The following is a 57671-nucleotide window of genomic DNA, read 5'->3' as shown; positions in this document are numbered from 1 at the left end:
GCGCGGAGCCACCTGCTGGGCCCTGGGGCCGTGTCCGGCGCCAACCCGCCCTATCCTGACGCCCCGTTCCTTCGCCGGGCGGATCCCGGAACGGCTGAGGTTGCCGGGACCGGCCAAGATGAGCATGCCTCCGGCCGCCAACGCCGCGCAGAGACCGGCCAGCCCTGCAGGGGGCAGCCAGTTTCCGGCAACTGCGGTCCCCCAGACAAGGAGCGCCGGGAGTACCAGACGAAGGTCCGTACGCCGTGTCCGTTCGATCGGGCGCTGACGCGCGGGGGTGGCGCGCGCGGGTTTGGCGGATCCGCGGATCCTGCCCGGGGCCACCGGATCCTCATGCTCCGCACGCACCGGGGAATGGACGGCCGCGTCGACGTAGCGCTGCCAGCGGCTCGGCGGGACCGCCACAGAATCCAGCGGGCCGGTCCGGTCAACGCCGGTCCGTGCAGTGTCAGGCTGTGCAGCGTCAGGCTGTGCAGTGCCAAGCTTTTCCATCTCAGGATTTGCCACGTCAGATACCCACCAAGGGGAGCAGTGCCTCGAGCAACTTCGGGCCGATCCCGTCGACGGCGTCGAGCTCCTGCACGGTCTTGAACCGCCCGTGCTGCTGGCGCCAATCCACGATCCGCTGCGCCAGCACCGGCCCGACGCGCGGGAGGGTCCCGAGCTCCTCGAGGCCGGCGGTGTTGAGGTTGACCTTCCCGCCACCGCTGACTGCCCCTGTGCCGCCCGTACCGGCCGTACCGGAACCGGGCGCAGGTGAGCCGTCCGTGGGTGCATCGGCCTGACCGGGTTCGCCGCGGATGGGCACCAGGACCTTCTGCCCATCCTCCAGCACGGCGGCCAGGTTGAGCCGGTCCGGATCCCCGAGAACCGTGGGTCCGCCCGCAGCTGCAATTGCCTCGTGCAACCGGCTTCCCGCCGGCAGTTGAACCACCCCCGGGCTGGCCACGGCACCGGCAACATGGACCTCGATGCTTTCCGGCTCCGCGGTGGCAGCCTCCCCCGGCGGCGCGGTTGACCCGCCAGCTGCCGGATCGGGTGCTTCCTCGGCGGCGGGAGCGGAGTCGCTAAGAGCCACCACCTGCGCGCCGCCGGTTCCGGCCTGCCACCAGAAGCAGCCGCCCAGCACCACGGCGAGGACGCCCAGCAGGGCAGCGGCCCTAACCCCTGTCCTGGCCCGAAATCGCAAAACCAGCGTCGGCCTTCCTGTCCGGCGGTACCCACGGGTTTCATCCGCATGGTGCAAAGGCCCGCCCCTTTCGCGCTGTCCAGCAGCGAGGACGGCATCAGCTTCCCGGCCCGGGCCGGGGCTGCCTGGCGCCGGAACCTGGAACTCCAGCAGCCCCTTGGAGCTGCCTGGCTCCTGGCCGGGAGCAGGCGATTTACCCGGATCCGAAGCATCTCCCGCTTCCCGGGCAGCCCAGTGCGTCGCGGCCAGGCGTTCACGGACAACCCTGACGCCTGTGGCGGATTCACTTCCCGGATTGCGGCGTGACATGGAAACGACACTAGGCAGCCCGCACCCCCGCTGATACTCGGAACCGGGCGTATGTGGAAATACCTGCGTAATACGCGTAGATCCGTGGCAACAGGCAAGTATTCCCTACGCTGGTGCCCACCCGGGGCCGGTGGTAACGTCTGCATCCAATCGAGAAGACTTGCCGGCTGGGGGCACCCCTGATCGCCTGGATGTAAACATCAGGCGGCGAAAGCTGGTGTGCAATGAAGTGGTTGTTTGGGCCCGCGGCGGTGCTGGCGCTTGGCGGCACCATGCTGCCAGCCCCGCCGGTCGTGGCAGACACAACGCAAGCCACCTCAACCCAGGTGGTCAAGTTTTCTCTGGATAGCAGCTTCTGCCCCCAGTACGGCCTTTACGGCATAGCTCATGTTTCGGTCGACGGCACGGCCGGAATGACTGCCGACCAGAATTTCATCTGGACCACGCAAACAGCCGCCACCTCCATCCATGCGGTTCCGCCGCAGGGCGCCGTCGCCAATGTCACGGTTGTCTACCACTGCAACGTGCAGGTCCTCTGGTGGCTGGAGCCCGGCAGTGCCCGCAGGGTGCAGGCCGCCCTATGGGTCAACGGCTCAGGCCAGCAGCCCAGCTACACCATCGGGCCAAATCAGCCTGGCCCCGGGCCAACGCCGCCGCCAACGACTCCGCCTCCAACGGCCCCGCCGGTCTCCATAACGCCAACCGCTCCACCAGCGTCAGCGTCGATACCCGCACCCACGGCGCCAGCCGACATTCCGACGACAGTGCCCACGTCTGAGCCAGTCACCGAGCCGGCCACCGTGCCGACGACTCCGGCAACGCCCGCGGCGCCGGCGTCCGAGCGGGCCGCCCCAGCGACGGTCCCGGCAACGCCCGCTCCGCCAGCGTCTGAGCCGGCCGCCCCACCGACGACCCCGGCACCAACCAGCCCGCCAACGTCTGAGCCGGCCGCCCCACCGACGGCCCCGGCAACGCCCGCCACGCCAACGTCCGAGCCGGCCGCCCCGCCACCGACCAGCCCACCAAGTACCGCCCCACCAACCACCGTGCCAGCGACAACGCCAGAGACACCGCCAACGGAACCAGCCACGTCGGCCCCTCCGGCATCGCCAACGCCCGGACGGACAACGCCGGTGCCTACCCCCTGAAACGCAGCTACAGCCGGGGGTTCACTTCTGGTAGGTGATGTACGCCTCGTACTGCACCCGCCATTTGTCCGCGGCCTTGGGATCCGGGACCGTGGTGGTGAGGAACTGAACGCTGGTCACTTGGCCCTTGAGGTATTTCAGCCATTTGGTCACCTCTTCGGCAACGTCGCGGTCGAATTGGGCTACGTGGTGCACCTGCATTGCCATTGCGGCCTCCGGATTCGCTGGTTCGCTGGGTTCGGTGGAGTGACTTTACCGCCGCCGCCCGTTCACGGCCAGAGTCCAGCGTCCGCGCCGATGGAACGGATGGACCCGTCGCGCTAGTCGCCGGCTTCCGTCGCTTCGGCCGCCGCCCCGCCACGGCGCGTTTCCACGTCGTCCGGGCCAGAGACGTCCCCGGCGAAGGCATCGGGTTTCGCTGCAGCAGGGGTGCTGCCCTCCCCCACGATCACCGCGAGCACACCGAGCCCGGCGTGGGCCGCCAGGACGGCCGGGAGTGCGCTGATCTGGGCCGGCGGACATGCCGGCAGTGCCACGGCCAGGCGCCGGGCAAGGTCTTGAGCCTCGGCCTGGTTGCCAAAGTGGTGCACAGCCAGCCGCGCCTGCCCGGCAGGGCGGCCGGAGGCGTCCGCGGCCACGATTTCTTCCAGGCGTGCGATGGCCTTCGCCGCTGACCGGACTTTTTCCAGCGGGATGATCCGGCCGTCTTCCACCGCCAGGATGGGCTTGATGGAGAACATGGTCCCCCAGAGCGAGGCCGCCGCCCCGATCCGGCCGCCCCGGCGCAACTGCTCCAGGCTCGGGACATAGAAGTACACTTTGGTGCGGTCCAGCCGGTCCTGCGCGAAGGCCAAGACGTCGGCCGCGCTCATGCCGTCGGCGGCCGCGACCACCGCGCCCTGCACCCCCATCCCCTGCGCCATTCCGACCGTCCGGGAGTCGAGAACCTCTACGGGTATGCCGACCCGTTGCGCTGCCAGGCGCGCGGCGTCAACTGTCCCGGACAGCCCCGCGGAGATGTGAATGGAGACCACGGACTGGAAGCCACGCTCGCTGGCCTCCCGGTAGGCGTGCTCAAACTGCCCCGGTGACGGACGCGAGGTCTTGACGGGCTTGCCGCTGGCCAGGGCAACGGCAATGGTCTCCGCAATGTCGTCCTCACCCTCGCCATAGATTTCGGTGCCGACCATGACGGGCATCGGGACCACGGTGAGCCGGCCGTCAGCAGCGAAAGCCCGGACCCAGTCCGCGGGCAGCGCGGCGGCAGAGTCCGTGACCACCGCAACCTGCACGACGGCGGCGGGAGCCGCTTCGGGGATGCTGTCCCGGGAACCCTGCCGCAGGCGAACAAGCCGCTCGCGCAGCCATGGCCAGCCTGACGGCTCGCGGTGTGGCACGAAGGACCTCCTGCTGTGGGGACGCGTGGACTTACTTCACCTACGGGGGCACTTGCGCCCGTCCCATTCTCTGCACTGGTTGTCCGCACTGGCCACCGGGATCAGCCGGCGGCCAGTGTCAGACTGGTACGTCCGGCTAGGCCGGGACGATGTTGACCAATTTAGGCGCCCGCACGATCACCGTGCGGAGGGCGCGGCCGTCGAGGGCGCGCTGGACATTTTCCGAGGCCAGCGCCAGTTCGCGCAGGTCCTCCTCGGAGATGTCCGGGGAAACCTCCAGCCGGTCCCGCACCTTGCCCTGCACCTGGACGACGGCAGTGACCGTGTCCTCCACGAGCAGTGCGTCGTCGTGCGTGGGCCAGCCGGCGTTGGCGACCGATGCCGGGTGCCCCAGGACGTTCCACAGATCCTCGGCGGTATACGGCGCAAACAGGCTCAGGATGACGGCCACGGCTTCAACGGCCTCGCGGACTGCCGGATCCGCACCGCCGGCACCGCTGTCAATAGTCTTGCGGGTGGCGTTGACCAGTTCCATCAGCTTTGCCACAACCACGTTGAACTTGTTGTGGTCCAGCAGGGCCTGCGCATCAGCGATGGTGCGGTGGGTGACGGTGCGCAGGGCGCGGTCACCGGTGGCGGCATCGACGCCAGGTGCGCTCGTGACGTCCTGGCCCAGGCGCCAGGCCCGGGCCAGGAACTTCGCGGAGCCCGACGGCGATACGTCCGCCCAGTCGACGTCGTCCTCCGGCGGGGAGGCGAAGATCATGGTCAGGCGGACAGCGTCCACGCCGAACTTGTCCAACTGCTCGCCGAGGTCGACGCCGTTGCCCAGGGACTTGCTCATGGCCTTGCCGCCGTTGAGCACCTGCCCCTGGTTCAGCAGCGCGCTGAACGGCTCGTCCGCCTCGATCATGCCGAGGTCGTGGATGACCTTGGTGAAGAACCGCGCATAGAGCAGGTGCAGGATGGCGTGCTCCACGCCGCCCACGTACTGGCCAACCGGCATCCAGTCGTTGATCTTCTCCGGATCGAACGGACCGCCGGTGTACTGCGGCGAGACGAAGCGCAGGAAGTACCAGGAGGAATCCACGAAGGTGTCCATCGTGTCCGTGTCCCGTTTGGCCGGGCCGTGGCAGTTGGGGCACTCGACATTGACCCAGCTTTCCACCGCGGCGAGCGGTGAGGTGCCCTTCGGGGACAGGTCTTCGCCGCGCAGGTCCGCCGGCAGGGTCACGGGCAGCTGATCGTCCGGGACCGGGACCTCCCCGCAGGCCGGGCAGTGGATGATGGGGATCGGCGTGCCCCAGAACCGCTGCCGGCTGAGCAGCCAGTCACGCAGCCGGAAGTTCACGAACTTCTCGCCGGTGCCCAGCTCGCGCAGGATTTCGATGGCCGCCGGGATGGCCTCGGCCTTCGGCAGCCCGTCGAGGCCGCCGGAGTTGATCAGGGTCCCCTCGCCGGTGGTGGCGATGCCCGTGGCAGCGGGGTCTTCCTCGCCCGTGTCCAGGACTGCCCGGACGGGCAGGTCAAAGGTCTTGGCGAAGTCGAGGTCGCGCTGGTCATGGGCCGGGACGGCCATGATGGCGCCCGTGCCATAGTCGGCCAGGACATAGTCGGCGGCCCAGACGGGCAGCTTTTCGCCGTTGAGCGGGTTGGTCGCGTAGCGTCCGGTGAAGACGCCCGTCTTTTCACGCTCGGTGGACTGGCGCTCGATTTCGGAGAGCGCCTTGACCTGTTCCCGGTATGCGTCCAGGGCGGCGGCGTGCTCGTCGGTGACCAGTTCGACGGCGAGCGGCGCGTCGGCGGCGACGACGAAGAACGTGGCGCCGTAGAGGGTGTCCGGGCGCGTCGTGAAGACGGTGACGTCCTTGGCGGCTTTGCCGCCGTCGGCCTCGATCACGAAGTTGACGTGGGCGCCTTCGGAACGGCCGATCCAGTTTTTCTGCATCGCGAGGACGCGTTCGGGCCAGTGCCCGCGCAGTTCGTCCATGTCATCGAGCAGGCGGTCGGCGTAGTCGGTGATCTTGAAGTACCACTGATTCAGGGACTTCTTGGTCACGGGAGTGCCACACCGCTCGCAGGCGCCGTTGACCACCTGTTCGTTGGCCAGCACGGTCTGGTCCTTGGGGCACCAGTTGACCGGCGAATTCTTGCGGTAGGCCAGTCCACGCTCGTAGAACCGCGTGAACAGCCACTGGGTCCAGCGGTAGTACTCCGGGTCCGAGGTGTGCAGCCGGCGGGACCAGTCCGCGGAGATTGCGTAGCGCTTGAACGACGCCGCCTGGGTGTCGATGTTGGCGTACGTCCACTCACTGGGGTGCGCGTTGCGTTTGATCGCCGCGTTTTCCGCGGGCAGGCCGAAGGAGTCCCAGCCGATCGGATGCAGTACGTCGTAGCCCTGCTGGCGCAGGTAGCGCGCCACAACGTCGCCCATCGCGAACGCCTCGGCGTGGCCCATGTGAAGGTCACCGGACGGATAAGGGAACATGTCCAGCACGTAGCGGCGTTCCTTTGAGCCGTCGTCGAGCGGTGTGAAGACCTTCAGGTCTTCCCAGACCTGCGGCCATTTGGCTTCCATTGCCGCAAAGCTGTAGGCACCTTCCTCGGGCCCCTCCGCCGCGGCTGCTGGCGATCCGGTCTGTGTTTCCGGCTGAACGCTCACTGCTGGCCTCTTCTGTTCTGTGCGGCCTGTTACCCAGGCCTGTCTACGGTCAGGCCTGCCTGCCGCCAGGCCTGTTCACCATCAAGTCTGCACTGTCACGGCCGGCTGCCCGGTCCTGACGCCATACTGTCCGTACGCGGCACTCCTGCTGTTACTTCGTGCGGTGCGGACCGGAATGTACCCCGGACACACAAAAGCCCCTCGACATGGAGGGGCCGCCGCTCGGCAATCCGGGGACTCTTCGGAATCGAGGTCTCGCCGGGATGCCGGGCGGCTAGCTAAGCAGGAGCACGGCGCGCATAGGACCACTTTAGCCCCTCGGGCTGGTTCGCGCTGAACCGACGGGCCGGTTGCGGCCCGGTAGTCGCAGTCGACTCGCGCTCCGGCGTCCTGCGGGGCCTGTCATGTCCCCAATTGTTACAAACGACATACCTATGGAATAGCGGTACTTACTGCCAATTGCCGGACATATCGGGCAAGTAGTTACGACAGAAAATCGGGTAGCTCGACGCGGAAAAATAGGTAGAAATACAACGAACACCCGGGTGGCTCGCCGAGGGCATCCGGGACCTTCCACGAAGTTTCTTCGCAGAGCGCATTGTCAGCCTCCAGGCTGGGAGAAACCCGTGAAAATCCGGGAAGCAGGCCCAAAATTTTGATCTTGCCAAACGATTCAAATGGGAACACTATTCGATAAAGATCAGCAAGAAATGGGATCTCTTGGGGGGATTCGCAAATGGTCTCGGGTTGAGGAGCCTGTCATGTATCACTTGCGCAATTCTTCCGTGCATTTGCCGAAATCCCCCGCCGGCCGCACCCGCGGCGCCGGCTCCCTGGAACAGGGCTAGCCATGTTCGGCTGGATCACCCGTTTCAGTATGCAGTTCCGCATCCTGGTTCTCGCCATGGCGGCCGGGCTCATTGCCTTCGGGGTAGTGAACGTCCCCCACGTCGCCATCGACAGCATGCCCGAGTTCGCCCCGGCCCACGTCGAGATCCAGACCGAGGCCCTCGGCCTCTCAGCTGCCGAAGTTGAACAGCTCATCACTGCTCCGATGGAAGCCGACCTCCTAAACGGGGTGGCGTGGCTCGATGAAATCCGGTCCAAATCAGTTCCCGGCCTGTCCTCGATCGAGCTCGTGTTCGAGCCGGGCACAGACCTTTTGCGCGCGCGCCAGCTCGTGGCCGAACGCATGACCCAGGCCCACGCGCTGCCGAACGTCTCGGCGCCGCCACTGATTATGCAGCCGTTGTCATCAACCAGCCGCGTCCTTATGGTCCGGATGAGCTCCAAGGAGCTATCCGGGATCGAAATGTCGGTCCTGGCCCGGTGGAAGATCAAGCCACGGCTCATCGGCATTCCCGGTGTCGCCAACGTTTCCATTTGGGGACAGCGCGAGCAGCAGCTCCAGGTAGAGGTGACCCCCACGCAGCTGCGTGACAAGGGCATCACGCTCGAACAGGTCATCAAGACCACCGGCAACGCTGTCTGGGTGTCGCCGCTGAGCTTCCTTGAGGCGTCCACGCCCGGCACGGGCGGGTTCGTCGAGTCGCCGAGCCAGCGCCTGGGCATCCAGCACGTGCTGCCCATTCGAACACCGGAGGACCTGGCCAAGGTCAGTGTCGAAGACGCCGGATCTCCCATGCTCCTGGGTGACATTGCCCAGGTGAAGGAGGATCACCAGCCGCTGATCGGCGACGCCGTCGTCGGCCAGGATGCGGGCCTCCTGCTGGTCGTGGAGAAGTTCCCCGGAGCCAGCACGCTGCAGGTCACCAAGGACCTCGAAGCCGCGCTGAATGACATGCAGCCCGGGCTTTCCGGAATCCAGATGGATACGTCTGTTTTCCGGCCCGCCTCGTTCCTGCAGGATGCCGTGGACGGACTCGGCCTGGCGCTGCTCGTGAGCCTCCTGATCGCTGTCTTGCTCTTCTGGGCCCTGTTCCGTTCCTGGCGGGTGGCCGTGATCGCCCTCCTGGCGATCAGCACCACCGTCATGGCGGCGGGAGTGGTGCTCTACTTGCTCGACTCCACACTGAATATCTCGATCCTCGCCGGCATCTTGCTGGGCGTGTCTGTGATTGTCGGAGACGTCGTGGAGGATGTGCAGGCGCAGCGGCGCCGGCCGTTGCGGGCCACGGAGACCGAGACAGATGCCACCATCAGGTTCCGCATGGTCCAGCTTGTCCGCAGCGTCCGCACACCGCTGTTCCACCGGTCCCTCATCATGGCCCTCGCGCTCGTACCGACGCTGTTCGTCGCGGGAGTCGGCGGTGCCTTCTTCCAGCCCCTCTTCTGGTCCCTGGCGTTGGCGCTTGCCGTGTCAATGCTGGTGGGTTTGTCCGTGACACCGGTCCTCGCGTACCTACTGCTTCCCGGTGAGAAAGCCCGGCGGGCGGACTCGCCCGGTGTTGTCCGGGCCAGGGCCACCTACGACCGGGCACTCGAGGGGGCACGGTCCCGCCGCACCCTCGGCATTGTCGCTGTCGCCGTCGTCGGACTGCTGGGACTCGCCGCGGCATCGCAGCTGGTCGGGAACCGGGCGGTCGTGCCGACGATTCCGGACCGGACACTCCTGGTGCAGTGGGACTCGATGGCAGGCACGTCCAACGACGAGGTGCGTCGGGTGGCGTCCAAGGCGTCCGACGAACTGCGGACCCTGCCGGGTGTCTCGGGAGTTGGCGGCCACATCGGCCGCGCCATTTCCTCCGACCAGGTCGTCGGGAACAGCTCCGCGGAACTCTGGGTGTCCATCACACCGGATGCCGACTTCAGCGAAACGGAGCAGGCGGTCCGTGACGTCGTCCAGGGCTACCCCGGCATCGCCCACAACGTGGTGAACTACTCCCAACAGCAGATCGGCCAAGAGCGCAGCAGCATGGATCCCGGATTCGCCGTCCGCGTCTACGGAACAGACTTGCCCGTCCTGCGCGAGAAGGCTGAAGAGGTCCGCAAGGCCATCGAAAAGGTCGACGGCGTCAAGAACCCGACGATCAACGCCAGCGCCATGACGCCCATCGTCGAAGTCGAGGTCAACCTCGAGGCGGCGCAGAAGGTCGGCATCAAACCCGGCGACGCACGCCGCGCCGCTGCCGCCCTGATGCAAGGCATCGTCGTCGGCAACCTCTTCGAACAGCAGAAGGTCTTTGAAGTGGTGGTGCGCGGCGCGGTGGACGTCCGGGATGACCTGACCAGCATCCGTGAGCTCCTGCTGGACACGCCAAGCGGCGGCCAGGTCCAGCTGGGCCAAATCGCCGACATCCGGCTCGTTCCCAATGAAGTCGTGATCTTGCACGATGACACCTCACGCCGGATCGATGTGGTGGCCGAGGTCAGCGGACGTCCGCTCGCGGATATCCAGGGCGACATCAACGCGGCCATCGAGCAGATCCAGTTCCCGCTGGAATACCACGCCGAAATCCCCACGAAGTACAGTGAACAGCTCGCCGGGGACGCGATGGTTCTGTGGATCGGCGCGGCTGCCCTCCTGGGAATCCTGCTCCTTCTCCAGACAGCGGTGCGGAGCTGGAAGTTGGCGCTTGCCGTCTTCCTGTCCCTGCCGGCCGCGCTGGCCGGGGCCGCCGTGGCAGCGTGGATCGCAGGAGGCGCCATCACTGTGCTGGCGCTCACGGCCTTTGCCGCGGTGCTGGCCGTTGCCGCCCGCAACGCGGCGCTGCTCTCCGCCCGGACGGATGAGCTGTGGCGGGCCGCCCCGCACGAATCCCCTGACAAGGTCATCATGATGGCGGCCCGGGACCGGGTCTCGCCCATTCTGAAGGCAGCCCTGATCACGGTGGCGATCCTGATCCCGCCGGGACTCTTCGGCGGCGCCGTCGGCGGGTCCTTCCTGGGCCCGATGGCCCTGATCATCATCGGCGGACTCATCACCACAACTCTCATCGGGATCTTCGTACTCCCCCTGCTCGCACTCTGGTTCGGGCCCAGGTCCGCCCCGGAAGAGTGGGCCGAAGTGTACGAGGCCGAAGTTCCCGTCCAGCCCGTTACGCAGGAAAAGGTGGAAGCAAAATGACCAGCCAACAGCCCTCGCGGCGCCTGCCCCTGGCGGCCGCTGTATGCGCAGCACTTCTGTTCGCGTTGCCCGCATGTGCCCAGACGACGGCGGCGGCACCCGCCGCCGTGTCGGCCAACGAACCCGCCAAGGTGGAGAAGAATGCCGCAACGGGCATCGCGAAACTGACGTTGACGGAGAAGGGAATCGAACGCCTCGACCTGAAGACCGACACCGTCAAGGCCGGAAAGGGTAAGGACGTCGTCGTGCCCTACTCAGCCCTGCTCTACGACGCCAGCGGAAAAACCTGGGTGTATACCAACCCGGCCCCGCGGGTCTACCAGCGGCAGCCGGTCACGGTAGCCAAGGTGGAGGACGGAGTGGTCACGGCCTCGGCCGGGCCCGCGGTCGGCACCGCAATCGTGACCGTCGGCGCGGCTGAACTCTTCGGCGCTGAATTCGATACGGCGCACTGACATGCGCCGGATTGTCGCTGCAAGCCTGAGGTTCCGGTCGATCATCATTGCGATGGCGGCCGCCCTCATGATCGTGGGCGGCGCGCAACTCAGCAGCGCTTCGGTGGATGTGTTCCCGGAGTTCGCACCGCCCCGTGTCGAGGTCCAGACGGCATGTCTGGGCCTCACTGCCTCCGAAGTCGAGGAACTCGTAACGGTTCCGATGGAGCAGGCCTTCAACGGCATAGACGGTCTGGACCAGATGCGGTCGAAGTCTGTGTCGCAGCTGTCCGCCATCGTGATGGAGTTCAAGCCCGGGACCGATCTGCTCACCGCCCGGCAGTTGGTGTCGGAGCGGATGGCAACGGTCATACCGACCCTGCCGACCTGGGCCGCGCCGCCGGTGATGCTCCAGCCGCTGTCCTCCACCAGCCGTGTCATGAAGATCGGACTCTCCTCCGAGACCCGCTCCCTGATCGAAATGTCCATGGTTTCCTACTGGAACATCCGGGCACACCTGCTGCGGGTGCCGGGCGTGGCGAACGTGGCGATCTGGGGCGAACGCCTTCAGATGCTCCAGGTCCAGGTTGATCCGAACAAGCTGGCAGCCAACAACGTGACGCTGGAAAACGTCATGAACTCCACGTCCGACGCCCTGGACGCCGGCCTGCTCAAGTACTCCCCCGGTGCCTTGATCGGCACCGGAGGGGCGCTGGAAACACCGAGCCAGAGCCTGACCATCAGGCACGTGCAACCCATCACCTCTCCGGCGGACCTTGCCCAGGTGCCACTGGAGGAACGTGAGGGACTGCCTCCCCTGAAGCTCGCCGACGTGGCAACCGTCGTGGAAGACCACCAGCAACTGATCGGTGACGCGGTCATCAATGGCGGCCCCGGACTGATGCTGATCGTCGAAAAGCTGCCGTGGGGCAACACCCTCGAAGTCACCCGCGGCGTCGAGGAAGCGCTCAAGGAACTGCAGCCCGGCCTGACGGGAATCGCAGTCGACACCACCCTGTTCCGGCCCGCCTCGTTCATCGAGGAGTCGCTCGGCAACCTGAGCCTCGCGCTGCTGCTGGGCTGTTTCCTGGTGGTCCTGGTGCTGAGCGTCTTCCTGTTCCAATGGCGGACCGCACTGGTGAGCGTGACGGCGATCCCGTTGTCGCTGATGGCGGCGGCCCTGGTGCTGTATTGGACCGGAGGCACGATTAATACGATGGTGCTTGCGGGGCTGGTGATTGCCGTCGGGGTCGTGGTGGACGATGCCATCATCGACGTCGAGAACATCGTCAGACGGCTCCGGCACCACCGCGCCAGCGGCGGGACCGAAAGCACCGCCCGGGTGGTCGTCAATGCCTCCCTGGAAGTCCGCGGCCCCATCGTCTACGCCACCCTGATTATCGTTGCCGCCACGGTGCCGATCTTCTTCCTGGACGGCCTGACGGGCGCCTTCTTCCGCCCCCTGGCCACCGCCTACACCCTGGCGGTGATGGCGTCCATGCTGGTGGCCCTCACGGTCACGCCGGCCATGGCGTACATCTTCCTGCGCAATGCCAAGCTGGAGGACCGGGATCCGCCGGTGGTCCGGGTTCTCAAGCGCTGGTACGGCGCCGCCCTGCGTCCCATTGTGAAACGCCCGCTCCCGGGCTACCTCGCGGTGGCGGCGCTCGGCGTCGTCGGAATCATAGCGGCCCCGCTCCTGGGCCAGTCACTGCTGCCCTCGTTCAAGGAACGTGACTTCCTCATGCACTGGGTCACGCAACCCGGCACCTCCAACGCCGAGGAAGTGCGCGTCAGCCAGCTGGCCTGCCAGGAGCTGATGACCATTCCCGGCGTCAACAACTGCGGGTCCCACATCGGTCAGGCCTTCGCCGCCGATGAGGTGGTGGGAGTCAACTTTGGCGAGAACTGGATCAGCGTTGACCCCTCGGTCGACTACGACAAGACCCTGGCCTCCATCCAGCAGGTCGTGGACGGGTATCCCGGCATCCACCGGGACGTCCAGACCTACCTTAAGGAACGTGTCCGCGAGGTGCTCACCGGTACGGGCTACTCGATCGTCGTCCGCGTGTATGGCGATGACCTGGACACGCTGAAGAAGCAGGCGGACAAGGTCAAGACTGCCCTGGCCGGCATCGAGGGGGCCATCGGAGCCAAAGTCGCACTCCAGGTCAACGTTCCGCAGGTGGACGTCGAGGTGAACCTGGACGCCGCCAACCGCTATGGCCTCAAGCCCGGTGACGTCCGCCGTGCCGCAGCCACCTTGGTATCCGGTGAAGAGGTCGGCGACGTCTACCGGGACGGCAAGGCCTATGACGTCCAGGTCTGGAGTCCTCCGGAGATCCGGACCAGCGTCACAAGCATCGAGAACCTCCCGCTGGACACTCCCAGCGGGCAGAAGATCCGGGTGGCCGATGTCGCCAAGATCACGGTGAAGCCGACTCCCAACGTCATTGAGCGTTCGGAAGGGTCCCGCCGCCTCGATGTCAGCGCCAACGTCAAGGAAGGCGATCTGGCCAAAGTCGTCGAGAAGCTCGAATCCGATCTCAAGTCCGTGGAGTTCCCGACCGGGTACAGCGCCGAGATCCTCGGCGAATACGCGGAGCGGCAGGCCGCCTCGCAACGGCTTCTCCTCTTCGCGATGGGCGCCGTGGTTGTGGTGTTCCTCCTGCTCCAGGCGGCATTCCGGAGCTGGCGGCTTGCCGTTCTGGGGATCCTGACGCTGCCGGTGGCACTGGTGGGCGGGGTGATCGCCGCGCACATGAGCGGCGGAATCCTCTCCCTCGGGTCGCTGGTCGGGTTCCTGACAGTGATGGGCATCGCCGCCCGCAACGGCATCCTGCTCATCAACCACTGCCAACACCTGGAGCAGTTCGAAGGCGTGCCATTCGGCCGGGATCTGGTCCTCCGGGGCGCAGCCGAACGCCTGTCACCAATCCTGATGACCACGCTCGCCACCGCACTTGCCCTGGTTCCGCTGGTGGTGATGGGCAACCGGCCAGGCCATGAGATCGAGCATCCCATGGCTGTGGTGATCCTGGGCGGGCTGGTGACATCGACACTGGTCAACCTGTTCATCGTTCCATCGCTCTACCTGCGGTTCGCCAAGAAGGGTCCGGGGCGCCGTGACCCTCAGCCCCGCGAGCCGGAACCCATATCAGCCGTATAGCAACAACTACCAACAATGAGAGGCCAGTCAGATGACTCCACTATCTAAGAGATTTACCGCTTACGGCTCCGCGGTCTTGCTGGTGGTGGCGTCGCTGACGGCGGCGACAGCGGCCGCGGCGACGGCAGCCACCGCGCCGGCGGCCGCCCGTTCCCAGGAACTGTGCGGCCCCGGCTCGGCGATCAAATTCAACCGCAGCGCCTTCCCGTCCAAGCCGGAGATTGAGAACAAGTGGTTCCCCCTCGAACCCGGCATGCAGTACACCACCACTGGCAAAGTAGTCTCCCCGGACGGGACAAGCACCCGCAAAGTTGTCAGCACGGTCACGGGGCTGACCAAGGTGATCGACGGGGTCAAGACCATCGTGATTTGGGACCGGGACTACTCCGACGGTGAGCTCGTCGAATCGGAACTCGCCTTCTTCGCCGAGACGCGGAAGGGCGACGTGTGGCTCTTCGGCGAATATCCGGAGGAGTACGAGAACGGGCAGCTTGCAGGCGCGCCAAGTACGTTCATCAGCGGCATCGACAAGGCCCAGGCGGGCATCGCCATGCAGAGCCACCCGCGCCTGAAGACCCCCGCCTACCCCCAGGCTTACGCACCCAGTGTGGACTTCCTGGACTGCGGGGATGTGTTCGCGAAGGACCAGCGCGTCTGCGTCGCCACTGGTTGCTACAGCGATGTGCTGGTCATCGATGAGTTCAACCCGCTGGACCCGCCAAGCGCCGGCCACCAGCGAAAGTTCTATTCCAAGCACACGGGTCTGATCAAGGTCACGGCCGTGGGCGGCGAGGACCAGGAGTTCCTGGATCTCGTCAAGATCAAGAAGCTCAGCCGCGCCGAGCTGAAGAGCGTCAACGAGCAGGCACTGCAGCAGGACCGTCGGGGCTACACGGTCAGCAAGGACGTCTACGCGAAGACGCCGCGCGCTGAGGTGGCACGTGCCTACGATGGCCACCGCTACCACTAAGGGCCCTGCCGCTCCCGGGCAATAGAGAAAGGAGCCCCGGCCGGGAAAATCCCGGCCGGGGCTCCTTGTGCGCGCCTACTTCACGTCGTCGTCAACCCAGTCCATGGACTTGGTGACGGCCTTCTTCCACAGACGCATCTGGCGTTCCCGCTCGGCCTGGTCCATTTGCGGCTCCCACCGCTTGTCCTCGGCCCAGTTGGCCGAGCACTCGCCCAGATCCTTCCAGAACCCGACCGCAAGGCCGGCCGCGTAGGCTGCGCCCAGCGCGGTGGTCTCGACCACCTTCGGACGGATGACCGGCACGCCGAGGATGTCCGCCTGGAACTGCATCAGGGCGTCGTTGGCGACCATGCCGCCGTCGACCTTCAGCTCCGTCAGCGGCACGCCGGAGTCGGCGTTGACGGCGTCCAGCACCTCACGGGTCTGGAAGGCGGTGGCCTCCAGTGCCGCGCGGGCGATGTGGTTCTTGTTCACATAGCGGGTCAGGCCGACAATCGCGCCGCGGGCATCGGAACGCCAATACGGGGCGAAGAGGCCGGAGAACGCCGGCACAATGTACACGCCGCCGTTGTCCTCCACCGAGGCCGCGAGGGTCTCGACCTCCGGAGCGCTGCTGATCAGGCCGAGGTTGTCCCGCAGCCACTGAATCAACGAACCGGTGACGGCGATGGAGCCCTCCAGCGCGTAATGCGGCGCTGCGTCGCCGAGCTTGTAACCAACCGTGGTCAGCAGCCCGTTCTTTGAGTGGATAATTTCCTCGGCCGTGTTGAAGATCAGGAAGCAGCCCGTGCCGTAGGTGTTCTTGGCTTCCCCGGCATCGAACGCCGCCTGGCCGAACGTGGCCGCCTGCTGGTCGCCGAGGATGCCGGCCACAGGGACCTCGCGCAGCAGCTGGGAGGTGTGCACTTTGCCGTAGACCTCGGAGGAGGACTTGATGGTCGGCATCATGGAGGCCGGGACACCGAACGCGTCCAGAATCTCCTGGTCCCAGGACAGCGTCTCAAGATCCATGAACATGGTCCGCGAGGCATTGGTCACGTCGGTGACGTGCACTCCGCCGTCGGTCCCGCCGGTCAGGTTCCAGAGCACCCAGCAGTCGGTGTTGCCGAAGACCAGGTCACCGGCCTCCGCCTTGGCCCGTGCGCCCTCGACGTTGTCCAGGATCCACTTGATCTTGGTGCCCGAGAAGTAGGTCGCCAGCGGCAGGCCGACCTTCTGCTTGAAGCGCTCCGGTCCCCCGTCCTTGGCCAGCTCGTCCACGATCGGCTGGGTGCGGGTGTCCTGCCACACGATGGCGTTGTAGATCGCCTCGCCCGTGGTCTTGTCCCACACGACCGCCGTTTCGCGCTGGTTGGTGATGCCGACGGCGGCGATGTCGTGCCGGGTCAGGTTCGCCTTGGACAGGGCCGAGCCGATCACTTCGCGGGTGTTGTTCCAGATTTCAGCAGGGTTGTGCTCCACCCAGCCGGCCTGGGGGAAGATCTGCTCGTGCTCCATCTGGCCGGAGGAGACGATGCTGCCGCTGTGGTCGAACACGATGGCGCGGGTGCTCGTGGTGCCCTGGTCGATGGCAACTACGTACTGGTTCATATTGACGTCCTTGTCTGTTTAGCGTGGCAGTTGAACTGGCAATCAGAGGGGTAGTACAGGAGGGATGATCGGCACAACCGCGGCCACGAGGCCGCCGAGGCCGCCACCGATCAGGGGTCCGACGACAGGGATCCAGGAGTAGCTCCAGTCGGAGGACCCCTTGCCCTTGATGGGGAGGAGGGCGTGCGCGATGCGCGGGCCAAGGTCACGGGCAGGGTTGATGGCGTAGCCGGTGGGACCGCCGAGGGAAACACCGATGCCGACAACCAGCAGGGCGACCGCCAGCGGGCCGAGTCCGGAAGGTGTCCCGCCGAAGGTCAGGATGACGAAGACGAGGACAAAGGTGCCGATGATCTCGGTGATCAGGTTCCACGGGTTCGAGCGGATCGCCGGGCCGGTGGAGAAGACGGCCAGCTGGCTGGCGGGCTCGGTTTCGGCATCAAAGTGCTGCCGGTACGCCAGCCACATGATGACCGCGCCCAGGAAGGCGCCGGTCAGTTCCCCGCCGAAGTAGGTCAGGGTTGAGGCGATGTCGACCGGAACGCCGGGAGCGTACAGCTTCTTGCCGTTGACCAAGAGGCCAAAAGTCACGGCCGGGTTCAGGTGTGCACCCGAGATGGCGGCAACATAGACACCGGAGAAGACGGCAATGCCCCATCCCCAGGTCACCATCAGGAACCCGCCGTTGTTGCCCTTCGTGCCTTTGAGCGCAACGTTGGCCACCACGCCGCAACCCAGCAGGGTCAGCATGGCGGTACCGAATAATTCGGATAGGAAAACTATTCCAAGAGACATCTTTGACTCCTCTATTTTCTGTTGTCGGCGTCCGCGAGTTTGGAAGCCGTGGGGCCGGCAGCATGTTCGTGCTGCCGGCCAGCCACTGCGCCGGCCGCCGGGGCGGACCGCGCAGTGCTTGCACCCGGGCTTCCCTGCCCGGGCACGCAAGCCATATCAGGCGACCAGGCTGTGGACCCGGACACCGTGGAACCGCTGTAGCACCTCCTGTGCGTGGCTGATCTCTGTGGCCCGGCGTGCCGCGTCCCAGCCGAGCGGTCCGGAAAGAATGTCCGCGACTTCATTGAGCAGTTCCCCGGTCACCAGGCCGCGAAAGGCCAGGGACGTACGGCGGATGAGGACGTCCACCAGGTGCCCGATCTGCTCATGGGCGGCCATGAACTCCAGTTCCCGGGTGCTCAGCTCTCGGGTGGAACGCAGCAGCCTGTCCGGCTCGCCGGCCGCGGGCCCGTCCAGGAAGCGGATGACTTCTTCGGCGCGGGTCCCGTAGCGGGTCAGCAGCCCGGTGACGCGGTCTGCGTCGCGGCCGGCCGACATGTGGGCCTTGATCCAGCGCTGGACGCCGTCCTCGCTGTCCGGGAAACCGGCGCCGCCACCGATGGCGAGCTTCGCCGTCGAAACCCTCCGTTCCCTACCGAGTTCGGCCAGGACGTCGTTGCTCAGGTGCTCGGCGAGGGCCCGGAACGTGGTCCACTTGCCGCCGACGAGGCTGAGGACGGCGCCGCCCGCCGCCGCACGGCGTTCGATCCGGTAGTCCCTGCTGACGAAGCCCGGCTGGGTCGCGTCATGCTTCGGAAGCGGGCGCACACCGGCGAACGAGTAGACAATCTGGTCCCGGCCCACCGGGATGTCCGGGAACACGTGGCCGATCAGGTCAAAGAAGTAGTCGATTTCCGCCTCGGTGCACACGGCGTCCAGGGCCATGTCGGCGTCGACGTCGGTGGTGCCGACCAGGACGCGGTCCCCCATCGGGTAGATCAGCACGATCCGGCCGTCGGTGTGCTCGAAGAAGATTTCGCGGCCGTTGCACGCCGCGAGCAGCTCCGGATGGTCCAGCACGATGTGCGAACCCTTGGTTCCGCCCATGAACGACGACGCCGCCCCCATGGCCTCGTTGGTCAGGTCGACCCAGGCGCCGGTGGTGTTCACGACGACGTCGGCAGTGAAGTCGAACACCTCACCGGTCAGTTCATCGCGCAGCTGGACAGTGGTTCCGGTGGTGCCGGTGGTGCCGGTGGTTCCGGAGCCGCCCAGCGAGACCAGTGAGACGTAGTTGCTGGCGCGGGCGTGGCTGTCCGCGCCGCCGGCCTTCTCGCCGTCCTGGAGCACGTCAAGGGTGAGGCGCTCGGGGTTGTGAACGGAGGCGTCGAAGTAGGTGGCCGCGTATTTGATCCCGGGGTGCAGGCGGGGCAGCTCGGCCAGCGCGCGCTTGCGTCCGCGGAACTGGTGGCGCGGAACCGTACCGCCGTCGCGGGAGAAGAAGTCGTACATGCTCAGGCCGAGCTTGATCAGGAACGCCCCGCGTTCGGTGTGCTTGCCCTGCTTGTGGGTCAGGAAGCGCATGGGGGCGGCCAGGACCCCGGAGAAGGTGCTGAAGATCGGGATCGTGGTCTGCAGCGGCTTGACGTAGTGCGGCGCGATCCGCAGAAGCCTGTTGCGTTCGGTCACCGATTCCTGGACGAGGCGGAACTCGCCGTTTTCGAGGTACCGGATGCCGCCGTGGATCATGTGGGAAGAGGCGCCGCTGGCACCCTGGCAGTAATCACCGCGCTCAACGAGCGCCACGTCCACCCCCTGCAGCGCCAGGTCACGGAACGTTCCGACCCCGTTGATCCCGCCTCCGATGATCAGAACCTGCGCGTGCCGCCGCGTCCGCAGCTTCTGCACCGAGGCGCGATCGGTCGCCGGTGTGCCGACTGAGTCCTTCTGTCCCAAAATTGCTCCCTTGGGTTTGATTCTGTGCGGCACGCCCGTGGCGCGGCGCCGTTCAACACTATTCTTTGGACTAATGGAAAATGGAGTCAAGCACTATGCACAAACGTGCAGATGGGAAATGTCATGATGCATTCACGCCAGTCCGACGCCCTCCGCGCGGCCCAGCTTTATTACCTGCAGGACCTGACCATGGACGCCATCGCCCGCGAGCTCCGGACGTCCCGGTCCACGGTTTCCCGGCTGTTGTCCGCGGCGCGCGATTCGGGTCTGGTGCAGATCCAGATCCGCAGCCCGTTGGACACCGGGCCCGAACTCGAGGGCATGATCCGCGCCGAATACAAAGTGGATGTCCATGTCGTTCCGGTGGTGGACACCCTCAATGAGGCGGAAACACTGGACCGTGTGGCCATGCAGGCCGCCCGGACGATCGGACCGCTGGTAGACTCCAACGCCATCATCGGCGTCGCATGGGGCTCCACCCTGAGCGCGGTGAGCCGGCACCTGACCCGCAAGATCACTCACGACAGCGTGATCGTCCAGCTCAACGGCGCCGGGAATATGCAGACCACCGGCATCACCTATGCCTCGGACATCATGCGGCGGTTCGGCAGCGCCTACGGAGCACGGGTGGAGCAGTTTCCCGTGCCGGCCTTCTTCGACCACGCCGCGACCAAAAGGGCCATGTGGAATGAGCGGAGTGTTCAGCGGATCCTGGAGCTGCAGGCCCGGATGAGCATCGCGATCTTTGGTGTCGGATCGGTCGACGCCGACTACCCCAGCCACGTCTACGCCGGGGGCTACCTCGATGAAGACGACTTGAACATCCTGGCGAACTCCGATGTGGTGGGCGATGTTGCCACAGTGTTCTTCCGCGCCGACGGGTCCTCGGACGGCATCACGCTCAACGCACGTTCCACCGGCCCGGACCTGGCCCAGCTCCGCCAGGTCCGGCGCCGCATCTGCGTGGTGTCCGGTGCTTCCAAAATCAACGGGCTCAGGGGCGCACTGGCGGCAGGACTGGCCACCGACCTGATCCTGGACGAGGCCAGCGCCCGCCGGCTCGTCCGGTTCGACGGACTGGGCTGAGCGGCTGCTGGGCAGCGTGACCGGTGCGTCCGGCGGCAATGGCAGTCCGGCACTCGCCAGCACCAGTGGGTAAAGTCTTTGTCATGAGACTCTCCCCCCGGCTGACCCTGAACAACGGCGTATTGATCGACCGGCTGGGGTTCGGGCTGTACAAGGTCCCCCCGGCCGACGCCGCCAGCCTGGTGACCATGGCGGTCGAGACCGGCTACCGGCACTTCGACACCGCCGCCATGTACGGCAACGAGACCGGCGTCGGCAAGGGAATCGGTGCCCTGTCCGGGTTTGAGGGCACCGGCGGCGGCCCCGGAGAAACCGCACCCTACGTTTCCCGCGAGGACCTCTTCATCACCACCAAGGTCTGGAATGACGACCACGGCTACGACGCCACCATGCGTGCGTTCGACACCTCGATGTCCAACCTCGGCCTGGAATACATCGACCTCTACCTGATCCATTGGCCGTGCGCGCGCCGTGGCCTGTTCCCGGAAACGTACCGGGCCCTGGAGACGCTGTACCGCGAGGGCAAGGTCCGCGCAATCGGCGTCTCCAACTTCCAGCCACAGCACCTGGACCGGCTCCTGGAAACGGCGGAGGTCGTGCCCGCCGTGAACCAGATCGAACTTCATCCCTGGCTGCAGCAGGATGAACTGCGGGAAAAGCACGAGCTTTTGGGTATCCGCACCGAGGCGTGGAGTCCTTTGGGCCGCGGCCAGGTCCTGAAGGACCCGGTGATCCTGGCCCTGGCGGCCGAACACGACCGCACGCCGGCGCAGATCATCCTGCGCTGGCACCTGCAGCTGGGCAATATCGTGATCCCCAAGGCCAGCTCGTCCGGGCGGATCCGTGAAAACTTCGAGGTCTTCGACTTTGAGCTCTCTCCGCTGGACATGACGGAGGTCAGCGGCCTCGAACGCGGCTTCCGGACCGGCTCCCACCCCGACAACGTCGCATAGGATTCGAACCAATGGAACAAGTGGATACCGGGTCCTCACGCACGCCCCTCTTCAGCGGCGGACTCGACGCCCGCACCCGCGCCGCATCCGTTGAGGTTGACGGCGCCCGGATCGCGTACTGGGTCTATGAACCCGCCGAGGTCACCGCCGAAACGCGCACCATCCTGGTGGTGCACGGATTCCGCGGCGACCACCACGGCCTGCTCCGGGTCGCCGACCAGCTGACTGACATGCGCCTGATTATGCCGGACCTGCCGGGCTTCGGCAGCTCGGCCGCCTTCGCAGGAGGCGGGCACAGCGTTGCCGGCTACAGCCAGTTCCTTGGCGGCTTCCTTGCCGCGCTGGCACTGGGCGCGGACACGGTCCTGCTGGGGCATTCGTTCGGTTCGATCATCGCCAGCCATTTCGTCGCGGCCAACCCCGGTGCCGTGGCCGAACTGATCCTGGTCAATCCCATCGCGGCACCCGCCCTCGAAGGGCCCAAGGGCCTGATGACGAAACTTGCGGTGCTCTACTACGAGGCCGCCGCGCGCCTTCCCCAGCGGCTCGGCCTGGCCCTGCTGCGCAGCCAGGCGATCGTGCGGGTGATGAGCGTGACCATGGCCAAGACCGGGGACAAGGACATCCGCCGGTTCGTGCACGCCCAGCACAGCGCCTACTTTTCCTCCTTCGCGGACCGGGACAGCCTGCTTCAGGCGTTCAAAGCCTCGGTGGGCAGCAACGTCACCGAGGTGGCCGGCGACCTGACGCTGCCGGTGCTGCTGATTGCGGGAGAGAAGGACGAGATCGCCATGCTGGCGGACCAGTACAAACTCGCGGCGCGGCTCCCGGACGGGAGGCTGGAGGTCATTCCCGGCGTCGGGCACCTGATTCACTACGAAACCCCCGAGCCCGCTGCCCGCTACATCCGACGCTTCCTAAAGGACCACGCCGCGTGAAAATTCTCATTGATGCCCGCTTCACCCGGCTGGACCACCACGACGGCATCAGCCGCTACGGCGCCAGCCTGATCGCGGCGGCCGCCAGGATCGCCGACGTCTCGATGCTGATCAGCGACACCCGCCAGCTCGCCCTCCTGCCCGACGTTCCGTACACCCTGATCAACAGCCCGCTCTCCCCTGCCGAACTCTTCGTGGCGGCCAAGGTCAATAAGCTGGGCGCCGACGTGGTGGTATGCCCCATGCAGACCATGGGCAGCTGGGGCCGGAAGTACGCCCTGGTGTTGACCCTGCACGACCTCATCTACTACGAGCACCCCACCCCTCCCGGATTCCTGCCGGCCCCCGTCAGGGTCCTGTGGCGGCTGTACCACAAGGCGTTTTGGCCCCAGCGGCTCCTGCTGAACCGGGCGGACATCGTGGCGACGATCAGCGCCACGACGGCGGCCCTGATGGCGAAGTACCGCCTCACCCGGCGTCCGGTCAGGATTGTCGGCAACGCCCCCCAGCACGGCCACACCCCGCGCGATCCCGGGGCTGGGGCCGACAAGACGCTGCTCTACATGGGTTCTTTCATGCCCTACAAGAACGTGGAGACCATGGTCCGCGGCATGGCGGAGCTGCCGGACATGACCCTGCATCTGCTCAGCCGCATCACCCCGGACCGGCGGGACGAGCTCGAGGCCCTGGCTCCGGAGGGCGCAAACATCGTCTTCCATAACGGGGTGACCGACGCCGAGTATGAGGCCCTCCTGGCACGCACCACGGCCCTGGTCAGCCTGTCCCGGGCCGAGGGCTACGGACTGCCGCTCGTCGAGGCCATGTCCCACGGCACGCCGGTGATTGCCAGCGACATCCCGATCTTCCGGGAGGTCGGTGACGACGCCGTCAGCTACGTGCATCCGGACTCCCCGGCGGAGTTTGCCGAGGCAGTGCGCACGCTCGAGGATCCCGCCCTGTGGAAGGCCCGGTCCCGCCGTTCAGTGGAGCGGGCCGCAGACTTCAGCTGGGACGAGTCGGCGCGGCGGCTCGTGGCCGTCGCCGAAGAGGCCGTCGCGCTCCGGAACCAGCCCCGCGACCGGAATTAGCCGTAAATAGCCGGAACGGCCAGCTGGCCGGCGCAGGGATCCGCTCCGCGCCGCACCCGCTGGGAGGCCGGATGACGCCGGCGCCTCGGGCCTCCGACCACATCTGCCGCAGACGGCCGCAAGAGGAGCCTCTTTCCGGCCATCTGTGGCGAATGGCCGCCGGCATGCGGGCCCGTTGCACGGAGGGACCGCCGTGCAGGGAGGGACCGCCGTGCCGGTGGGGCCCTGTGAACCGCGGTGGCGCAAGGGCATGCCCTACAGGATGTCGACGCCGTCCAGGCGCAGTTGCACCGGGTCGTCGCTGCGCTTGGCTGCGGCCGCCGCCTTGACTGCCCGCATGACGGCCGTGGCGGCCGCGGCCTGCGCGTAGGGGATGAACAGCAGGGTCCGGACCTCCTGGCCGGAGTCGCGGGGCACAGCATTTCGCGGCGCAGAATCCCGCGGCACTCCATCCCGCGGCGGTGTGCGGCCTGCCCCCGCGGCCGCCGGCAGAATGACCGGCGCGGGGCCGGCCGTCCGCAGGACAGTTCCCTGCGCCGCCAGCCGCTGGGCAATGGCATCCGTGAAATGGCCGACGGCGGTCCTGCCGCCGGTGACGGAGGCGACCCGCACGGCGGGCGGCAGCTGCAGCTCCTGCCGCAGCGCCAGTTCCCGGCTGGCGTACCCGGCGGGATCCCAGCGCAGCAGGGCGCCAACCCCGGCGGCGTCGTCGGCCGTGATGACCACCAGGCCGCCTTCGGAAGCGGGCCGCACCAGGGCTGCGGCGTTGAACCAGCGGCGGACTGCGTCCTCCCCCGCCCTCAGGTTTTCCCGGCGCAGCAGCGAGTCGCCGTCGAGCAGCAGGGCTGCGGCGTACCCGCCTGCGGCCACCGGTTCGGCACCGACGGTGGCCACCACGAGGGCCGCGGTCTCCGCAACGGTGGCCTTGATCTGGTCCCCGGAGGAGGTGATGACCGGTTTTCCCGGAAACGCCCGGCCCAGCTCCTCCGCGGTGCGGAGGGCTCCCGTGGCGCCGCGCCTTAGCCTGGCGCCGTTGCACGTGCCGCAGCGCCAGGCCGGGTCCGGGGCCGAGCACCAGCGGCATTGCGGTACGGCGCTGCTCCCGGCCGGACCGGCGATTGCCAGGGGCCCGCTGCAGGCGGTGCAGCGCGCCGGTTCCCGGCAGGTGTCGCACACCAGCGAGGGGGCGTAGCCTGCACGGGCCACCTGGACCAGGACCGGACCCCGTTCCAGGCCCTCCTTGGCGGCCCGCCAGGCCGCGCCGGGCAGCCGGGCGATCCGGGCGAGCGGGTCATGCTCGAGTTCGTAGCTGTCGGCCGTGTTCAGGACCCGTGGGACCGTCCGCCGCACGACGGCCCGGTCCGCTTCCACCGCCTGGGCCCAGCCGGAGGCGACCAGCCGTTCCGTTTCGGTGCTGCGTGAATGGGCCGCGAGCAGGCACGCGGCCCCTTCCTGGCCCGCCCGGAGCAGGAGGACTTCGCGGGTGTGCGCGTACGGGGAGCGTTGCTCGATGTGGAGGTCGTCGCCGTCGTCCCAGCAGATGACGAGCCCGAGGTTCGGCACCGGCGCGTAGGCCGCGGACCGGGTGCCCACCGCGACTCCTGCGGCGCCGCTGAGCACGCGCAGGAAGCTGCGGTAGCGCGGCGTCTGGCCGTCGTCCGCGGTGAGCCGCGCGACGTCACCGGCGGGAAGCAGTTCCAGCAGGGCAGATTCCACGCGGTCAAGGTCACGGTAGTCGGGCACCACCACGACGGCGCCGCGGCCGGAGATCCGTACAGCGGCCACGGCTTCGGCGATCATCCGCGGCCAGCTGGCGGGCCCGTACCCCTGCAGGGCGGTCAGCACGGCCCGGGGCGACTCCCCCGCGGCAAGGTGGGCGAGGAACGCCGCACCGTTGCGGTACCTGGTCCAGACGCTGCCCGCGGCCGGCGACGGAAGCGACACGTCGGTCGCCACACCGGAAATCTCAGTGCCGAACAGCCCGGGATCAAGCCGGCCGTCCGGGGCAAATTCCTTTTCGAGCTTGGCCATGCGCGGCGGCACGGCAACGCGCAGGACATCGCTGACCGTTCCGGCGTAGCGCGAGGCGATCCGGCCGGCGAGCTCGGCCACTGCGGGGGTCAGGACCGGGACGGTGGAGAGCACTTTGTGCAGGGGCACCAGGGGGTGGCCGGCGTCGGATCCGGCGGTGCGCTCCAGCAGGTATCCGGCCAGTTCCTGTCCGTTGAATTTGACCTTGACCCGGACTCCGGGGATGGCGTCGGCGTCGAGGGAGGCCGGGACGCTGTAGTCGAAAGGCCTGTCCAGGTGGGGCAGCGAGGACTCGATCAGCACCCGCGCCACCGGCAGGTGGGCTGCAAGGGCGGGACCGGACGCTTCCGCGGTGGAGGCGGGAAAACCCTGGAGCAGGGACAGCTGCTGGGGTTCACCGGGCGCGCCGGCGGCAGGATTGGGACTCACGGCTCACACCTCCCCTCGGGCTGAATGGCGATATCTCAAATGCACAGTGATCCTGGAACAGCGTGATCCTGGATAACCGTGATCCGCAAAAGACTGTGATCCTAAAGACTGTGATCCTAAAGACTGTAGCCAGGCCACCGGAGGGCGGCCTGGCTACAGCACATCACACAGGACTGACAAACTCACCATCAATACAAACCGCCTGGGCGGCTTTGGACGGTGGGCCGGCCTTAGGCGTTGAAGAACGCCTTCAGCTCGTCCACCCGGTCCAGGCGTTCCCACGTGAAGTCCGGGTCTTCGCGGCCGAAGTGACCGTGGGCGGCGGTCTTGGCGTAGATCGGGCGCTTGAGGTCGAGGGCGTCGATGATGGCCCGCGGGCGCAGGTCGAAGATCTCGGCGATCGCGGCGCTGATGCGGGCCGGGTCCACGGTTTCGGTTCCGAATGTCTCAACGTAGGTTCCCACCGGGCGGGCCTGGCCGATCGCGTAGGCGATCTGGATTTCGGCGCGCTTGGCGAGGCCGGCGGCCACCACGTTCTTGGCGACCCAGCGCATGGCGTAGGCGGCCGAGCGGTCCACCTTGGACGGGTCCTTGCCGGAGAACGCGCCGCCGCCGTGACGGGCCATGCCGCCGTAGGTGTCGACGATGATCTTGCGGCCGGTGAGGCCGGCGTCGCCCACCGGGCCGCCAATCACAAAGGCGCCTGCGGGGTTGAGGATGTTGCGGGTCCGTGAGGTGTCCAGGTTGGACAGTGCCATGACCGGTCCCACCACGTACTCGGCGAGGTCCGCCCGGAGCTGGTCGAGGCTGGTGCCTTCGGCGTGCTGGCTGGAGATGACGACGGTTTCGACCGAGACCGGGCGGTCGCCGTCGTAGCCCACGGTGACCTGGGTCTTGCCGTCCGGGCGCAGGTAGGCGAGTTCGCCGTTCTTGCGGACCTCGGTCAGGCGCTCGGAGAGCCGGTGCGCGAGCCAGATCGGCACGGGCATGTAGGACGGCGTTTCGTCGCTGGCGTAGCCGAACATGAGGCCCTGGTCGCCGGCGCCCTGGAGGTCGTAGTCGTCCTCCTGGCGCCCCTCACGCGCTTCGAGGGAGTTGAACACGCCGCCGGCGATGTCGTTGGACTGCTGGCCGATAGATACCGAGACGCCGCACCGGGCGCCGTCGAAGCCGTTGGCCGAAGAGTCGTACCCGATGCCCAGGATGGTCTCCCGGACAATCTGGGGGATCTCGACGTAGGCGTCGGTGGTGACCTCGCCCGCGACGTGGACCAGCCCGGTGGTGGCCAGCGTCTCCACGGCCACCCGGGACTCGGGGTCTTTGTCGAGCAGCGCGTCGAGGATGGCGTCGCTGATCTGGTCACAGATCTTGTCGGGGTGGCCCTCCGTCACCGACTCGGAGGTGAAGAGCCGGAGCGCGGCGGGCGTGGACCCGTGGAAGGCGGGGATGTGCAGCGGTAAAGTCACTCAACTACCTTACTGGTTGGATAACGGACGTCCGGCGGCGTGTGTCCCCGTGCTAAGGAGATGTTGGTTACGCCGGGCTACGCCGGCGGTACAGCCCGGCTCAGCTCGGCGCTGATCCGGTCGATCACGGCAGCCGCGACGTCGGATTTGGAACCCGACGCCTCTTGGGGTTCGGAGCCGTCGCGGGAAAGGATGACTACTGAGTTCGTGTCCTCGCCGAAGACCATGTCCCGGCCCACCTGGTTGACGACCAGCAGGTCGCAGGCTTTCCGCTGCAGCTTGGCCCGGGCATAGTCCAGGACATCCCCGCCGGCGTCGCCCGTCTCGGCGGCGAAGCCGACGATCAGCTGGTTCCGGGACGCGGCGTCGCGGACCTCGACGAGTTCGCGCAGGATGTCGGGGTTGCGCACCAGGTTGATCACGGGATCGGCGACGTCGTCGCGCTTCTTGATCTTGGTCCCGGCGACGTCCGCCGGCCGGAAGTCCGCGACCGCGGCAGCCATGATGACGACGTCGGAGTCGGCGGCCGCGTGCAGCGCCGCCTTCCGCAGTTCCAGGGCAGTTTCGACCTGGACGAGTTCGACGCCGGCGGGCGCCGGGACTTCCATGTGGGCGGCCAGCAGGCGGACGCGGGCGCCGGCTGCGCGGGCGGCCGCGGCCAGGGCCACGCCCTGTTTGCCGGAGGAGCGGTTGCCGAGGAACCGCACGGGATCCAGGGGTTCCCGGGTGCCGCCGGCGCTGATGGTCACCGTCAGTCCGGCCAACGGCGTAACCGCCGACTGCGCCGCCGCCGGCGCGGCGGCCAGGCCGGTGGTCACGTCCGAGTCCAGGGCCGGCATCGCCTCGGAAGCGGCGGCTGTGCCGGCGCCGGCGAGGGCCATGGCGGCGGTAAAGATCGCCTCGGGCTCGGGCAGGCGGCCGGGCCCGGAGTCGGCGCCGGTCAGCCGCCCGCTCGCGGGTTCCAGCACCGTGACGCCGCGGCTGCGCAGGGTTTCGACGTTGGCTGCGGTGGCGGGGTGCTGCCACATTTCGGTGTGCATGGCCGGGGCCATGAGCACCGGGCAGTCGCCGGCCATCAGGAGGGTATTGGTGAGGAGGTCATCGGCCTGGCCGGTGGCCGCACGGGCCAGGAGATCGGCCGTGGCCGGGGCCACGACGATCAGCTCGGCCTCGTGGCCGAGCCGGACATGGTTGACCGTGTGGACGGCGTCGAACACGCTGTTGCTCACCGGGCGCCCGGACAGGGCCTCCCATGTGGCGACGCCGACGAAGCGGGTGGCCGCCTCGGTGGGGATGACCGTGACGTCATGCCCGGCTTCAGTAAAAAGCCGGAGGAGCGATGCCACCTTGTAGGCGGCAATCCCTCCCCCGACTCCGAGGACTATGCGCACGTGATCTCCGTCAGCAGGCAGTCTGTTTACTTGGCTCTTCCCGCGGAGGGAATTACTCTGCGGTTTCGATCGGCGTGGAGACGAGCTTGCCTTCGTTGATCTCGCGCAGCGCGATCGACAGGGACTTCTCGTTCAGCTTGGTGTCGACCAGCGGGCCAACGTACTCAAACAGGCCCTCATGCAGTTGGGCGTAGTACGCGTTGATCTGGCGTGCGCGCTTGGCACCAAAAATCACCAGTCCGTACTTCGAGTCGGCGGCCTTCAGCAGCTCGTCGATCGGCGGGTTGATGATGCCTTCAAGGTTCGTGGACACGAATTCTCCAAATTCTAACGGGCCGGTACGTCCCGGCGCCTAGCGCGGGTTCGGGGTCAGCCCCATGAGTGAAACAAGCTCGTCCGCTGCCCGACGAACGTCATCATTGATGACGGTGTGGTCGAACTCCGGTTCAGCGGCAAGTTCTAGTTTAGCGGTTTCCAGCCTCTGCTGCTGTTCTTCGGCGCTTTCCGTGCCGCGGCCGACGAGCCGGCGGACCATTTCGTCCCAGCTCGGGGGCGCCAGGAACACAAACTGGGCATCCGGGACGGCCTGCTTGACCTGCCGGGCGCCCTGCAGATCGATCTCCAACAGGACCGAGCGGCCCTCGGCAATGGCGGCGTCAACCGTGCTGCGCAGCGTGCCGTAGCGGTTCCGGCCGTGGACAACGGCCCACTCGAGCAATTCGCCGTTTTCGACCAGGGAATCGAATTCCTCGACGGACTTGAAGAAGTAGTGGATCCCGTCCTGCTCCCCCGGCCGCGGCGGGCGCGTGGTGGCCGACACGGAGAGCCAGACGCCGGGGTAGTTGTCCCGGATGTAGGTGGACACGGTGCCTTTGCCAACAGCCGTCGGGCCGGCGAGGACTGTCAGTCCCGGTTTCTTGCTCACATATTCCTTTGGCGGTGGTGGGCGGCTCGGCGGACCGAGCTACTTGTCGTCAATAAAATCTACCAGCGCCCGGCGCTGGTGGATTCCCAGGCCGCGGACCCGTCGGGATTGTGCGATGCCGAGCTGGTCCATGATGGCCGCCGCCCGCACCCGCCCGATCCCCGGCAGGGCCTCGAGCAGTTCCACGATTCTCATGCGGGCAATGGCGTCGTCGGATTCGGCGGCACTGATGACTTTGGCGATGGTCAGCTCGCCCGTCTTGAGCCGCTCCTTTGCCTCGGCCCTGGTGGCCCTTGCGGCAGCGGCCTTGCGAAGGGCGTCGGAACGCTCCTGAGGAGTGAGTGGTCTCAAACTCACGGAAGGCCTCCCTGCATGGCGGGACGGGGCACTCATGCCCTTGCCCCGAACCTACCGTCAGGCGGCGGCAGAAATCAATGGAAATCTGCGCGCCGGCCAGTTCGGTAACGGGGAAAAGCGCAATCCCAAACGGGACAGCCGCGGGCCCGGGTCCGGCAGCTCCGGTCCCGGGCCCGCTCGGCGGCTGCCGCTAAGCCGCGAGGAGTTCGTCGAGGGTGCGCCGCGCGGCATCCCGGAGGGCCTGCTGCTGCGGTCCGGCGCCGAGGATGTCCCGGCTCGAGGTGCCCAGGACCTGGGGATAGGCCGCACCGAAAGTGCGGCGCAGGTCCGCGGCGGTGGCGCCCTGCGCGCCCAGCCCGGGGGCTAGGATGGGCCCGCGGACCGCCGCCAGGTCGAGATCCAGTGCGGAGAGGGCCGAGCCCACCGTGGCGCCGACCACCAGGCCCACGGAACCTAGCGAACCGTCATAGCGACGGTTCTCCACAGCGGCCGCTTCGGTGATCCGCCGCGCGACGGAATCCGATCCGCCGACGTGCTGGACCGAGGCGCCCTCCGGGTTCGAGGTCAGCGCGAGGACGAACACCCCGCGCCCGGTCTCGGCCGCCAGGTCCAGGGCGGGCCGGAGTGACTCGAAGCCCAGGTACGGGCTCAACGTCACCGAATCCGCGGCCAGGGCCGAACCGTCCCGCAGCCAGGCATCCGCGTAAGCGGCCATGGTGGAGCCGATGTCGCCGCGTTTGGCGTCCGCGATGGTCAGCACGGACGCTTCCGCCGCCGCGGCCAGGGTGCGTTCAAGCACGGCGATTCCGGCCGAACCGTGGCGCTCGTACAGGGCCACCTGCGGTTTCACCGCGGCAGCGAGGGAGCCCACGGCCTCCAGCACGGTCAGCGAGAAGCGTTCCAGCCCGGCGGCGTCGTCAGTGAGGCCCCAGCGCTGCAGCAGCGCCGGGTGCGGGTCGATGCCGACGCAGAGCGGGCCGCGGTCCGCCATGGCCCGCCCCAGCCGGGAGCCGAAGGACTCCCGGCCGGCCGCTGGGGCGGTGGATACCTCAGGCATCCTGGAGCGCCTTCAGGTTCGCGGCGTGTTCCTGCAGGCTCGTGACTGACCATTCGTAGGTGCGCAGCGCCTCGATGGCCTGGACGGCGGCGTTGAACTCGGCCACGGTGGTGATGCACGGGATGCCGATCGACGTCGCGGCGGCACGCAGTTCGTAGCCGTCGCTGCGGGCCTCGCCACCGGAGGGGGTGTTGAAGACCATGTCGATCTCGCCGGCAATGATGAGGTCGGCGATGGTGCCTTCGCCTTCGGCGCTGGAGCCCTCGGCGACCTTCCGGACCGGGGTGGCCTGGATGCCGTTGCGGCGCAGGACGTCGGCCGTGCCGCCGGTGGAGACGATCTCGAAGCCGAGGTCCGAGAGCCGCTTGACGCCCATGATGACCGAGCGCTTGTCCCGGTTCGCCACCGAGACGAAGATCTTGCCCTCGGTGGGCAGCGCGTTGTTGGCGGCCGCCTGGCTCTTGGCGAAGGCCGTGTCGAAGTGCTTGTCGATGCCCATGACCTCGCCCGTGGAGCGCATTTCCGGGCCAAGCAGGGAGTCGACCACCTTGCCCTCCGGAGTGCGGAAGCGGCTGAACGGCAGCACGGCCTCCTTGACCGAGACCGGCGCATCCAGCGGCAGCGAGGAGCCGTCGCCGCTCTCCGGCAGCATCTTGTACGCGCTGCGGAGCTGGTTGATGGTGACGCCGGTGCCGATCAGGGCCGCGGCCTTCGCCATCTGGACGCCCGTGGCCTTGGAGACGAACGGGACAGTGCGGGACGCGCGCGGGTTGGCTTCGAGGACGTAGAGCACGTCGGAGGCCAAGGCGAACTGGATGTTGATCAGGCCGCGGACGCCCACGCCCTCGGCGATCGCCAGGGTGGCGGTGCGCACCCGTTCCAGTACGTTGCCGCCCAGGGTGATGGGCGGAAGCACGCAGGCCGAGTCGCCGGAGTGGATGCCGGCCTCCTCGATGTGTTCCATGATGCCGCCGAGGTACATCTCCGTGCCGTCGTAGAGGGCATCGACGTCGATCTCGACGGCGTCCTCGAGGAAGCGGTCGATCAGCACCGGGTGGTCGGGGGTGATTTCGGTGGCGTTGGCGATGTAGCGGGAGAGGTTGGGCTCATCGTAGACGATCTCCATGCCGCGTCCGCCGAGGACGTAGGACGGGCGGACCAGGACCGGGTAGCCGATCTCGTCCGCGATCTTCTTGGCGTCCTCGAAGGACACGGCGGTGCCGTTCTTCGGCGAGACGAGCCCGGCCTTGTCGAGGACGCGGGAGAAGGCGCCGCGGTGTTCGGCCAGGTCGATTGCCTCCGGCGAGGTGCCGAGGATCGGCACGCCGGCGTCGGCGAGCTGCTGGGCGAGCTTGAGCGGGGTCTGGCCGCCGAGCTGGACGAAGACGCCCATGACCCCGCCGGTGCGCTCCTCGGCCGCGATGACCTCGAGGACGTCCTCCAGGGTGAGCGGTTCGAAGTAGAGCCGGGTGGAGACGTCGTAGTCCGTGGAGACGGTTTCCGGGTTGCAGTTGACCATCACGGTCTCGTAGCCGGCCTTGCGCAGCGCCATCGAGGCGTGCACGCAGGAGTAGTCGAACTCGATGCCCTGGCCGATCCGGTTGGGACCGGACCCCAGGATGATGATGGACGGCTTGGCGTGCAGCGCAACCTCGTCCTCCTCGTCATAGGACGAGTAGTGGTACGGGGTGTAGGCGGCGAACTCGGCCGCGCAGGTGTCCACGGTCTTGTAGACGGGACGGATGCCCAGGGCCTGCCGGACCCCGCGGACGACGTCCTCGGAGTTGTGGGTCAGCGCACCGATCTGCTCGTCGGAGAAGCCGTGGCGCTTGGCGCGGGTCAGCATCTCCGGGGTCAGCGCCGCGGCCTGGCGGATTTCGAGCGAGATCTCGTTCAGCAGCTGGAGCTGGTCCAGGTACCAGGGGTCGATCTTGGTCGCCTCGAAGAGCTGTTCCACGGTGGCGCCGCCGAGCATGGCGCGCTGCACCTGGTGCAGGCGCTCGGTGGTGGGACGCTTGGCCTTCTCGATCAGCTCCGCGACTTCCCATTCCGGGACGTGGCTGAAGTCCAGCTGGGAGCCCTTCTGCTCCAGGGAGCGCAGGGCCTTCTGCAGCGCCTCGGTGAAGTTCCGGCCCATGGCCATGGCCTCGCCCACCGACTTCATGGTGGTGGTCAGGGTGGGGTCCGCGGCCGGGAACTTCTCGAAGGCGAAGCGCGGGACCTTCACCACCACGTAGTCCAGGGTCGGTTCGAAGGACGCCGGGGTCTTCTGGGTGATGTCGTTCGGGATCTCGTCCAGGGTGTAGCCGAGGGAGAGCTTCGTGGCGATCTTGGCGATCGCGAAGCCGGTGGCCTTGGACGCGAGGGCGGAGGAACGCGAGACGCGGGGGTTCATTTCGATCACGACGACGCGGCCCGTGTCCGGCTCGACGGCGAACTGGATGTTGCAGCCGCCGGTGTCGACGCCGACCTCGCGGATGACCGCGATCGAGATGTCGCGCAGCCGCTGGTACTCGCGGTCCGTCAGGGTCAGCGCCGGGGCCACGGTGATCGAGTCGCCGGTGTGCACGCCGACCGGGTCGAAGTTCTCGATGGAGCAGACCACCACGACGTTGTCGTTCTTGTCCCGCATCATCTCGAGCTCGTACTCCTTCCAGCCGAGGATGCTCTCTTCGAGCAGCACCTCGGAGGTGGGGCTGTACTGCAGGCCCTGGCCGACAATCCGGCGCAGGTCCCCCTCGTCGTAGGCCAGCCCGGAACCCAGGCCGCCCATGGTGAAGGAGGGCCGGACGACCATCGGGTAACCGAGGTCCCCGGCCGCGGCGAGTGCCTCGTCCATGGTGTGGATGATGTGGCTGCGGGCCGACTCGGCGCCGCAGCGCTCGACGACGCCCTTGAACTTCTCGCGGTCCTCGCCCAGCTCAATCGCGGCAATGTTGGCGCCGATCAGCTCGACGTTGTACTTCTCCAGGACGCCGTTCTTGTCCAGCGCGATGGCCGTGTTGAGGGCCGTCTGGCCGCCGAGGGTCGGCAGGAGCGCGTCGGGGCGCTCCTTGGCGATGATTTTCTCCACCACTTCGGGGGTGATCGGCTCGATGTAGGTCGCGTCAGCGAACTCGGGGTCCGTCATGATGGTGGCCGGGTTGGAGTTGACGAGGATGACCCGCAGGCCTTCCTCCTTGAGGACGCGCAGTGCCTGGGTGCCGGAGTAATCGAATTCGGCCGCCTGGCCGATCACGATCGGGCCGGACCCGATGACCATGACGCTCTTGAGGTCAGTTCTCTTGGGCATTACTTCGTGTCCTCAGTCTTGGAATCGGTGGCAGTCTTTGTGCCGGTCTCTGTCTTTGAAGAAGCGTCCGCCATCAGCTCGATGAAGCGGTCGAAGAGGTAGGCGGCGTCGTGCGGGCCGGCGGCCGCTTCGGGGTGGTACTGCACGGAGAAGGCCGGAATGTCGAGGCAGGACAGTCCTTCGACGACGTCGTCGTTGAGGCTCACGTGGCTGACCTCGACGCGGCCGAAGCGCTCCTCGGGGGCCTGGGTGGCGCCGTTGAGCGGGGCGTCGACGGCGAAGCCGTGGTTCTGCGAGGTGATTTCGACCTTGCCGGTGCGGCGGTCCATCACGGGCTGGTTCAGGCCGCGGTGGCCGTAGCGGAGCTTGTAGGTGCCGAACCCGAGGGCCCGGCCGAGGATCTGGTTGCCGAAGCAGATGCCGAAGTACGGGATCTTCTCGTCGAGCACGGAGCGCAGCAGCGCCACCTGGTTGTCCGCGGTGGCGGGGTCGCCGGGGCCGTTGGACATGAAGAAGCCGTCGGGGTTGACGGCCTGGACGTCGGCGAGGGTTGCCGTGGCGGGCAGCACGTGCACCCGGACCCCGCGCTCGGCGAACCGGACGGGGGTCATGCGCTTGATGCCGAGGTCGATCGCGGCGATGCTGAACCGCGGCTCGCCGTCCCAGCCGAAGTCCTTGGGCTCCACCGTGTAGGCGGCGTCCACGCTGACTTCCTCGGCGAGCCGTGAGCCTTCCATCGGCGCGCTGGCCAGGACGGCGTCGACGAGTTCCTTGTCCGTGGTGCGGGCGGCGTCGCCGGAGAAGATGCCGGCGCGCATGGTCTTGTGTTCGCGCAGGTGGCGGGTGATGGCGCGGGTGTCGACGCCCTGGATCCCGACGATCCCCTGCTCGAGGAGCTCGTCGTCGAGGGAGCGTTCGGAACGCCAGTTGGAGGGCCGGCGCGCGGCGTCGCGGACGATGTAGCCGGCCACCCAGATGCGGCGGGACTCGGCGTCGTCGGTGTTGACGCCGGTGTTGCCGATGTGCGGTGCGGTCTGCACCACGAGCTGGCGTGCGTAGGAGGGGTCGGTGATGGTCTCCTGGTAGCCGGTCATGCCGGTCGCGAAGACTGCCTCGCCGAGGGCCGTTCCGGTGGCGCCGTAGCTGCTGCCGCGGAAGATCCGGCCGTCCTCGAGCACGAGGACTGCGGGGCTGGATGCTGCTGCAGCGGGTGCAGTGGGGGTTGGTGTCACTGTTTTATCTGTCACTGTGTTTTCTGACACTGCTGTTTCTGTCACGGTGTTTTCTGACACTGCTGTTTCTGTCACTTCGTTGGATTCCGTCACGTCGTTACTTTCCACTATCGGCTTCTGCCTGAGGGGCTGCGGAGATCAAATCTTGGAGGGTGGTGAGGAGCACGGCTTTGTCCTCGGCGCGGCGCGTCCGGTAGCCGGTGTCGAGTTCGTGGGAACCGAGCATCCAGCTGAGCACCAGCAGGCCGTCCTTTTCCACGAACTTTCCGGCCATGCCGCTTTCCTGCCGCACACCGGTGAGGCGTCCGGCCGGGATGAACACCGGGCCGGCGCCCGCGCGCTCGAACAGCACGCCTTCGGGGTGCACGGAGAGCTTGGCGTTGGTGCGGATGCCCAGATTGTGCACGGCGATCCGGTCCAGCCAGTCGCCGGCGGTGGTGGAGGCGACGTACTGGCCGTCGGCGGCTGCCAGCGGGGCGCCGAGTTCGGCGGGAACCTCGGGGAGGGGCTCGACGTCGGACTGGCGGCGCAGGCGGTTACGCCAGCCGATGGCGATGAGGGCAAGCGCGACGCCAATCAGGACGAGCGTGAAGAGCAGGGAGAGGTCTTTGACACTCACGGGCGGCGGCCCGCCGGTCCGGCGTCGGGCGCATCGACCGGCCACCGGTACGGGGTGTTGAGTTTTCCGTCGAGAACGGTCGGGTGGCCCTTGAAAAACGTCGCCACTACCTTCCCCGGCAGTTCCCGGCCGGCAAACGGAGAGTTACGGCCCATGGTTGCCATCTTAGAAGGGTCCACGGTCCAGCGCGCAGCCGGGTCCACGAGTATGACGTTGGCAGGCTCCCCGCCCTCGAGCGGCCGGCCCTGGTCCTGGACCCGGCCGATGGCGGCCGGCGCCGTGGAGGTCACGCGGGCAAAGTCTTCCCAGCCCATCAGGCCGGTTTCGATCATGGTGTGCTGGACCACGGAGAGCGCGGTTTCCAGCCCGGTCATGCCCATGGCCGCCTGCGCCCACTCGCATTCCTTGTGTTCGCTCGGGTGCGGGGCGTGGTCGGTGCCGACGACGTCGATCGTGCCGTCGGCCAGGGCGGCCCGGAGGGCCTGGACATCGGCGTCCGTGCGAAGCGGCGGGTTGACCTTGTAGACGGGGTCGTAGCTGCGGGCGAGCTCATCCGTGAGCCAGAGGTGGTGCGGGGTGACCTCGGCCGTGACGTTGACGCCGCGGGACTTGGCCCAGCGGATGATTTCCACGGACCCGGCCGTGGAGACGTGGCAGACGTGCAGCCGTGACCCGACGTGCTGGGCCAGCAGGACGTCCCGGGCGATGATGCTCTCTTCGGCGACGGCCGGCCAGCCGGCCAGGCCGAGGACGGCGGAGACCTCGCCCTCGTTCATCTGGGCGCCGGCGGTGAGGCGGGGTTCCTGCGCGTGCTGGGCCACGACGCCGTCGAACGCCTTGACGTATTCGAGCGCGCGGCGCATCAGCACCGGATCGTGGACGCACATGCCGTCGTCGGAGAACACCCGCACGTGGGCGCGGGAGTCGGCCATGGCGCCGAGCTCGGCGAGCTGCTCCCCCGCGAGGCTCACGGTGACTGCTCCCACCGGGCGGACGTCCACCCAGCCGGCAGTCCGGCCAAGGGTGAGGACTTGCTCCACGACGCCGGCGGTGTCCGCCACCGGGGTGCTGTTGGCCATGGCGTGGACGGCCGTGTAGCCGCCAAGGGCGGCGGCGCGGGTGCCGGTTTCGACGGTTTCGGCGTCTTCGCGGCCGGGTTCGCGCAGGTGGGTATGGATGTCCACCATGCCCGGGAGCGCGACGAGGCCCGCGGCGTCGATGACTGTTGCGTCCCGCACCCCGGCGCCGTCGGCGTCCAGTTGCTGTCCGCGGGCGGCGATCACGCCGTCCCGGATCAGGAGGTCCTCGGCTGCTCCGCCCAGGATCGAGGCACCCCGGATGAGGTAGGCGCCGCTGTTGTCTGCGTTCTGGTGCTGATCGGCCATCAGTGGCTCTCCTGGTGGGAATAAGTGAGGTTCGGAATGGCGGCGTGGGCCGCGGATACGGGCGCAGCGGCAGAGGCAGCGGCAGAAACTGGTGCGGCGGCCGGCTCGCGGTTCTCCCCGGACAGCAGCAGGTACAGCGCCGCCATCCGGACCGAGACGCCGTTGCGCACCTGCGCCAGCACGGTGGAGCGGGGCGAGTCGGCAGCGGCCGCGGAGATTTCCAGGCCGCGGTTCATGGGACCCGGGTGCATGATGATGGTGTCCTTGAGCCCCAGGCTGTCGAGGGCACGGAGCCGGTTGTCGTCGAAGCCCCAGCGCCGCGAGTATTCGCGGGTGGTGGGGAAGAAGGAGGCATTCATCCGTTCGCCCTGGACCCGGAGCATCATCATCGCGTCCACCCCCTTGGCGAGGGTCTCGTCGAGGTCGAAGCTGACCGCGCAGGGCCATTTGTCGACGCCGACGGGCAGCAGCGTGGGCGGCGCGACGAGGGTGACCTCGGCGCCGAGGGTCCGCAGCAGCCAGACGTTGGAGCGGGCCACGCGGGAGTGCAGGACGTCACCGGCGATGGCGACGCGCATGCCTTTGAGGTCGGCACCGGCCGACGGCGTGCCGGCCAGCTTCGACCAGTGCCGGCGCATCGTGAACGCGTCCAGCAACGCCTGCGTGGGGTGTTCGTGGGTGCCGTCGCCGGCGTTGATGACGGCGGCGTCGATCCAGTCGGTCGCGGCGAGCCGGTGCGGGGCGCCGGAGGCCCAGTGCCGGATGACCACGGCGTCGGCCCCCATCGCGGCGAGGGTCTGGGCGGTGTCCTTCAGCGACTCGCCCTTGGAGACGGACGAACCCTTCGCGGCGAAGTTGATGACGTCGGCCGAGAGCCGCTTGGCGGCGGCTTCGAAGGAGATCCGGGTGCGGGTGGAGTCCTCGAAGAAGAGGTTCACCACGGTGCGCCCCCGCAGGGCGGGGAGCTTTTTGACCTCGCGCTCCCCCACCGCAGCCATTTCCTCGGCGGTGTCCAGGATGCGGATGGCGTTGTGCAGGCTCAGGTCTTCGGTGGAGAGCAGGTGCCTCATGCGGTGGCCTCGATGACGACTTCATTGACGGGGGTGCCGTCTGTTGCCCCGCTTCCGGCAGAATCGGTTTCCTCGAGCCGGACCCGGACCTTCTCCGATGATGAGGTAGGCAGGTTCTTGCCGACATGGTCGGCGCGGATGGGCAGTTCGCGGTGGCCGCGGTCGATCAGCACGGCGAGGCGGACAATCCGCGGCCGGCCGAGGTCGATGATAGCGTCCAGTGCTGCCCGGATGGTGCGTCCTGAGTAGAGGACGTCGTCGATCAGCACCACAACTTTGTTGTCGATGCCGGTGCGCGGCAGCTGGGTGGGGTACGGCGGCCTGGTGGGCTGGTGGGAGAGGTCGTCGCGGAACATCGTGACGTCGAGTTGGCCGACAATGGCGGCGGCGTCCACGGTGGGATCCGCGGCGGCGATCTTGGCGGCGAGGCGGACGGCGAGGGGATAGCCCCGGCGCGGGATGCCCAGCAGGACGAGGTCCTGGGAGCCCTTGTTGGCCTCGAGAATTTCATGGGCGATACGAGTGAGGGCGCGGTCTATGTCAGCCTGGTTGAGGACAACCCGGGTGAGCACCACCTGCGCCGGACCCGGTGCTGAAGGCACGGAAGTCATGGCTCGTCTCCCCTTTCCCCGCCTCACGGGACGGAATTAAAAAAGGATTATTTGCTCTTTCAAATTACCACAACGGCGCTGCCGCCCCGTCGCCGCCGGAATGCGTTTAACCTCACACGGACATAGGCTCGGTTCCATGACCATGAACGAGCCGCGGCCGGGGCATGATCACCCCGGCGGCCCCCGGCAGGGGCCGCTGCCCCAGCAGGCGAACCCGACGTGGCTGGGGCGGGTCCAGCCGGCGTACTACCAGCGGCCCCCTGCCAACGACGGCGGCCGGTTGCAGCCGGTCCTGCCTCCCGCCCGGCTGGCGGGAGGCGGCCCGGGCTGGAAGAACGGCCGCAGTTCCGGCGTTTTCGGCCTCGTGCTGGCCGGCGGATTCCTGGCGTTCCTCTGCCTCTTCCTGGTGGTGCCCTTCCTGCTGGAAAGGACCGGAATCACCGGCTTTGCCATTGGTTTCATTGCCTCGCTGGTTCCCCTGGGGACCGTGTTGCTGACGGTGCGCTTCATCGACCGCTGGGAACCCGAGCCGAGGGCCCTGCTGCTTTTCGCGTTTGCCTGGGGAGCCGTCGTCTCGATCGCGGTGACGATGCTGATCCAGCCCTATTTCTCTCTGGTGGCGGGGCCGGCCTCGGGACTGGACTACACGACGTTCGCCGTCACGGTCCAGGCGCCGGTGGTGGAGGAATTCGCCAAGTCCCTGGGGCTGCTGTTGCTCGTGCTCTTTGCCCCGAAACACTTCAACGGACCGGTCGACGGTGTGGTGTTCGCCTTCACGATCGCGGCGGGCTTCGCGTTTACCGAGAACATCCTCTACTTCGGCCGCGCCATCGCCGAATCCAGCGACCCCGGCACGGACTTCGCGGTGGTCTTCTTTCTGCGCGGGGTCCTCTCGCCCTTCGCCCACGCCATTTTCACGGGTACCACGGGCCTGGTGATGGGCTTCGCCGCCGGCCGCGGGAACACCGGGCTGTCCGTGCTGGCGTTCTTCGGCGGCCTCGTCCCCGCGATGCTGCTGCACAGCGCCTGGAACAGCATGGGCCGGGACTTCCTGGGCCGGTACGTGATGGTGCAGGTGCCGATCTTCCTGCTGGCGGTGCTGGTGATCGTGCTGCTGCGGGTGGCTGAGCGCAGGCTCACCCGCCAGCGGCTGAAGGAATACGCGGCCGCTGGCTGGTTTACCGCGGGCGAGGTGGACATGCTGGCCACCGCCGCCGGGCGCCGTTCAGCGCTTCGCTGGGCCCGCTCCACCGGGCGGGGCGTGCAGATGAAGGCGCTGCTCGATGCCGCCACCCAGCTCGCCCTCACCCGGCAACGGATTCTCAGCGGCCGGGACGTGCCGGCACACCAGCGCGATGAGCAGTACCAACTCGCCGAGATCGCCGCGCTCCGGGCCGCCGTCGTCGGCTAGGGACCGGGGGAAACCAGTGGGGCCGGCGCGGGCGCGGACATCCGGGGAAAAGAAAAAACCCCGGCCAGGACGTCCTGGCCGGGGTTCTTCGGGGGGGGGGTGAGAGCTTAGAGCCTACGCCAGCAGCGAGGGCTTAAGCTGCTGCAGCCGGCCCAGCAGGCCGTTGATGAACGACGGCGACTCGTCCGTGGAGAGCGTCTTGGCCAAGGCCACGGCCTCGCTGACCGCCACGCCGTCCGGGACGTCGTCGTTGTAGAGCAGTTCCCACGTGCCGATCCGCAGGATGATGCGGTCCACGGAGGGCATGCGCTCCAGGGTCCAGCCCTGCGAATAGGTTTCCAGGAATTCGTCGATGGCCACCTGGTGCGAGACCACGCCTTCGACGATTTCAAGGGTGTAGGGGTTGACGATCTGGTCTGTCTGCTCGCGGCGGGACTTCAGCACGTCGAACGCGGAGGCTGAGCGCTGCTCGGCCTCAAAGAGCACATCGAGGGCCCGGTTCCGGGCCTTACCGCGCGCACTCACTAGTCGTTGACCCGGCCGAGGTAGCTGCCGTCGCGGGTGTCAACCTTGACCTTGGTGTTGTTCTCGACGAACAGCGGCACCTGGATCTCGTACCCGGTTTCGAGGGTGGCGGGCTTGGTGCCGGCCGAGGAGCGGTCGCCCTGCAGGCCCGGCTCGGTGTAGGTGATCTCGAGGACGACGCTCGGGGGCAGCTCGATGTAGAGCGGGTTGCCCTCGTGGATGGCGATGTTGACCATCTGGTTCTCGAGCATGAAGTTGGTGGCGTCGCCGACGGTGGCGGCCGAGACGGTGAGCTGATCGAAGTCCGAGGTGTCCATGAAGACGAAGTCGGCACCGTCCTGGTACAGGTACTGGTAGTCGCGGCGGTCCACCGTGGCGGTCTCAATCTTCAGTCCGGCGTTGAAGGTCTTGTCGACGACCTTGCCGGACATCACGTTGCGCATCTTGGTGCGCACGAACGCGCCACCCTTGCCGGGCTTGACGTGCTGGAACTCGATGATGTTCCAAAGCTGGCCCTCGAGCTTAAGGACGGTTCCGTTCTTGATGTCGTTAGTGGTTGCCACTGTATCCTCTTAGTTTCTCTCTGGTTCCATCAGGCCGGTGCTAGCGGCCGGACGATCTATGCCGGGCCGGCATGCCAAGCGGGCCGCCAGCGCGTATTTGTCAAAAATCCAAGATCTATTCTACCGGTTCCAGCGGGCAGCTGCCTGACGCAGGCTCAGGACTGCTGTTCCAGCACGTCCCTGGCGCGCTGAAGCGCAACGGTGGAGGCATAGACGAGGGCCGCGTCGGCGGACCCGGCGACGCGCAGATCCAGCGCCTTGGCGAAGGATTCGACGGCGGCGCCAATGTTCCCGCCGGCGAAGTAGGACCGGCCGAGGTGCTGGCGGACCGCGGCCTCCTCCAGAGTGCCCTGGGTCTCGGCGAGGAGTTGGCGGAACACCTCCACCGCCCGGTCGAACCGGTTCGAGACCCGGAGCACGTCCGCCTCGAAGATCCGCAGCCGGAGCGAGCCGGGGTCCTTGTAGCGGGCCTCGGCGAGGAGCTCGGCGGCTTCCGCCGCGTGCCCTTCGACGAGCCGGACGAGGATCAGGTCCCCTGGGTCTGTCGAGGCCGCCAGCGCCTCGGCCATGACCTCATCGTTGACGATCTGGGGCATCAGTGACTGCGGGTTGATCCGGATCCCGGGAAATCCCGCGTCCGGCCACTCGCTCGTGCCGCCCTTGACCATGTGCATCAGGAGGCAATCTCCTGGTAGGCGGCAAACAGCAGGGACGTGTCCGGGACATCGAGGATCCCGGGCCGGCCGACGCCGTCGAGCACCACGAACCGGAGCAGGTCACCGCGGGATTTCTTGTCCCGGCGCATGCCGTCCAGGAGGGCCTGCCAGCGGTCGCGGCGGTACGTGATGGGAAGCCCGAGGCTTTCCAGGATGCTCCGGTGCCTGTCGGCGTCGGCGTCGCTGAGCCGGCCGACGCTGCGGGCGAGCTCGGCGGCGAACATCATGCCCACGGAGACGGCGGCGCCGTGCCGCCAGGAGTAGCGCTCGGCGAGTTCGATCGCGTGGCCCAGGGTGTGGCCGTAGTTCAGGATCTCGCGCTGGCCGGTTTCCTTCAGGTCCTCGGACACGACCCGGGCCTTGACGCTGATGGCGCGTTCGATCAGTTCGCGCAGGATGTCCGAGCGCGGATCGGAAACCGCGGACGGGTCCTTCTCGATCAGGTCCAGGATGGCCGGGTCGGCGATGAAGCCGCACTTGATGACCTCGGCCATGCCGGAGATGATTTCGTTCTTCGGCAGCGTCTCCAGCGTGTCGAGGTCCGCGAGGACACCGGCCGGCGGGTGGAACGCGCCCACCAGGTTCTTGCCCTCGGCGGTGTTGATGCCGGTCTTGCCGCCAACGGAGGCGTCCACCATGCCCAGCAGGCTTGTGGGCATGTGGATGACCTTGACGCCGCGCAGCCAGGTCGCGGCGACAAAGCCGGCCAGGTCCGTGACGGCGCCGCCGCCGACGGCGACGATGGCGTCGGAGCGGGTGAAGTCGTTCTGCCCCAGCACCTGCCAGCAGAACGAGGCAACCTCGATGTGTTTGCCCTCTTCGGCGTCGGGGATTTCTGCGGTCAGCGCGGTGAAGCCCGCGGCGGCCAGCTCTTCCCGGACGGTGTCCCCGGTCAGCCGCAGCGCACGGGGGTGGATGACCAGGACGCGCTTGACGCGCTCGCCCAGCAGGCCCGGCAGGCTTGCCAGGAGGCCGCGGCCCACTACGACGTCGTAGTTCTCACCCGGCGTTTGTCCGGTGACTTTGATGACGGTTGATTCGGTACTCACTATTCAACTTCCTTTGTCGACGCCGGAGCGGGCACCGCCGCGGCCTTAGCCGCGGCGCGCTCCCCCAGCGCATCTTCCAGCCGGTGAGCCAGCTCCGGGACGCTGCCGCGCCGGACATCGAGGACGAGGTCGGCGAGCCGTTCGTAGACCGGCTGCCGGGTGGCGAACAAGGTCCGCCACCGGCCCATGGCGTCGCCGGCCAGGAGCGGCCGGCCAGAATTTCTGGCGATGCGTTCCGCCACAGTCTCGGCGTCGCATTCGAGGTAAACAACGGTACAGCGGCCCAGGAGCTGCTGCGTACCGGAATCAAGGACGGCCCCGCCGCCGAGCGAAATGACGGCGGTTTCGCCCTGTGCCTCTTCGATGGCCTGGGCCACGGCCCGGGCCTCCATCTCGCGGAAGGCGTGCTCGCCCCGGCTGGCGAAGATCTCGGCGATCGTCCCGTGCTGGGCCACCACGAGGGCGTCGGTGTCCATGAAGGCGCATCCCAGGTGCTCGGCGAGCTGCTGTCCGATCGCCGATTTGCCCACGGCCATCGGTCCGATCAGGACCACCGGGCCTACAGTATTGGCCGCGGGCGCCGCAGCGGCGGAGGGCCCGTCGGTTTTTCCGGCCGGCACTAGTGGCCGATCGAGTCCAGGGACGCCGGAATGCTGTCCAGGTAACCCTTGATGTTGCGGGCGGTCTCCTGCACGGAGTCACCGCCGAATTTTTCCGCGACCGCTTCGGCGATCACGAGGGCCACCATGGCCTCGGCCACCACACCGGCGGCGGGCACGGCACAGACGTCGGAGCGCTGGTGGTGGGCCTTGGCGGCCTCCCCGGTGCTGACGTCGACCGTCCTGAGCGCGCGGGGCACGGTGGCGATCGGTTTCATGGCGGCACGGACGCGCAGGACATCGCCAATGCTCATACCGCCCTCGATCCCGCCTGCGCGGTTGGAGGTACGGATGATCTTGCCGTCCGCGTCCTTGACGATCTCGTCGTGGGCGGCGGAGCCGCGGCGCGCGGCGGTCAGGAAGCCGTCGCCGACTTCAACGCCCTTGATGGCCTGGATGCCCATGAGGGCCGCCGCCAGACGCGAGTCGAGGCGCCGGTCCCAGTGGACATAGCTGCCGAGTCCCGGCGGGAGGCCGTAGGCAAGCACCTCGACGACGCCGCCGAGGGTTTCGCCTTCCTTGTGCGCGACGTCGACCTCGGCCACCATGGCGTCCGAGGTTTCGCGGTCGAAGCAGCGCAGCGGGTCGGCGTCCAGGGCGATCACGTCGCCGGGCACCGGCAGCGGCCGGCCTTCCGGCACAGCGACGCTGGCGATGGATACGGTATGCGAGACGAGCTCGATGCCGAGCTGCTTGAGGAAGGCCGCTGCGACCGTGCCGAGCGCCACCCGTGTGGCCGTCTCGCGGGCGCTGGCGCGCTCCAGGACCGGGCGGGCCTCGTCGAAGCCGTATTTCTGCATGCCGGTGAAGTCTGCGTGGCCGGGCCGCGGGCGCGTCAGCGGGGCGTTCCGGGCCTGGTCGGCCAGGATTTCGGGCTCCACGGGATCGGAGGACATGATCTGTTCCCACTTGGGCCATTCGGTGTTGCCGACCTGGATGGCGACGGGGCCGCCCTGGGTCAGGCCGTGGCGGACTCCGCCGAGGATCGTGACCACGTCCTGCTCGAATTTCATCCGGGCGCCGCGGCCATAGCCGAGCCGGCGGCGGGCCAGCGCCTCGCTGATGTGGGCGCTGGTGAGTTCCACACCGGCGGGCACGCCTTCAATTATTCCGACCAGTGCCGGGCCATGGGATTCTCCGGCAGTCAACCAACGCAACATACATTCCATCCTGCCATGTCGGACGGTTAGAACACCCGTCGGGGCGCCCCGACTGCGTCACACATCACATCTGTGACTCCGGCCGGGAGGGCCTCGCCCAGCCCGGTGAAGTGCCGCACCTGCTCCACGGCCTGGTAGATCAGCATTTCCAGTCCGGGGACCACCGTGCCGCCGGCTTCCTGCCAGACCGCGGCGATCCTGCTGGGCCATGGATCGTAGGCGACGTCCAGGAGGACGCCCGGGCTGCCATGCGCCGGCAGGGCACTCGACGGATGCGCCGCCAGCTCTTCGGCCAGTTCCCCGGCCAGTGCGTCTGCCGCGCGGGGCGGCAGCGTGGAGATGACGACGTCGGCCGCGGCGACGGCGGCTGCCGCGCCCGCGAGGGGAAGCACCCGGATGGGGACGCCGACGGCGGCGGAGGCCGCGCGGGCCTCTGCCGCGCGGCTGACATCGCGGACGAACACTTCGGCGGACACCGCCCCCAGTTCCTTGAGCGCCGCGACGGCTGCTGCCGCGGTCCCGCCCCCGCCGAGGATCACGGCGTTGGGCGCCGAGGCTGCCCCCGCATACCGGAGCGCGTTGACAATCCCGGTGACGTCGGTGTTGTACGCGACCAGCCGGGTCGCTTCGCCCTCGGACTCGAACGCAACAGTGTTAACGACCCCGAGTGCGCTTCCCACGCCGCGGGCTTCGTCCACTTCCGCGACCATGGCCGATTTGAGCGGCATGGTGACCGAGAGGCCGCGCCAGGAACCGTCAGCGCGCGCCTCGGCCCTGACCTGCCGCATGAAATCCGGCAGGGCGGCCTCGGTCACGTCAATGGCCGAGTAGGCGATGTCGACGCCGAGGTGGGCGTACGCGGCCCGGTGCAGCGCCGGCGACTTCGAGTGGCTGATGGGATGCCCGAGGACGGCCGCCCGCAGCGTCATACGCAGCGTCCGGGGTTGGCCTCGCACCAGGCGTTGTACTGCGCCACATAGCCGTTGTGTTCCGCCAGGGTCTTGGAGAACTTGGTCTCCTTGGTGTCCAGGTTGATGGTGACCCAGTAGAGGAAGCTGTTGGACTTGGGCTTGGCGGCCGCGTCAATGGCCGTCTTGCCGGGAGAACCGATGGGTCCGGCGGGCAGCCCCTGGTTGGCGTAGGTGTTGTACGGGTTCGACTTGTCGGCCTTCTGGGCCTCGTCGATGTGGAAGCTGCGGATGCCCAGGCCGTAGGTGACGGTGGCATCGGACTGGATGAGCCCGTTGGTCTCGGTGTTGTTGGGCTTGAGGCGGTTGTAGATGGCGCCGGCGACGTCACCATATTCGGCCTGGCCGCCTTCGGCCTGGACGATGCTGGCCACCGTCACGACGTCGTACTGTTTCGCGGGATCGGTGACGCCCTGGGCCTTGAGTTCATCCTGGGTGCTGCCGACGAGCTTCTGCAAAATGTCCTTGGCGGAGGAGCCCAACGGGAAGCGGTACTCCCCCGGCGCCAGGTAGCCTTCGAGGTTCTTGGCTTTGGCCGGGACGCCGAACTGCGCGGGCGCATCGCTGAGCGCTTTCAGGTCCTGAACAGGAATCCCGGTGCCCTCGGAAATCGCCTGCAGGGATTCGCCGATCCGCAGCCCGGCGCTGAGCGCAAAGTACATGACCTTGCTCTGGCCCTTGTTGAGCAGGACGTCCACGGCGTCGGAGTTCTTCATTTCCTGGCGCATCGAGAACGTGCCGGGGTTCAGGGCACCGCCGGAAGCCGTGAATTCCTTGAGGAAGGTGTCCGCGTTGGCCACGACCTTTTTCGACTGCAGCTCGGTGGCCACAGACCGCGTGCCGGCGCCGGGTTCGACCGTGATGGTGACCTCGCCGGTTCCGGGGCCCGGGTAGTCGGCCATGGTGTCCCCGCCCAGGAGCGGTTTGAGGAACTGTGCGCCGACGGCGATCGCGACGACGAAGACCGTCAGGGTGAGCACCAGGGCCAGGAAACGGCGCCGGCGGCGGACCTTCTTCGACGGTCCCTTGTCGTAGCGGGCCGCTCCGGCCATCAGCTCCTCGCCCGGGTCGACGTGGTACTCAGCCTCCGGGTGCGGCTGTGCCTGGGGATCACCGGAATTGTCATAGAGATGGTGAGCGTCGTGGGGGTGCGGAGCGTAGCCATCGTGGACGCCGGCGTCCTGGGCAGCCGCATCGTGGCTGGCCCCGTAGCCGAGCCGGCCCGCTGACGCATAGACGACGTCCTCATGGCCAGCGTCTTCGCGGACGGGCTCCTCGCGGAAAGGCGCTTCGTGGCCTGGTACATCGCGGACGGGGATCAGCTGCGTGAAGTCTTCGTGCACGGGCTCTTCCCGAACGGCTTCTTCGTGCACGGGCTCTTCATGCACCGGCTCTTCATGAGCAGCCTCTTCGTGCACGGGCTCTTCACGAACGGCTTCTTCGTGCACGGTCGGCGCCGCGTCGGGAAGTTCCGGGGCGGCCTGCGGCAGTTCGCTGTCCTGTGCTGGTGCCGCTGCCGGCACATCCGGTCCCGTCTCAAAAGCCTGCGGCGGGATCACATTGTGACCCTGGGTGGCCAGAAGCTTTTCCCGGGCCCGGATTTCTTTGCGCGTCAGCGGTCGGCCGGCGCCACCAAGGGCGTCACCGGTGGAGTCATCACTGTTGACCGGGCTCACTGTAGCCTTCCATTTTCTGAAGAGTGCGTCTGTACTGCCGGGCCGGTCTGTGCGCCGTCTCCGGTCGGCCCCGGCGCAGACTCCGCGTACACGCGGTTTCCGACCTCCGTTCCCCTGGCCTTTTGCATATCAATCGCATGTTGCAGAATACCTGCCGCCGCAACCTGATCAACAACTGTACGGTGATTCCTGCTGCTCATGCCAGCTTCGTGCAGGTTGCGGTGGGCGCTCACGGTGCTGAGCCGCTCGTCAATCAGGCGCACGGGCACCTCAGATCCGGCGTCCTGCAGGGCCAGTACCAGCAGCTGCGCGTATTCGGTCGCCATCCTGGCGGAGGCGTGCTCTTCGCCCTTCATCGTGCGCGGCAGACCTACGAAAATCTCCACGGCGTCCAGCTCCGCGGCCAGCGCGGCCAGGATCCGCACGTCGGTGTTCTTTTTCACGTTCCGCTGCAGCGTGCGCAGCGGCGTCGCCAGGATTCCGTCGCGGTCGCACACGGCCACGCCCACACGGACGGTGCCGACGTCCACCCCGAGCTTCACACCCCGGGGATAGACGCCGGCCACAGCAGCTTCAGACACGTGGGATCCGCTATCGCCTGGTAATGGCGTCCACGACGGCGCCGAGGGCAGCGCCGACCTTGGCGGCGTCAGTCCCGCCGCCCTGGGCGACGTCGTCCTTGCCGCCACCGCCGCCGCCGAGGATGCCTGCTGCGAGGCGCACCAGGGCACCGGCCTTGACTCCGGCGGCCCGGGCGGCTTCGTTCGTGGCGATCAGGATCACGGGACGGTCGTTGCTGACACCGGCCACCGCGACGGCGGCGGGCTCGGAGCCGAGACGCGTCCGCAGGTCCAGGGCGAGGCCGCGCAGGTCGTCCGCGCCGCTGACCTGGCCGGCGTCGTGCGCGATGACCTTGACGCCGGCGGCATCCTGGGCGGTGCCGACCAGCTGGGCTGCGGCGGCCGTGAGCTGCTCCTTGCGCAGCCGCTCGAGTTCCTTTTCGGCCGTCTTGAGCTTCGTCAGGGTGCTGGAAATCCGGTCCGCGAGCAGCCCGGAGGGAACTTTCAGCATTTCCGTGAGCTCGGTGACGAGCGCCCGCTCCGCGGCGAGGTGCCGGAACGCGTCCATGCCAACGAAGGCTTCGACGCGGCGGTTTCCTGAGCCGACCGACTGTTCGCCGAGCAGGGACAGGCTGCCGATCAGCGAGGTGTTTTCGACGTGGGTGCCGCCGCAGAGTTCCCGGGACCAGGCGCCGTCGATTTCCACGACGCGGACCTCGTTGCCGTAGTTTTCGCCGAACAGTGCCATGGCGCCGAGCGCCTTGGCCTCGGCGAGCCCCATGATCTTGGTCTCCACCCGGAAGTTGTTGCGGATGGCGATGTTGGAGACTTCCTCGATCTCGGACCGGGTGGCGGCGCTCAGGCCCTCACCCCACGCGAAGTCGAAGCGCAGGTAGCCGGCTTTGTTGAAGGAGCCGCGCTGCAGGGCTTCCGGGCCGAGGATCTGGTGCAGGGCCGCGTGCACAATGTGCGTGCCGGTGTGGGCCTGCTCCGCGGCGTGGCGGCGTTCCCGGTCCACGGCGGCCTGAACCAGCGAGTCGGCACCGATTTCGCCCTCGCGGACGATTGCCTTGTGGACGCTGAGGCCCTTGACGGGGCGCTGGACATCCAGGACCTCGACGACGAAGCCGTCGCCAGTGATCAGCCCGGTGTCGGCAGCCTGGCCGCCGGCTTCGGCGTAGAACGGCGTCTCGGCCAGGACCAGTTCGATTTCATCGCCGGTGGAGGCCTGGGCGACCTTCCGGCCGCCGGAGAGGATGCCGCGGACCTTGGACTCGCCCTGGAGCTCGGTGTAGCCGGTGAATACTGTCTCGCCGGCGGACAGCAGCTCCTGGAACGCGCTGAGGTCAGCGTGCGAACCCTTCTTGCCCTTGGCGTCGGCCTGGGCGCGCTGGCGCTGCTCAAGCATGAGCTTGCGGAACTCGGGCTCGTCGACTTTCAGCCCGGCCTCTTCGGCCATTTCCAGGGTGAGGTCGATCGGGAAGCCGTAGGTGTCATGCAGGGCAAAAGCGTCGGCGCCGGAGAGCGGCTGGTTGGCGGCCTTGGACTCCTTGACGGCGTCCTCGAGGCGCGCAGTGCCGGAGGCGATGGTGCGCAAGAACGCCTTCTCTTCGGCGTAGGCAATCCGGCTGATGCGATCGAAGTCGGTCTCGACGATCGGGTAGACACCCTTCATGGCGTCCCGCGAGGCAGGCAGCAATTCCGGCAGGCAGGCCTTTTCGACGCCGAGCAGGCGCATGGAGCGGACGGCCCGGCGGATCAGGCGGCGCAGCACGTAGCCGCGGCCCTCGTTGGAGGGGGTCACGCCGTCGGCGATCAGCATGAGGGCCGAGCGGATGTGGTCGGCAACGACGCGCATGCGGACGTCGTCCGTGTGGTGCGGGTCGTCGGCGGACTCCGCGGAGGTGTACTCCCGGCCGGAGAGGGCCGCGGCACGGTCGATCACGGGGCGGACCTGGTCCGTCTCGTACATGTTCTCGACGTCCTGAAGGATCATCGCGAGGCGCTCCATGCCCAGGCCCGTGTCGATGTTCTTCTTGGGCAGCTCTCCGGTGATGTCGAAGTCCACCTTGGAGCGGACGTTGTCGATCTGGTACTGCATGAACACGAGGTTCCAGATCTCGACGTACCGGTTTTCATCGGCGATGGGGCCGCCCTCGACGCCGTAGGACGGGCCGCGGTCGTAGTAGATCTCCGAGCAGGGACCGGCCGGACCGGGCTGGCCGGTGGACCAGTAGTTATCGGACTTGCCCATGCGCTGGATCCGCTCGGCCGGCATGCCGGTGTTCTTCAGCCACAGCTGTTCGGCCTCGTCGTCCTCTTCATAGACGGTGACCCAAAGCCGCTCCGGCGGCAGTCCGTAACCGCCGTCGTCCACGCTGGTGGTCAGGAGCTCCCACGCGAACTTAATGGCGTCTTCCTTGAAGTAGTCGCCGAAGGAGAAGTTGCCGCACATCTGGAAGAACGTGCCGTGGCGGGCGGTCTTGCCCACTTCCTCGATGTCACCGGTCCGGATGCACTTCTGCACACTGGTGGCCCGCTGGTAGGGGGCCTCCTCACGGGCGGTCAGGTACGGGATGAACGGGACCATGCCGGCGACCGTGAACAGCAGGGACGGGTCGCTGGAGACCAGGGAGGCGGAAGGCACGGCGGTGTGCCCCTTGCTGACAAAAAAGTCGATCCAGCGCTTGGTGATCTCCTGCGACTTCATGAGCTGTTTTCTTACCCTTCAATATTCACTGCGTTATGTGGCCCGCGTCTGTGCTGCGCGGGACAAGCTGGGGACCGGCACTGATCCGGGCCCGTCAATCTGGTGCCCGTCGCCGGGGGCGTCGGCGCGCCGTCGCCCCCGGCGACGGGCACCTTACTTACTAATTCTCTCCCGGCTAGCGCCGGACCGCATCCCGGCGGGCGACGGTGCCGCCGGCAGCGAGGTCAGTTGCGGTCTCGATCCCGAGCGCCGTGCGGAGTTCCGACTCCCGCTCCCCCATGCCATCGCGGACGGCATCGGCGAAATCGAGCAGGCCGTCCGCCAGCCGTCCGACGGCCCGGTTCAGTCCCTCGGGGCCGAGGGCGGACTGGGCCTCGGTGACTTTGCGGAAGGCGATAACGCCGATCGCGACGCCGATTCCCATCCAGATGATTCTGTTCATGTCAGGTGCTCCCGGAGGGTTTAGCGGCTGCGGCGGCCGGTGGCGGGCTTTTTGCGGGTGCTGAAGGCGGAGCGCACGCCGTAGCTGAAGGCTGCCACCTTGATCAGCGGCGAGCCCACGGTGGCGGCCATGAGCGAGGACAGCGCCGAGATGTTGGCGGAGGCGTCCGAGACGTTCGAGGAGATGCCATCAACCTTCTTCAGTTGCTCGTTGGTGGTGGTCACCGTGGCGGTGACCTCGTCCATGAGCGGGGTGGCGCCGTCGCTGATGGAGCGGATGGTGGTCCGCATCTCGTCGAACACGCCCCCGAGCTTCAGGATCGGCACGGCGAGCAGCAGGACCAGCAGTGCAAACACTCCAGCCGCGATCAGGCCGGCAATATCGCCACCAGACATAGACACTCATCTCCTTGAACTGCAGTGGATACCTGCTTGTTGCGTCGGTTCCGACGGTTTCGACCGCCAGTTTAAACCGGCAGGCAGAGCCTGCTCCCGGGGAACTCCCCCAAGTACCTTACATACAAAGAAGCCCGCGGCGCTTGCCACGGGCTTCTTTGTAGGTGATGCCTTTTGAATTAGCGTGCGTAGAATTCCACGACGAGCTGCTCTTCGCAGGTCACGGGGATCTCGGAGCGCTTGGGGCGACGCACCAGGCGGGCCTGCAGGGCGTCAAGCTTGACGTCCAGATAGGCCGGAACGATCGGCAGGACGTCGCGGTGAGCGCCGGCTGCTGCAACCTGGAACGGAGGCATGGTCTCGCTGCGGCTGTGAACGTGGACCAGCTGGCCCTCGCCGACGCGGAAAGACGGGCGGTCAACGCGGATGCCGTCAACGAGGATGTGGCGGTGCACAACCAGCTGGCGGGCCTGGGCGATGGTGCGGGCGAAGCCGGCACGCAACACGAGGGCGTCGAGACGCATTTCGAGCAGTTCGATCAGGTTTTCACCGGTCAGGCCCTTGGTGCGGCGTGCTTCTTCGAAGGCACGGGTCATCTGGGCTTCGCGGATGCCGTACTGGGCGCGCAGACGCTGCTTTTCGCGCAGACGTACGGCGTAGTCGGAGTCCTGCTTCTTGCGGGCACGGCCATGCTCACCGGGGCCGTACGGGCGGCGCTCCATGTACTTGGCGGCCTTGGGGGTCAGAGCGATGCCGAGTGCGCGCGAAAGGCGTGCGGTACGGCGAGCACGAGTGTTGTTAGCCACTTGTGTCCTTCCAATATCTGCGGTGTGTCAGTGTTACTGGCCTCCACGATGGAGAGCATCGGCCAACCGCTGCCTTTTGCTACTGGGCACAGGGCAACCCTCATCAAATGCGAAGATTCAATGGATTGTGCGTCCGTGCCTTGCCAGACAACGAACAAGCCTACCAGATCCGGGCCGGCGGACTGGCGTCAGATCCTGGCGTGCACTCCCCGGGCGCCGCTGCGACCGAAGGACGCCGCCCCCAGGAATTCCACGGCCACGAACGGATTCGGGCCCACCACCCATTCGTCGTGACCCGGCGGAATCGCGTAGGTGTCATTGGCGTGGATCGTGGAGCGCAGGCCTTCGGCCGTTTCGACTTCCATTTCACCGGAAATGCAGAAGCCGAGATGGTGGTGCAGGCAGACGTCGGTCCGCTCGTAGGGTCTGGTGTTGACGGACCACCGCCAGCCCGGTCCCAGGATCAGCCGGGCCACCGAGTAGTCGTTCACTGTGCAGAGGTCGAATTCGGCCTTGTCCGGGCACCGTTTCTTGTCCGGCACATCGAAGGACTTCACTGCCATGGCTGTAACGAAGTTAATACTCATGGGGCACCTGCTGGGGACGGGGCGGGAACGCTCGCGGTGGATGACCTGGGATGGAGCGAAGCCGGCTGCCGTTCCGGGCTCCGGGTAGCGGGAGCCGGCATGTGACCGCGCTGTCCCCTGCGCCGCACGGACGGTCAGCAGATCCGTGCTGCCGTAATTCCACGTTAGACCTCTTGGCCCCTATGTCAACGGCGGATTCCGGCGCCACGGTCCGCTGCCGGCCAGCCGCTGGTCACGGGCGTTCCACGTGCCGCTCACGTACTTTTCAGGTGCCGCGGATGATTCTCCGAAGCCGCTCGAGCCGGGTGGCGATGTCGCGTTCGGCCCCGTTGCCGGTGGGTTCGTAGTAGTTGCGCCCGACGAGGTCGTCCGGCGGGTACTGCTGGGTTGCGACGGCGTGCGGGGCATCGTGGGCGTATTTGTAGCCCTTGCCGTGGCCGAGCTGTTTTGAGCCCGGGTAGTGGGCATCGCGCAGGTGGGCGGGGATGCCGTTCCCGAGCCCGGCGCGGACGTCGGCGATCGCCTGGTTGATGCCCATGTACGCGGCGTTGGACTTCGGTGCCGTGGCCAGATGCACGACGGCCTCGGCGAGGATGATGCGGCCTTCCGGCATACCGATCAGCTGCACGGCCTGGGCGGCCGCGACGGCGGTCTGCAGCGCCGTCGGGTCAGCCATGCCGACGTCCTCGGCCGCCGAGATCACGATCCGGCGGGCCACGAACCGGGGGTCCTCACCCGCCTCCAGCATCCGGGCAAGGTAGTGCAGCGCGGCGTCGACGTCGGAACCCCGGATCGACTTGATGAACGCGCTGGCGACGTCGTAATGCTGGTCCCCGGCCCGGTCGTAGCGCACGGAGGCAACATCCAGGGCGCGCTCCGTGTGCCGCAACTGGATCGTGACGGGCTCCGCCTCTCCTGCGCCGCCTGGGTGAGCACCGGCTGTGCTGGGATCGGCTGCGTCGGCCCCGGCTGTGCCCGTATCGGCCTTGCTGATATCGGCTGCGTCGACGTCGTCTGCGTCACCGAAGGCGACCCCGGCCGCCGCCTCGAGGGCGGTCAGGGCCCGGCGGGCATCGCCGCCGGAGAGCCGCACCAGGTGCGCCAGCGCGTCATCGCTGAGTTCTGCCTTGCCGTTGAGGCCGCGGACATCCGAAACGGCCCGCTGCAGCAGGGCCTCGACGTCGGCGTCGGTAAGGGGTTTCAGGGTCAGCAGCAGCGAGCGGGACAGCAAAGGAGAGACGACAGAGAACGACGGGTTTTCGGTGGTGGCCGCCACCAGCACCACCCAGCGGTTCTCGACGCCGGGGAGCAGCGCGTCCTGTTGTGCCTTGTTGAAGCGGTGGATCTCATCGAGGAAGAGGACGGTGGTGGTCTTGAAGAGGTCCCGCGCGGTCAGGGCTTCGTCCATCACGCGGCGGACGTCCTTCACACCGGCGGTGATGGCCGAGAGCTCGACGAATTTCCTGCCGGGACCCTTGGCAATCACATGGGCAAGCGTGGTCTTGCCGGTGCCGGGAGGACCCCAGAGGATCACCGAGCTCGGTCCGGCAGGGCCGGTCGCGTCGGAGCCGGCCGCCAGCTGGCGCAGCGGGGAACCTTGGCCGAGGAGGTGCTGCTGGCCCACGACATCATCGAGGGTGCGCGGCCGCATCCGGACGGCGAGGGGGCTCCGCGGCGACGCTGAGCCGGCGGCAGACCGGGCCTGGCCCCGTGCATGGCCGGACTCGTCGGCGGCACCCTCGGCTGCGCCGAAGTCGTCGCTACCGTCGGCGTTGTCCCGCCCTGCACCAAAGAGATCATCCACATAGATAGGCTACTTCTAGTTCCTGCCGCCCCCGCACCCCCATCCCCGCAACGGAGTACCTGCCATGTCCAGCCCCGAGACCCGTGTGGCCTTCGTCTCCGGCGACCGGCTGCCTGGCTGGGTGGAGCGCTTCGCCGCGAGCCACGGCGCGCTGGTGGAGGAGGAGCTCGACGCCGGCCTGCAGCTGCGCGCCGCCGACGGCGCCGTGGCCGTCCTCCGGGCGCCCTGGCCCGCGGACGGCCGGCCGGGGAACGGCCAGGACGCTCTCTCCCGCCTTGCCTCGCTCGCCGCACAGACCCGAAGCATCGGCGCCGTCCTGGTCCGCCGCGGCGGATATTCGGTGGCTGTGGTCAGCGCCGGGACCGTGCTGGCGTCCAAGACTGGCACGCGCCACGTCCAGTCGCGGACGGCTGCCGGCGGCTGGTCCCAGCAGCGTTTTGCCCGGCGGCGCGCCAACCAGGCCGATGCCCTCGTAGAGGCAGTGGCCGAGCACGCCGGACGGATTTTCGCAGAGCACCGCGTCGAATACCTCGCGCCCGGCGGCGACCGGACCCTGGCGGACCAAGTGCTCGCCGAACCCGTGCTGAGGCGCTACGCAGGCCTGACGCGACTGGCGTTCCTGGACGTTCCGGATCCACGCGCGGCGGTACTGAAGAAGGCCGCCGCGGAGCTGTGCTCCGTGCGGATCCTGGTGACTGACCCGCAGGCGTAGCAGTTACCCGTTGCCCACAGCTGGTCTTCGGGCGCCAACATGACGGAGCCCGGGGGTCGATCACGCGCAGTGGAACAGGCGGCCGGCCGCGGAAAGGCTGTCCGCGGGTGCTGCCCAGCCCGGATCGTCCGTTTCCGTGTCAATGTCTGGAAAGTGGTGTCCTGCGGTGAATTGGTGCCAGTCCGGGAAGGGGTCCGGGGGCAGGCCTGGGGCCGGATCCCCGGGATGGCCTTGGTCCGGGCCTGTGTCGGTGCCGGATTCCGGGCCGGGTTCGTCTGGGGCCGGGATGTGGGGCAGCCAGTGCTCGGGCCAGCGGGGTGCGTCCCAGTGCCCGGGCCAGTGGGGTGGTTCCCAGTCCTGGTGTTCGCTGGGGTAGTGGCGTCCTGCCGGTGAGGTCCAGCCCGGCGGGTGGTCTTTGCTGGCCCCGGCCGGTGTCCAGGCGGAGGCGTGTTTGAGCCGGTGGTGTTTCGGGCAGGGCTGGCCGAGGTTGGAGATCCCGGTGGTGCCGCCGTCGGCCCAGGCCAGGAGGTGGTCGGCCTCGTTGTCCAGGGAGTGGTTGCCGCAGCCGGGGAACGGGCACCGGCCGTCGCGGAGCCGGAGCCAGTGCCGCTGGGCGGTCGTGAGGCGGTAGCTTCTCCTGCCGATTTCCAGCGGGGCGCCGTCCCGGGGGTCGGTCAGGACCCGGTGGAAGGAGCCGGCGCCGTCGGCGAGCAGGCGGCGGGCCATCGAGGGCGGGATCGGCCCGTACCCGTCCAGGGTGGCGGGTTCCTCGGTGGCGCCGAGCAGGGCCAGCACCGGGACGGTGACCAGGACCTGCGCCCGCGGGACCGGAACACCACCCCCGGCCGCATCCGCCCCCGTGCCCGTACCCGTGCCGGTACCACCCCCGGCCGCGCCGGGGCAGGTGCCGCCGTCGGCCGTTCCGCCGGCGGCGCCGGTGCTTTCGGTGCTTTGGTTGCCGGTGGTGAGGAGCCAGGTGGCGGTGAGGTCGGCGCGGAGCTGGGTGAGGGTCCGGGGCTCGTCCGGGCCCTGCAGGGCGCGGGCGGCGGCGGTGGCCCGTTCCCAGATCCCGGCGGCGGTGTCGGCCGGGAAATAGGCCGAGAGCCAGGCCATGCCGTCCCGGTCCGGGGTGTACTCGATCCGCCGGTCCGCGGCGGACGTGGCGTGGCGTTCCTCGATGCCGGCCCGGTGGTGGCGTTCACGCCAGGTACGTGCCTTGACCCGGAACCGGGACGCCACGAGCTCCCCGGCCGGGCAGCCGCGGGCCGGGTTCGGCGCGTCGGGGTCCAGGAAGTGCGCCTCGAGCCCGGCCGTACCGGCCCGGTCCAGGCCGGCGGTTTCCTGCACGAGGATCCGGGCGTGGGCCCAGGAGA

General features: G+C 67.7%; 47 protein-coding genes (1 of these 47 running past the window's edge). 10 read left to right on the top strand and 37 right to left on the bottom strand.

Features of this window, described 5'->3' with window-relative positions:
* The 5 genes from B5X90_RS15560 to leuS form a co-directional block, all read right to left on the bottom strand.
* Positions 1 to 507: the 5' portion of a ComEC/Rec2 family competence protein gene (locus tag B5X90_RS15560; protein WP_256860275.1), read on the bottom strand. It extends 1554 nt beyond the left edge of the window; the window shows 507 of its 2061 coding nt (coding positions 1–507); its start codon is at positions 505 to 507; its stop codon lies beyond the left edge, outside the window.
* Between the two features lies 1 nt (position 508).
* Positions 509 to 1189: a helix-hairpin-helix domain-containing protein gene (locus B5X90_RS15555; RefSeq protein WP_256860274.1), complete on the bottom strand. Its 681-nt coding sequence runs from the start codon at positions 1187 to 1189 to the stop codon at positions 509 to 511.
* Positions 1190 to 2667: 1478 nt separating this feature from the next.
* Positions 2668 to 2853 (bottom strand): hypothetical protein, encoded by a 186-nt coding sequence (locus B5X90_RS15545; RefSeq protein ID WP_018773116.1) that lies wholly within the window; start codon positions 2851 to 2853, stop codon positions 2668 to 2670.
* Between the two features lie 113 nt (positions 2854 to 2966).
* Positions 2967 to 4043 (bottom strand): DegV family protein, encoded by a 1077-nt coding sequence (locus tag B5X90_RS15540; protein WP_079554594.1) that lies wholly within the window; start codon positions 4041 to 4043, stop codon positions 2967 to 2969.
* Positions 4044 to 4179: 136 nt separating this feature from the next.
* Positions 4180 to 6705, bottom strand: coding sequence for a leucine--tRNA ligase (gene leuS, locus B5X90_RS15535; RefSeq protein WP_079554592.1), 2526 nt, complete (start codon positions 6703 to 6705; stop codon positions 4180 to 4182).
* Between the two features lie 877 nt (positions 6706 to 7582).
* Here leuS and B5X90_RS15530 point away from each other — a divergent pair.
* The 4 genes from B5X90_RS15530 to B5X90_RS15515 are packed head-to-tail and all read left to right on the top strand — an operon-like array spanning position 7583 to position 15305.
* Positions 7583 to 10732: an efflux RND transporter permease subunit gene (locus B5X90_RS15530; protein WP_256860272.1), complete on the top strand. Its 3150-nt coding sequence runs from the start codon at positions 7583 to 7585 to the stop codon at positions 10730 to 10732.
* Complete coding sequence (locus B5X90_RS15525) at positions 10729 to 11187, top strand: hypothetical protein (protein ID WP_028276449.1); 459 nt, start codon at positions 10729 to 10731, stop codon at positions 11185 to 11187. The genes B5X90_RS15530 and B5X90_RS15525 overlap by 4 nt, the downstream gene beginning before the upstream one ends.
* A 1-nt stretch (position 11188) precedes the next feature.
* Entirely contained in the window at positions 11189 to 14335 is a 3147-nt protein-coding gene (locus B5X90_RS15520; protein ID WP_079554588.1) for an efflux RND transporter permease subunit, read from the top strand.
* A 31-nt stretch (positions 14336 to 14366) separates the two neighbouring features.
* On the top strand, positions 14367 to 15305 hold the full coding sequence (locus B5X90_RS15515; protein WP_256860271.1) for a hypothetical protein: 939 nt from the start codon (positions 14367 to 14369) through the stop codon (positions 15303 to 15305).
* Between the two features lie 75 nt (positions 15306 to 15380).
* Here B5X90_RS15515 and glpK read toward each other — a convergent pair whose 3' ends face one another.
* The 3 genes from glpK to B5X90_RS15500 all read right to left on the bottom strand — a co-directional run bounded on the left by glpK (position 15381) and on the right by B5X90_RS15500 (position 19625).
* Positions 15381 to 16895 carry a glycerol kinase GlpK gene (gene glpK / locus B5X90_RS15510; protein ID WP_079554586.1) on the bottom strand — a complete coding sequence of 505 codons (1515 nt, stop codon included), beginning with the start codon at positions 16893 to 16895 and terminating at the stop codon, positions 15381 to 15383.
* 42 nt (positions 16896 to 16937) lie between these two features.
* Positions 16938 to 17690: an MIP/aquaporin family protein gene (locus B5X90_RS15505; protein ID WP_079554584.1), complete on the bottom strand. Its 753-nt coding sequence runs from the start codon at positions 17688 to 17690 to the stop codon at positions 16938 to 16940.
* 156 nt (positions 17691 to 17846) lie between these two features.
* Positions 17847 to 19625: a glycerol-3-phosphate dehydrogenase/oxidase gene (locus B5X90_RS15500; protein WP_079554582.1), complete on the bottom strand. Its 1779-nt coding sequence runs from the start codon at positions 19623 to 19625 to the stop codon at positions 17847 to 17849.
* A 123-nt stretch (positions 19626 to 19748) separates the two neighbouring features.
* Between B5X90_RS15500 and B5X90_RS15495 the strand changes: the two genes are divergently transcribed.
* The 4 genes from B5X90_RS15495 (at position 19749) to B5X90_RS15480 (ending at position 23690) form a co-directional block, all read left to right on the top strand.
* The gene (locus B5X90_RS15495; RefSeq protein WP_079554648.1) at positions 19749 to 20711 is read left to right on the top strand and encodes a sugar-binding transcriptional regulator; all 963 of its coding nucleotides are present in this window, start codon (positions 19749 to 19751) and stop codon (positions 20709 to 20711) included.
* Between the two features lie 83 nt (positions 20712 to 20794).
* Complete coding sequence (locus tag B5X90_RS15490; protein ID WP_079554580.1) at positions 20795 to 21664, top strand: aldo/keto reductase; 870 nt, start codon at positions 20795 to 20797, stop codon at positions 21662 to 21664.
* A gap of 11 nt (positions 21665 to 21675) precedes the next feature.
* The gene (locus tag B5X90_RS15485; RefSeq protein ID WP_079554578.1) at positions 21676 to 22602 is read left to right on the top strand and encodes an alpha/beta fold hydrolase; all 927 of its coding nucleotides are present in this window, start codon (positions 21676 to 21678) and stop codon (positions 22600 to 22602) included.
* Positions 22599 to 23690: a glycosyltransferase family 4 protein gene (locus tag B5X90_RS15480; RefSeq protein ID WP_079554576.1), complete on the top strand. Its 1092-nt coding sequence runs from the start codon at positions 22599 to 22601 to the stop codon at positions 23688 to 23690. Before B5X90_RS15485 ends, B5X90_RS15480 begins: the two co-directional genes overlap by 4 nt.
* Positions 23691 to 23945: 255 nt before the next feature.
* Here B5X90_RS15480 and B5X90_RS15475 read toward each other — a convergent pair whose 3' ends face one another.
* The 13 genes from B5X90_RS15475 to pyrR form a co-directional block, all read right to left on the bottom strand.
* On the bottom strand, positions 23946 to 26150 hold the full coding sequence (locus tag B5X90_RS15475) for a primosomal protein N' family DNA-binding protein (protein ID WP_079554574.1): 2205 nt from the start codon (positions 26148 to 26150) through the stop codon (positions 23946 to 23948).
* 230 nt (positions 26151 to 26380) lie between these two features.
* Positions 26381 to 27616, bottom strand: a complete 1236-nt coding sequence (gene metK, locus B5X90_RS15470) for a methionine adenosyltransferase (protein ID WP_079554572.1) — start codon at positions 27614 to 27616, stop codon at positions 26381 to 26383.
* Positions 27617 to 27693: 77 nt separating this feature from the next.
* A complete protein-coding gene (locus tag B5X90_RS15465; RefSeq protein WP_079554570.1) occupies positions 27694 to 29007 on the bottom strand; it encodes a bifunctional phosphopantothenoylcysteine decarboxylase/phosphopantothenate synthase in 1314 nt (437 codons plus the stop codon).
* Between the two features lie 52 nt (positions 29008 to 29059).
* The gene (rpoZ, locus tag B5X90_RS15460; RefSeq protein ID WP_018773134.1) at positions 29060 to 29320 is read right to left on the bottom strand and encodes a DNA-directed RNA polymerase subunit omega; all 261 of its coding nucleotides are present in this window, start codon (positions 29318 to 29320) and stop codon (positions 29060 to 29062) included.
* 39 nt (positions 29321 to 29359) lie between these two features.
* Positions 29360 to 29932: a guanylate kinase gene (gene gmk / locus B5X90_RS15455; protein WP_079554568.1), complete on the bottom strand. Its 573-nt coding sequence runs from the start codon at positions 29930 to 29932 to the stop codon at positions 29360 to 29362.
* Between the two features lie 39 nt (positions 29933 to 29971).
* Complete coding sequence (mihF, locus tag B5X90_RS15450; protein WP_018773136.1) at positions 29972 to 30289, bottom strand: integration host factor, actinobacterial type; 318 nt, start codon at positions 30287 to 30289, stop codon at positions 29972 to 29974.
* 190 nt (positions 30290 to 30479) lie between these two features.
* A complete protein-coding gene (pyrF, locus tag B5X90_RS15445; RefSeq protein WP_079554566.1) occupies positions 30480 to 31346 on the bottom strand; it encodes an orotidine-5'-phosphate decarboxylase in 867 nt (288 codons plus the stop codon).
* The gene (gene carB / locus B5X90_RS15440) at positions 31339 to 34638 is read right to left on the bottom strand and encodes a carbamoyl-phosphate synthase large subunit (protein ID WP_079554564.1); all 3300 of its coding nucleotides are present in this window, start codon (positions 34636 to 34638) and stop codon (positions 31339 to 31341) included. Before carB ends, pyrF begins: the two co-directional genes overlap by 8 nt.
* Positions 34638 to 35885: a glutamine-hydrolyzing carbamoyl-phosphate synthase small subunit gene (gene carA, locus B5X90_RS15435; RefSeq protein WP_372702893.1), complete on the bottom strand. Its 1248-nt coding sequence runs from the start codon at positions 35883 to 35885 to the stop codon at positions 34638 to 34640. Before carA ends, carB begins: the two co-directional genes overlap by 1 nt.
* Positions 35886 to 35967: 82 nt before the next feature.
* On the bottom strand, positions 35968 to 36489 hold the full coding sequence (locus tag B5X90_RS15430; protein WP_079554562.1) for a PH-like domain-containing protein: 522 nt from the start codon (positions 36487 to 36489) through the stop codon (positions 35968 to 35970).
* Complete coding sequence (locus B5X90_RS15425) at positions 36486 to 37874, bottom strand: dihydroorotase (RefSeq protein ID WP_079554560.1); 1389 nt, start codon at positions 37872 to 37874, stop codon at positions 36486 to 36488. The genes B5X90_RS15430 and B5X90_RS15425 overlap by 4 nt, the downstream gene beginning before the upstream one ends.
* Positions 37874 to 38944, bottom strand: coding sequence for an aspartate carbamoyltransferase catalytic subunit (locus B5X90_RS15420; RefSeq protein ID WP_079554558.1), 1071 nt, complete (start codon positions 38942 to 38944; stop codon positions 37874 to 37876). Before B5X90_RS15420 ends, B5X90_RS15425 begins: the two co-directional genes overlap by 1 nt.
* Positions 38941 to 39555, bottom strand: coding sequence for a bifunctional pyr operon transcriptional regulator/uracil phosphoribosyltransferase PyrR (pyrR, locus tag B5X90_RS15415; RefSeq protein ID WP_079554556.1), 615 nt, complete (start codon positions 39553 to 39555; stop codon positions 38941 to 38943). Before pyrR ends, B5X90_RS15420 begins: the two co-directional genes overlap by 4 nt.
* A 136-nt stretch (positions 39556 to 39691) precedes the next feature.
* Here pyrR and B5X90_RS15410 point away from each other — a divergent pair, with 136 nt between their 5' ends.
* Complete coding sequence (locus B5X90_RS15410; protein WP_256860270.1) at positions 39692 to 40966, top strand: PrsW family intramembrane metalloprotease; 1275 nt, start codon at positions 39692 to 39694, stop codon at positions 40964 to 40966.
* Positions 40967 to 41080: 114 nt separating this feature from the next.
* Here the strand turns inward: B5X90_RS15410 and nusB are convergent, their stop codons facing one another.
* The 15 genes from nusB to B5X90_RS15335 form a co-directional block, all read right to left on the bottom strand.
* A complete protein-coding gene (gene nusB, locus B5X90_RS15405) occupies positions 41081 to 41491 on the bottom strand; it encodes a transcription antitermination factor NusB (RefSeq protein WP_018773145.1) in 411 nt (136 codons plus the stop codon).
* Positions 41491 to 42054, bottom strand: coding sequence for an elongation factor P (gene efp / locus B5X90_RS15400; RefSeq protein ID WP_018773146.1), 564 nt, complete (start codon positions 42052 to 42054; stop codon positions 41491 to 41493). The genes nusB and efp overlap by 1 nt, the downstream gene beginning before the upstream one ends.
* Before the next feature lie 155 nt (positions 42055 to 42209).
* On the bottom strand, positions 42210 to 42728 hold the full coding sequence (locus B5X90_RS15395) for a tetratricopeptide repeat protein (RefSeq protein WP_079554551.1): 519 nt from the start codon (positions 42726 to 42728) through the stop codon (positions 42210 to 42212).
* Positions 42728 to 43819, bottom strand: coding sequence for a 3-dehydroquinate synthase (aroB, locus tag B5X90_RS15390; RefSeq protein WP_079554549.1), 1092 nt, complete (start codon positions 43817 to 43819; stop codon positions 42728 to 42730). Before aroB ends, B5X90_RS15395 begins: the two co-directional genes overlap by 1 nt.
* Complete coding sequence (locus B5X90_RS15385) at positions 43819 to 44373, bottom strand: shikimate kinase (protein WP_256860269.1); 555 nt, start codon at positions 44371 to 44373, stop codon at positions 43819 to 43821. Before B5X90_RS15385 ends, aroB begins: the two co-directional genes overlap by 1 nt.
* A gap of 65 nt (positions 44374 to 44438) precedes the next feature.
* The gene (aroC, locus tag B5X90_RS15380; RefSeq protein ID WP_079554545.1) at positions 44439 to 45638 is read right to left on the bottom strand and encodes a chorismate synthase; all 1200 of its coding nucleotides are present in this window, start codon (positions 45636 to 45638) and stop codon (positions 44439 to 44441) included.
* A 26-nt stretch (positions 45639 to 45664) separates the two neighbouring features.
* Positions 45665 to 46567: a shikimate dehydrogenase gene (locus tag B5X90_RS15375; RefSeq protein WP_079554543.1), complete on the bottom strand. Its 903-nt coding sequence runs from the start codon at positions 46565 to 46567 to the stop codon at positions 45665 to 45667.
* Positions 46564 to 48282: an endolytic transglycosylase MltG gene (gene mltG, locus B5X90_RS15370; RefSeq protein WP_079554541.1), complete on the bottom strand. Its 1719-nt coding sequence runs from the start codon at positions 48280 to 48282 to the stop codon at positions 46564 to 46566. The genes B5X90_RS15375 and mltG overlap by 4 nt, the downstream gene beginning before the upstream one ends.
* The gene (ruvX, locus tag B5X90_RS15365) at positions 48279 to 48863 is read right to left on the bottom strand and encodes a Holliday junction resolvase RuvX (protein ID WP_079554539.1); all 585 of its coding nucleotides are present in this window, start codon (positions 48861 to 48863) and stop codon (positions 48279 to 48281) included. The genes mltG and ruvX overlap by 4 nt, the downstream gene beginning before the upstream one ends.
* Before the next feature lie 10 nt (positions 48864 to 48873).
* Entirely contained in the window at positions 48874 to 51552 is a 2679-nt protein-coding gene (gene alaS / locus B5X90_RS15360; RefSeq protein ID WP_079554537.1) for an alanine--tRNA ligase, read from the bottom strand.
* 175 nt (positions 51553 to 51727) lie between these two features.
* Positions 51728 to 51994, bottom strand: a complete 267-nt coding sequence (locus B5X90_RS15355) for a DUF6167 family protein (RefSeq protein WP_223916699.1) — start codon at positions 51992 to 51994, stop codon at positions 51728 to 51730.
* A gap of 20 nt (positions 51995 to 52014) precedes the next feature.
* Positions 52015 to 52389 carry a DUF948 domain-containing protein gene (locus tag B5X90_RS15350; protein WP_018773156.1) on the bottom strand — a complete coding sequence of 125 codons (375 nt, stop codon included), beginning with the start codon at positions 52387 to 52389 and terminating at the stop codon, positions 52015 to 52017.
* A 179-nt stretch (positions 52390 to 52568) separates the two neighbouring features.
* Positions 52569 to 53195 carry a 30S ribosomal protein S4 gene (rpsD, locus tag B5X90_RS15345; protein ID WP_018773157.1) on the bottom strand — a complete coding sequence of 209 codons (627 nt, stop codon included), beginning with the start codon at positions 53193 to 53195 and terminating at the stop codon, positions 52569 to 52571.
* Between the two features lie 188 nt (positions 53196 to 53383).
* A complete protein-coding gene (locus tag B5X90_RS15340) occupies positions 53384 to 53782 on the bottom strand; it encodes a cupin (protein ID WP_079554535.1) in 399 nt (132 codons plus the stop codon).
* Positions 53783 to 54047: 265 nt separating this feature from the next.
* Complete coding sequence (locus tag B5X90_RS15335; protein ID WP_079554532.1) at positions 54048 to 55586, bottom strand: replication-associated recombination protein A; 1539 nt, start codon at positions 55584 to 55586, stop codon at positions 54048 to 54050.
* Between the two features lie 64 nt (positions 55587 to 55650).
* On the opposite strand from B5X90_RS15335, the gene B5X90_RS15330 reads away from it, so the two are divergent.
* On the top strand, positions 55651 to 56298 hold the full coding sequence (locus B5X90_RS15330; RefSeq protein WP_079554530.1) for an acVLRF1 family peptidyl-tRNA hydrolase: 648 nt from the start codon (positions 55651 to 55653) through the stop codon (positions 56296 to 56298).
* Positions 56299 to 56358: 60 nt separating this feature from the next.
* Here B5X90_RS15330 and B5X90_RS15325 read toward each other — a convergent pair.
* Positions 56359 to 57671: HNH endonuclease signature motif containing protein (locus tag B5X90_RS15325; protein ID WP_079554528.1), on the bottom strand; the 1313-nt coding region annotated here is incomplete at its 5' end.

The sequence above is a fragment of the Arthrobacter sp. 49Tsu3.1M3 genome, from assembly GCF_900168135.1.
Classification (GTDB): Bacteria; Actinomycetota; Actinomycetes; order Actinomycetales; family Micrococcaceae; genus Arthrobacter.
Note: the sequence above shows the minus strand (reverse complement) of the source record. Positions and strands in the feature narration are given on the sequence as shown.

Coding starts and splice junctions, on each gene's coding strand:
- B5X90_RS15545 (WP_018773116.1), bottom strand. CDS start 2,853: ATGGCAATGCAGGTGCACCACGTAGCCCAATTCGACCGCGACGTTGCC.
- B5X90_RS15515 (WP_256860271.1), top strand. CDS start 14,367: ATGACTCCACTATCTAAGAGATTTACCGCTTACGGCTCCGCGGTCTTG.
- B5X90_RS15330 (WP_079554530.1), top strand. CDS start 55,651: ATGTCCAGCCCCGAGACCCGTGTGGCCTTCGTCTCCGGCGACCGGCTG.
- B5X90_RS15340 (WP_079554535.1), bottom strand. CDS start 53,782: ATGAGTATTAACTTCGTTACAGCCATGGCAGTGAAGTCCTTCGATGTG.
- B5X90_RS15490 (WP_079554580.1), top strand. CDS start 20,795: ATGAGACTCTCCCCCCGGCTGACCCTGAACAACGGCGTATTGATCGAC.
- B5X90_RS15395 (WP_079554551.1), bottom strand. CDS start 42,728: ATGCACATGGTCAAGGGCGGCACGAGCGAGTGGCCGGACGCGGGATTT.
- B5X90_RS15505 (WP_079554584.1), bottom strand. CDS start 17,690: ATGTCTCTTGGAATAGTTTTCCTATCCGAATTATTCGGTACCGCCATG.
- B5X90_RS15375 (WP_079554543.1), bottom strand. CDS start 46,567: ATGACGCTGCGGGCGGCCGTCCTCGGGCATCCCATCAGCCACTCGAAG.
- B5X90_RS15520 (WP_079554588.1), top strand. CDS start 11,189: ATGCGCCGGATTGTCGCTGCAAGCCTGAGGTTCCGGTCGATCATCATT.
- pyrR (WP_079554556.1), bottom strand. CDS start 39,555: ATGACTTCCGTGCCTTCAGCACCGGGTCCGGCGCAGGTGGTGCTCACC.
- carB (WP_079554564.1), bottom strand. CDS start 34,638: ATGCCCAAGAGAACTGACCTCAAGAGCGTCATGGTCATCGGGTCCGGC.
- B5X90_RS15350 (WP_018773156.1), bottom strand. CDS start 52,389: ATGTCTGGTGGCGATATTGCCGGCCTGATCGCGGCTGGAGTGTTTGCA.
- B5X90_RS15410 (WP_256860270.1), top strand. CDS start 39,692: ATGACCATGAACGAGCCGCGGCCGGGGCATGATCACCCCGGCGGCCCC.
- B5X90_RS15425 (WP_079554560.1), bottom strand. CDS start 37,874: ATGGCCGATCAGCACCAGAACGCAGACAACAGCGGCGCCTACCTCATC.
- aroC (WP_079554545.1), bottom strand. CDS start 45,638: ATGTTGCGTTGGTTGACTGCCGGAGAATCCCATGGCCCGGCACTGGTC.
- glpK (WP_079554586.1), bottom strand. CDS start 16,895: ATGAACCAGTACGTAGTTGCCATCGACCAGGGCACCACGAGCACCCGC.
- pyrF (WP_079554566.1), bottom strand. CDS start 31,346: ATGCCTGAGGTATCCACCGCCCCAGCGGCCGGCCGGGAGTCCTTCGGC.
- B5X90_RS15530 (WP_256860272.1), top strand. CDS start 7,583: ATGCAGTTCCGCATCCTGGTTCTCGCCATGGCGGCCGGGCTCATTGCC.
- B5X90_RS15485 (WP_079554578.1), top strand. CDS start 21,676: ATGGAACAAGTGGATACCGGGTCCTCACGCACGCCCCTCTTCAGCGGC.
- alaS (WP_079554537.1), bottom strand. CDS start 51,552: ATGAAGTCGCAGGAGATCACCAAGCGCTGGATCGACTTTTTTGTCAGC.
- B5X90_RS15420 (WP_079554558.1), bottom strand. CDS start 38,944: ATGAGGCACCTGCTCTCCACCGAAGACCTGAGCCTGCACAACGCCATC.
- B5X90_RS15495 (WP_079554648.1), top strand. CDS start 19,749: ATGATGCATTCACGCCAGTCCGACGCCCTCCGCGCGGCCCAGCTTTAT.
- B5X90_RS15355 (WP_223916699.1), bottom strand. CDS start 51,994: ATGAACAGAATCATCTGGATGGGAATCGGCGTCGCGATCGGCGTTATC.
- B5X90_RS15525 (WP_028276449.1), top strand. CDS start 10,729: ATGACCAGCCAACAGCCCTCGCGGCGCCTGCCCCTGGCGGCCGCTGTA.